Below are 57,671 nucleotides of genomic sequence, written 5' to 3' on the forward strand. Positions count from 1 at the left end.
TTATCCCAAGAGTGTTTATCCTGTCCAAGACCGTGTAAAAAAATGATTTTCATGAGTGATTCCTTTTTATTTTCAACAAAAGAGATGGGAACGATTGTAAGAGTAAACCTATTAAAATCTATCATAAATTGGATTACCTGATATCATTATAGCATAAAGAAGGTGTTTGTGTTGCGATAGAATTAGACGATGACCTACTTTAAATGGATAAAAAGATCTTCTAAAAAATAAAATTGATCGCAGTGTTTTTGTATCAAATTCTTACTTTGGGATAAAAAGGGTTAAATTGATGATGAGGAAAGTCAAGAAACAGACAAGGCTTGCACTTTTTGGTGTTTTAAAATGTCGGTAATAGCTTCGCTTGACAGTCTCATCAAATCCGTGGGCGTACATAGCTTCCACATAGGAATCTCGCCAGTTGAAAGCGATAAAAATTGCTTTGATATAAAAGATTGGTGACCAGAAATGCAAGGTTTTATCTCGCAAGAGACTAGCTTCGCGAACAGCTTGGATTTCTTTTTGAATAACTGGAATAGCGTTTAAGACAACGAGCAGCCCGTAGGTAAAATGACTCGGAAGTCCTTTTTGATGCCAGTAGCGCAAGAGTTGATTGAGATTGACGCCGTATAAAAAGGTCATTCCCAGAGCCGCTAAAGCAAAAGAACGTGTAAAAAGAACAATCGCTTGACTTTTGTCACCGTGAAGCTGAATAGCCCAGAAATTTGCTAACGCCGGAAGTAATGGCAGAAGGAACACCCAGAGAATGCCCCACCATTTCCTAATATAAATAAGGTAGGTAAGTGTTCCTGCGACAATAGTGCAGTTGAGCCATGTTAATCGGACAAAGGAAATTTCTAGCGTCAATACAATGAGAAGGAGCAAGAGTGCTAGGACATTTGTTTCTTCTTTTTTCATAGCGCTCTCCTTTCTGTCAGCCCGTGAGACGTCAGCTCTACCAAATGATCACTAATGCCGTCTAATGGCTCTAAGCGATGAGAAATGATAATAAAGCTCTGTTGTGCAGCTTTTTCCTTAATCCAATTAGCAAAAAAATCACAGGCTTTTTTATCTAAACCAGTAAAAGGCTCGTCCATGAGTATGACAGGGTTTTCCAAGGTCAGGATAGCCAATAATTGAATGATTTTTTTCTGTCCGCCGCTCAAGTGGAAAAGACCAGAATCCATTTTGTCCTCTAAGCCAAATAAATCCAGGGCTTCTTGTACCTTTGCTTGGTTTTCACTGGAAAGAAAGGGCAGGTTTAATTCCTCTGCGGGGGTCGTCCGAATGAATTGCTTTTCAGCATCTTGAACAACGGCAGTAATATGGCGATATAACTTCTTGTTCTTCTTAATTTTTCGGCCCTGATAACGCATGCTACCTTTGTATTTTTGCAATTGCAAAATGGCACGAAAGAGAGTGGACTTGCCGACACCGTTAGCTCCGATGAGAGTTGTAATACCTTGTTGAAAAGTAAAGTCCTCAATTGTAAAAAGTATTTTTTTGTCAAATTGACAGGAAACATGCTGTAATTGTAAGAGAGGGTTTCGCTGGGTATTTTCGCGTGCCAGCTGATAGCTTGGGAGTTCCTTTTTTAAAAGAGCTACATCTCGTTCAAAAATTTCCCCATTTTTTAATTCAACAAGGCAGTCGACATAGTCAGCATAGAGGCTACGATCATGGTCACATAAAATAACAGTCTTCCCCATTTTTGTCAAATCTGCTAGTAAATGAATCAAGCGCTTGCGTGCTATTTGATCGACAGAAGCAAAGGGCTCGTCCAATAGAATAATCTGCGAATCCATAGCCAACAGAACCGCCAGAGAGACTTGTTGCTTTTCTCCACCAGATAAGGTCAGAAAGTCTCGATGAAGCAGGTGCTCTACTTTGCCAAGTGCAATCGCATGCTGGATTTTTTCATCAATCTGGTCAGCGGGTGTCTGGAGATTTTCCAAGGTAAAAATCAATTCTTCATAAAGAGTTGGCATGGTGAATTGACGGCTTGGATTTTGAAACATCATGCTGAGGTAGGTGACTCGTTTATGAATAGGTAAATGAGATAGTAGTGTATCACCTAGTTTGACCTCTCCAGAGAAGTCTAGTTCGTTGAAATTCGTTAAAATCCGAAAAAGGGTTGATTTGCCAGCACCGGTATCGCCAATTAAGAGTGTCATTTTGCCTGTTTCAAAGGCGAAGGTTAAATTTTTAAAGACATCTCTAAAATAAATGTGCTCTAATGCTAGTTTCATCTTATTTACCAGCAGCTTGGTTAATCTTGTCGTAAAGATTCATAATGATTTTAACCAGAACAGCACAGAAGAAGAATACCGAAAGAAAACGAACAACAAACAATGCTAAAACAAACTCGGGTTTGAAAGCATAATAACCAATTTTAAAATATTCATAGGCAAAGCTCAAAAAGGTCGTACCAATGGCGCTATAAGTCAGAGCTAACCAGTCGTAGCATTTGTATCGCGTCGCCGCAAAACCAAGCTCACTACCAAAGCCTTGAATGAGCCCAGAAATCAAAGTGCTCATGCCAAATTGGCTACCATATAGTACCTCTGCGAGGGCTGCAAGCGCTTCTCCAATCGTGGCGCTACCAGCTTTGCGAATGAGCATAGCTGACATAGGAGCAGCCATGCACCAAAGTCCGAACAAGACTTCATTGGCGAAAGGCTCCAAACCTGCTGGTGCTAAAATAGCTGTTAAAATGTTGTAAAGAAAACCAGAACCAACAAAAATCCCACCGAAAAGAATAGCTAAAAGAGCTAAGAGGATAACATCTCGTAAACTCCATTTTTCAAACATAAAAAACTCCTTCTAACAAAGCAGATGAGGAGTTTTGGCGCAACAAAATAAAATCTAATCACATAAATGATTAGAACGGTTTGGTCTTTCTTATACATTTCCCTGCGGCAGCATTAACTGCATCAGGTTCCATGGGTATAATCTCAGCCTCAGCACCCCAAATGTTCTTTGCTTTTTATTATGTTGCTATTCTAACATCTATTTTCAAAAATAGCAAGCAAAGGATTTTCAAAAATTTTGATGTATACGGCTGTCATAGCCTTAAACTATATTAAATCATAAAATGTTAAACGACACGCGATGAAATCAACGTTTAATATATATATATATATATATATGGAATCTAGCTATAGTTTTTAACTATAACAAATTCCTGGAAATTCCAATTATACAGAGCTTAGATTTTCTGTTAAGATAGTGTCAACAAGAAATTTTGGAGGATGACTATGTCAACTACGATTATCGGCTTCCCACGTTTGGGAGAATTCCGCGAATTAAAATTCACCATTGAAAAGTACTTTAGGAATGAAATTTCAGCTCAAGAGCTCCTGGCTACTGCCAAGGACCTGCGCGCCAAACACTGGAATATCGTCAAAGAGCACGGGATTACTGAAGTGCCGTCCAACGATTTTTCTCACTATGATAACGTTTTGGATGCTGCCTTCCTCTTCAACGTAGTGCCGCCATCTGTGCAAGGTTTGGACCTGACGGACCTGGAGCGTTATTTTGCTCTGGCCCGCGGCTACCAAGGAGAAAAAGGTGACGTCCGTGCCCTGCCGATGAAAAAGTGGTTCAACACCAACTATCATTACATCGTTCCAAAATTTGAAAAAGACACTGAGGTCAAACTGGTCGGTCACAAGATTTTTGACGAATACCAGGAAGCCAAGGAGCTGGGTCTGGATACCCGTCCGGTCCTGGTAGGTCCCTTCACACTCCTGCAGCTGTCCGACTTTGAAGAAGGGGTAGAACCTGCCCAGTTTGTGGATGCCCTGGCCAAGGCCTATCAGGAAGTCTTTGCCAAATTGGCCAACCTTGGTGCCGGCTGCATCCAGCTGGATGAGCCTGCTCTGGTCAAGGATCTGTCTGCCGAAGAGAAGGCCCTCTTCCTGGCCCTTTACAAGAAGCTCCTGGTGGATAAAAAAGGCCTGGAAGTCCTGATCCAAACCTACTTCGGCGATGTTCGGGATATCTACTCTGATTTGATCGAACTGCCGGTTGATGCCATCGGTCTGGATTTCGTCGAAGGCAAGAAAACCCTAGAGTTGGTCAAGTCCGGCTTCCCGGCCGACAAGACCCTTTATGCCGGGATTGTCAACGGTAAGAATATCTGGCGCAATAATTATGAAAAGAGCCTGGCTGTTCTGGAGCAGATTCCGGCTGAAAAGCTTGTGCTGACCAGCTCCTGCTCCCTGCTGCATGTACCTTTCACCACAACCAATGAAGACTTTGAAGAAGCCATCCTCAAGCACTTTGCCTTTGCGGTGGAAAAGCTGGATGAGATCCGGGACCTGGATGCCATCCGCAATGGTGGCGGTGCAGAAGCCCTGGTGGCGAATAAAGAACTCTTTGCCACTGAGCGTGTCGGTCAAAATGCTGAATTGGCAACTCGTATCGCTGGATTGACCGATGCCGACTACACTCGCCTGCCGGCCTTCGCAGAACGCGAAGCCATCCAGAAGGAAGCCTTCAAACTTCCGGCCCTGCCGACGACAACCATCGGTTCCTTCCCTCAGACCAAGGAAGTTCGGGCCAAGCGCCTGGCCTTCCGCAAGGGTGAGCTTTCTCAGGAAGACTATGATAAGTTCCTGGCTGAGCAGATCGACGAATGGATCAAGTGGCAGGAAGAAGTCGGTTTTGATGTTCTGGTTCACGGGGAATTCGAGCGCAATGACATGGTAGAATACTTCGGTCAAAATCTGTCCGGCTATCTCTTCTCCAAGAACGGCTGGGTGCAGTCCTACGGTATGCGTGGGGTGAAACCGCCGATTATCTGGGGAGATGTAACCCGCCTCAACCCGATTACTGTTAAATGGTCCAGCTATGCTCAAAGCCGGACTGACAAGCCGGTTAAGGGAATGCTGACGGGACCTGTAACCATCCTCAACTGGTCCTTCCCACGGGAAGATATTTCCATCAAGGACTCTACCCTGCAGATTGCCCTGGCCATCAAGGACGAAGTTCTGGACCTGGAAGCTGCCGGCGTTAAGATTATCCAAATCGATGAAGCTGCCCTGCGTGAAAAGCTGCCGCTCCGTCGCAGCGACTGGTATGAAGACTATCTGGACTGGGCTATTCCGGCCTTCCGTCTGGTCCACTCTACCGTTGCACCGGATACGCAGATCCATACCCACATGTGCTACTCAGAGTTTACCGATATTATCCCGGCCATTGACAACATGGATGCGGATGTTATCTCCTTTGAAGCCAGCCGCTCCAACCTGGAAATCCTGGATGAGCTCAAGGTCAAGAACTTTCAGACAGAAGTGGGACCTGGAGTTTACGATATCCACTCTCCTCGTGTACCAAATGAAGAGGAAATCGACCACACCATCGAAGCCATCCTGACCAAGGTGCCGAGCCGCAAGGTCTGGATCAATCCTGACTGCGGTCTGAAAACGCGTGGCATTACTGAAACCAAGGCCAGCCTAGTCCGCCTGGTAGAGGCAGCCAAGGCAGCGCGTGAAAAACTTTAATCAAAAAATAAGAGCTGACAGAAGGGAGGGCCTGCCCCTGCCCTTGCTGTCTTAGTAAAGGAATTGTGAAACATGTCTAGCCAAAGCCCGTCTATCTCTTTTGAAATATTTCCTCCCAATCCAGCAGTAGGCAATGAAAAGATTATGGTGGCCCTGAAGGAAATGCAGGACCTGGCGCCTCATTTTATCAGTGTCACAGCGAGTAATAATAAGTTCAATATCGAAGAAACGACGGTGCGTCTGGCGGACTTTATCCGCAATGACCTGCACATCCCGACCATTGCTCACCTGCCTGCGGTTTATCTGACTAAGGAAATGGTTACAGAAACTCTGACAGCACTTGATAAGGTAGGTGTTCATAAAGTATTGGCACTCAGAGGGGATATCCTCCCTGATGTGGAGCCCCAAAAGGATTTCGTCTACGCAACAGATTTGATTGAGTATATTAAGAAAGAAGCTCCTCACTTTGAGATTGTGGGTGCCTGTTATCCAGAAGGTCATCCAGACTCGCCCAATCAAATCTCGGATATCCAAAATCTCAAAAAGAAGGTGGATGCCGGCTGTTCCAGCCTTTTAACACAACTTTTCTTTGACAATGAGAGTTTTTACGATTTTCAAGATAAATGTATCTTAGCAGGGATTGAGGTTCCGATTCATGCGGGGATTATGCCGATTTTAAACCGAAATCAAGCTCTTCGTTTGCTCAAAACCTGTGAAAACATTTATTTACCACGAAAATTTTGCTCTATTCTAGATAAATATGAACACGATCCAGAGTCACTTAGAGCAGCAGGATTAGCTTATGCGATTGACCAAATTGTTGACTTAGTCACTCAAGATGTGGCAGGCGTTCATTTATATACAATGAACAATTCCGATACTGCTCATCAAATTTATCAAGCGACGCATACATTTTTTGATAAGTAAGGATGTCCTGACCTTTGTTGTTCTGCAGTTGCAGCTAGAAACCTTAAAAGAGTGCTGAAAATGCGCTCTTTTTGGTTTTCTGATTGATAGGGAATATTAAGTGATGAAAGAATAGTATCAGCATTTATGGCTATTCTACAAGAAAGGGGTTACAAAAAAGGGTATAATAGAAGTAACGAAAGAACGAGGTGAATAAAATGACAGAAAAACAGTTTCCGAATGGTTTTTGTAGGGCGGTGCAACTGCTGCCAATCAGTATGAAGGTGGCTGGGATTTAGGTGGTCGTGGTCCGGCTACATCTGATACAGCCAAAGCTGTACGCCCTGAGGAACGTCAAAATATGGAAGGTTTTGCCGCACCCATGACCAGAGAAAAAGTAGAAGCTGCTCTTAATGATAAGGAAGGACTCTATCCTAAGCGCTGGGGCTCTGACTTTTATCATCGTTACAAGGAAGATATTGCTCTTTTTGCAGAAATGGGCTTTAAAACCTTCCGCCTCTCTATCGCTTGGAGTCGAATTTTCCCTAATGGAGACGATGTAGAGCCTAATGAAGAAGGGCTGGCTTTTTACGATGCGGTCTTTGACGAACTCTTGAAATATGGCATTGAGCCTTTAGTGATGTTGTCACACTATGAGACACCGATTCATTTGGCATTAGAATACGGTGGCTGGAAGGATCGCCGAGTTATTGGTTTTTTTGAGCGCTATGTGCGGACAGTTTTTGAACGTTATAAAAATAAGGTGAAATATTGGCTGACATTTAATGAAATCAACATTATGGGCATTTCTGGTTATGTTGGCGGTGGACTGCTTTTTGAAGACGGAAAACAAAATTTCCAAGACTTGTATCAAGCAGCACATCATTAATTTGTAGCTAGCAGTTTAGCAGTCAAAGCAGCGCGAGAAATCACCCCAGACTTCAAAGTCGGTATGATGTTTGCTCGTATGCAAGCTTATGCAGCAACTTGCAATCCTTTGGATGTTATGGAAGAAATTCAGCAGGACCATGAAAATCTTTTCTTCTCCGATGTACAGGCGCGCGGAAAATATCCAAGTTATGCTCAACGCTTTTTCAAACAAAATGGCATTGAGTTGAAAATCGAAGACGGGGACTTAGAATTGCTAGCGCAGTATTCGGTGGACTTTATGTCCTTCAGCTATTACATGTCTTCTGTAGCGCGTGCTAAAGGAACAGAAGAAGGTGAAAGAACTGCTGGTAATTTCTCAATGGGAGAGAAAAATCCTTATCTAGAAGTCTCTGATTGGGGTTGGCAAATTGATCCGGTGGGTCTGCGCATTACCCTCAATAAGCTCTATGACCGCTATCAAGTGCCACTTTTCATCGTGGAAAATAGTCTGGGAGCATTGGATAAGGTAGAAGCAGACGGCTCTATCCACGACAGCTACCGAATTGATTACCTCAAGGCGCATATTAAGCAAATGTACGAAGCGATTGAGGACGGAGTGGAGCTTATGGGTTACACGCCTTGGGGCTGTATTGACTTGGTTTCTGCTTCCACTTCTGAGATGAGCAAGCGCTATGGATTTATCTATGTGGATGCAGATGATGAAGGAAATGGGAGCTATGACCGCTCCCGCAAGGACTCTTTCTTCTGGTACCAGAAAGTGATTGAAACAAACGGGGCAGCAGCCTTAGAAGAATAGAAGGGTCAACAGATGATCAGAAAAATTATCTTTTTAGATGTAGACGGAACTTTGGTGGATTATGACAATCGCATTCCAGAATCCGCTATCCAGGCTATTCGTCAGGCGCGGGAAAATGGGCATTTAGTCTATGTTTGTACAGGGCGCAGTAAGGCGGAAATGCCTCAGGAAATATGGGCTATCGGTCTAGACGGTATGATTGGCGGGAATGGTTCTTATGTGGAGCATGAAGGTCAGGTCATCATGCATCAGTTGATTCCTTTAGAGGTGGAAAAGAGAGTGGTAGACTGGCTGCATGAGAGAGGATTGGAATTTTATTTAGAAAGTAACAACGGTCTCTTTGCTAGTGAGCATTTCCGTGATGCAGCGCGTCCGGTCATGAAACTTTATGCCAAGAAAAAAGGAAAAACAGATGCGGAAGTTGAACATCAAGAGGTTGAAGATGTGATGCACGGCATGGTCTTTGGTGGCGAGCTTTACCGAGATGATCTAAATAAAATCAGCTTTATTCTCACTTCTTATCAGGATCACTTGGACTCTAAGGAAGCTTTTCTATAGCTCAAGGCTGGTACATGGGGTGGTCGTGGAGAGGAAGCTCTCTTTGGCGATCTAGGAGTTAAGGATATTACGAAGGCACATGCGATTGATGTACTGCTAGAGCATTTGGGGGCGGAAAAAGAAGATACAATTGCTTTTGGAGATGCCAAGATTGACATTCCGATGTTGGAATATTGTCAAATTGGGGTTTCTATGGGTAATGGCGGCCCAGAAATATTAGCCATGGCGGATATGGTGACAGATGATGTGGCCGAGGACGGTCTCTACAATGCCTTTGAAAAATTAGAACTTCTTTAGAGGAATATTTTATGACAAAAACACTTTATTTGATGCGACACGGGCAAACTTTATTCAATAAACGGCATCGGATTCAAGGTTGGTGTGACGCCCCTTTGACGGACTTAGGAGTGTATCAGGCTCAGGTGGCTGGGCAGTATTTAAAAATGCAGGAATTACGTTTGATGCGGCTTACAGCTCAACATCTGAGCGGGCTTGCGATACCTTAGAAATTGTTACAAATGGTAGCCTTCCTTATCAGCGGGTTAAAGGACTCAAGGAATGGAATTTTGGAACCTTTGAAGGAGAAAGTGAGGACCTCAATCCTCCTTTGCCATATGAAGATTTTTTTGTGACCTATGGTGGAGAATCTCAAGATCAAGTTCGAGAGCGCATGGCTGCGACTATCCTACAGCTCATGCAAGAAACGAAAGGCAAGTCTGTTCTCATGGTATCTCACGGTGGTGCTATGGCCAATTTTGCACGTGCTTGGGAAGACAACTGGCGGCTGGATGACCTAGGTCACATGACCAACTGTGGTATTTTGAAGTTTACTTTTGAACATGACCAATTTTATCTGGAAGAAGCGATTGGGCATGACTTTAGTGGCTGGGAGGAAAAATGAAAGATTTATATCTAATGCGGCATGGTCAAACTTTTTTCAATCAAGAAGGGCTGGTGCAAGGAGTATGTGACTCACCGCTGACTGATTTAGGTATAGAGCAAGCCAAGCAAGCGCGAGCTTTTTTCGAGAAAAATGGCATTGAATTTTGGGGTATCTACTCTTCTACTCAAGAGAGGGCTTCTGATACCTTGGAAATTGTGACTGGTCGAACAGACTACACCCGTCTCAAAGGAGTGAAAGAGTGGAATTTTGGGCTTTTTGAAGCTCAGCCAGAAAGATTGCAGCCCAAGTTTCGAACTGGTGCGGTGTCTTTTGAAGATTTATACGTGCCTTATGGGGGTGAAGATGTGACTCAAGTAGGAGAACGCATGCTGACCACTCTGACAGAAGTCATGAAAAAAACGCCTGCTGTTGAGAATCCAACATTGGTCGTCAGTCACGGTGGCGCTATGTGGGCTTTTTATCTAAAAGTAGGCTATTTGCCTGATCCTAATATTTATTTCAGTAACTGTGCGATTTGTCATTACCAATATGAAAACGACCAGTTTCTGCTTCGACAAGTTATTGACCCATTGGCTAAAACAGTCTATAACTTGTAACGGCAACTTACTTGTTTTCACTTGATCTCTTATAGAGAAAATAGTATAGAGTGGCTGTTTAATAGTTGAATAAAAGAAAGAAAATGATGACCAAAACCATCATTTTCTTTCTTTTTATATGTAATTTTCTCAAATTTCCTTTTTCTGCAGGTGATTGCATTAGTAAACTATCCTGAACTCAAATATTTTACGAAAAATCTCGAAGAATTTTTCGAGATTTGCAATATTATAAAAGCTATTCTTCTGTTACCCACACGCTTCTGGTGAAGATCATGGAGAGTAGGGCGAATCCAGCAAGTCCTACTCCTACGTACCAGTAGGGGAGGTCCATTGTGGTGGAGCGTCCAGACAGGTTGACAATGCCGCGAAAGAGAACGCCCGTAGCAATGGTTGCAACCGCAGAATTCCAAAGATTGAGACTGAGCAGTGAAAGATTAGGGATGATTTTTTGAAAAATCAGAAGCACCATCCCTCCTATTAGTGGTACTCCAAAGAGATAATGTATATAGGCTGAAGTCTTCCCAAAGCTGAAGTGCTCATAAATACGACTGAAAATGAAGAAAAATACTGTGATTAAGGCATAGACAACGGCTGTCTTTTTGAACCGTTTTTTGCTTGCTTTAGTAACCGATGTAGACAATGTCACTCACAGCCCTTTCTGAAATCGTTCCGTTTGTCGTTGGTTTATTGACGACTTTTCCATTGAAGTAAAGAGTAGACGAACCACCGCCGTCCAGATTGTAGGCTGTTTTCACACTGTAAGACTTCATAACTTCTGCGAGTTCATAGAGAGAAAGTCCCGCGCTTTCTGAAGTTCGACCGTCTGATACAACGATAATATAGTGATTTTTGTCAATCATTCCAATAGCTGTACGCGGATTGGAAGACATGGATTGCCCTACTTCCGAATTGCTTGAAACTGCGATCTGACCATTTTCAACTAAAGTCGGACCAAAGGCAAGAAGGTTTACAACACCATTTTTAACCAAGTCTTCAGAAGAAACATCATTTTCGTAAACAATTCCGAAACTCCCATCTTTATAAATTGCTAAGTCACCATTGCTAGCATCTTCACGTACGATATTTCGATAGACGACACCGTTACGGATGACATAGCCAGTCGTGTTGGCTCCGTAGAAATCACCGTTGATAGCCAGAATGGCATTGTTATTGGCTGCTGTAACCGAAGTCTTAGCGGTTACGTTATTTCCATATGTATTTTGTGCTAGAGCAGTTTTAAGATATTTGGGGGAGCTGACCGTAATATCTGCAATGTACACTTTTGTGTTGCTGACGTTTTTTGTAGTTAGGTTAATGCAAACATTATCGTCCTTATAGCTTGTATTTGTCTTTGTCGCATTTGTTGCTGTTTTAGCATTTGTTGTGCTCGTTGAGTTAGAAGAACTTTTGACTGTTGTAATGGCCTCTGACAGAACAAAAGTTTTTAACATGGAGTAGGTAAACGCCCCTGTCAACAACATACCAAAGAGACTAGCATAAGCATAGGATTTTTTGAAAAACTTCATGATAAAGTATGCGTCCTTTCTTTGAAAATAATTTTTTTTTGAACGAGCCAGGATAGGCAAAAGAGCAGTGATCCGACAATGATTTTAACAATCAGCAAATTGAGACCGAAAACGGCGTAAAATAGTCTGATCAAAAGGGTGTCGAGGATAAACAAGCCCAAGGCTAGCCCGAAATAACCAGTCCCTGTTTTGGCAACACTGTCTTTATTTTTAAAGACCAGTTTTTTATTTGTGGAATAATTGACAATTGAGCTCGTGACACGAGCTACTCCATTTGCCAGTAAAATTTTGAGACTAGTTGGCACCGCAGTAAGCACCAAAAGGGCTAGAGCATAGACGATATAGTCAATCAAAAAACTACTAATTGAAGAAAGAGCAAATTTAAACATATCTTTGTAAATCATGAAACCGTCGCGTATTGGTCTAAAGTGAGAAGCTTGATTGTCATTGATATAAATGGTTTCAATTGGAACTTCGCTGATAGGATATTTTGTAGAAGCAGATAACAGCATATTCATTTCATATTCATAACGCTGCCCTTCAATCTCCAACATAAATGGAATCATATTGGTTGTAAAGCCACGAAGTCCGGTCTGAGTATCTGTCACAGAAACACCAGTCTGTCGCTGAAACAGGAATCGTGTTACTTTATTTCCAAAAGCCGATCGTAAAGGGACCTTCCCAGAAAAAGAACGAACTCCCAGAATTAAGTGGTTGGGGTTTTCTTGAGCTTTTTTGCTCACGCGAAAAATATCCCATACGTTGTGTTGACCATCTGCATCAGCTGTAACTACTGTCCCATATTGTCCTAAGGTATCAATATAAGTAAAAGCGTTTTTCAATGCCTGTCCTTTTCCTTGATTGCTTGGATAGTATAAAATGGTGGCACATTTCTGAGCTTCTTGAAAAATCGAATTATAACTAGCTGGGCTACCGTCATTAGCAACAACGACGTGAAAGGAACTCTTTGCCTTCACCTTTTGCAAAAGATGAAGGAGATTGAGGTCAGGTTTGTAAGCAGGAATGACTAAAAAATCCATGTGTGTACTCCTTTCTTAGACGAATGATAGAAAAGATACACATTAGTATAGAGATGCTAACTTAAAGCTAACTGATATCAGCTTTCTTTAAGGTTTTGGAGTAGGAAATGTAAAGAAAATGTACTAAAAAAGAAGATATTAAAGAACGTTTCAAAAAACACATACGGGTTTTTCTTGCTATTTCCCAGAAAGTTTAGTATAATAGTTGTCCGTGAGTATCCCTCACTTACCCCTTTCAGTAGCTGGGGGTCATTAGACCAAAAGGAGGAAAAATCAATGGCTAAATACGAAATTCTTTATATTATTCGTCCAAACATTGAAGAAGAAGCAAAAAACGCTTTGGTAGCACGCTTTGACTCTATCTTGACTGACAACGGTGCAACTGTTGTTGAATCAAAAGACTGGGAAAAACGTCGTCTTGCATACGAAATCCAAGATTTCCGTGAAGGACTTTACCACATCGTAAACGTTGAAGCTGAAGACGCAGTCGCTTTGAATGAATTTGACCGTCTTTCAAAAATCAACGCTGACATTCTTCGTCACATGATCGTCAAACTTGACGCATAAGAAGGGTTACATATGATAAATAACGTTGTACTTGTGGGTCGGATGACCCGAGATGCCGAACTTCGCTATACTCCGCAAAATCAAGCGGTTGCAACTTTTACTCTTGCTGTCAATCGCAACTTTAAAAATCAAAGTGGCGAGCGAGAAGCAGATTTCATTAACGTTGTAATTTGGCGCCAGCAGGCAGAAAATCTTGCAAATTGGGCTAAAAAAGGAGCTCTCATCGGAATTACTGGTCGGATTCAGACACGTAACTACGAAAACCAGCAAGGTCAACGTGTCTATGTGACAGAAGTGGTAGCTGACAATTTCCAACTGCTAGAAAGTCGTGCCAGCCGTGAAGGTCAATCTTCTGGTGGCTACACTTCTAATAATTTCGGAAATTCATCATCCAACTTTGGGAACTCAACTTCTGCCAATCAAGTACCCAACTTTTCTCGTGATGAAAATCCATTTGGTAATACCAATCCAATGGACATCTCAGATGACGATCTACCATTTTAATGGACAAACAGAATAATGATATAAAGGAGAAAGAACATGGCTCAACAACGTCGTGGCGGATTTAAACGCCGTAAAAAAGTTGATTACATCGCAGCAAACAAGATTGAATATGTTGATTACAAAGATACTGAGCTTCTTAGCCGTTTCGTTTCAGAACGTGGGAAAATCCTTCCTCGTCGTGTAACAGGAACTTCAGCTAAAAACCAACGTAAAGTAACAACAGCAATCAAACGCGCTCGCGTAATGGCTTTAATGCCTTTCGTAAACGAAGACTAAAATATAAAAATGAGCATGAATTTCATAAAATCATGCTCATTTTTTAAAACTCAATCAGCAACTAAATAGGTTGCTTTTTTTATGCTCAAAATTGTTTGAAACGGTTGTCAAAAATACTTATTAGATCTTATTAAAACATCCACCTGTTGAAACAAGCGGATGTTCAAATAAAAATATGACTAAAGTTGTCTTGGTGCGGTTAAAGCACTGCGGATATTGAATTTCTTTTTGAGATAGAAACGAAGTGCCAAAGTTACTCCGCCAAACACTAGAATAAATAAGTTTGGCAGCTTTGGATTTAAAACTGCTGGCAACAGGAAGGTTGTTCCGTAAAGAACAATAGCCCATAATATCGTAGCAGCTGAAATGATTAGGAGCGATTTGAAAAATGGTGGCTTTTGACTTTGGTCTTGGTCGGAATAATAAAAGCGGTAAATAAAGTAATACATTCCGTAAAATACGAGTGCCCCCACCGCACTACCAAGTACAATCGTCACAATACCATAATTGCTAGGGTTTTTGGAGAATAAGTTAACACTACTATTTAAGATAGCAAATAAACTAAAGACAAATAAGAAAGCATCCATAATCATGAGATACGGATTGGTATTTTCTTTGATAGTTTGAGCTTCTTTTTGTTTTGCTTCTGAAAAATTCGCTGCCCAAACAGTAGGTGCTCCATAAAGTCCGCGAGCGGTAATTCCTTTTGCTTGATTTTCAAGAATCGTTGGGATGATTTCCTCTAGCAGGGCTTTGATTTCTTCGTCTGTCTTTCCATCTTTGATGAGTTGGTGGGTTGCGATACGGACAAATTCTTGATTTTTTTTGCTGAGTTTATCCAAAGAAACTTGTGTCATAAGATCTCCTTTTAATTAGAATAATTTTTTGTGAATAAGGTAAACAGTCAGGGAAACACTTATCGCAAAGGCGATAAAAATAATAATCCAAAAAGCGTGAGGTTCCCCGTTGAGCGGTAAGTCATTGTTTTTGAAGTTCATTCCATAGGCTGAAAAAATCATAGTTGGAATGGACATAACAATCGTCACTAAAGCTAGAGCTTTCATGATGTTATTTTGATTATTTGAAATGATAGAAGCAAACGTATCGGTCATGCTGTGCAAGATATTTCCATAAATATCTGCCATCTCAATCGCCTGCTGGGTCTCGATGAGTGTATCTTCCAGCAAGTCCTCATCTTCCAAATATTTCTTAATATTGCTTGTAGCGCTGGTCAATTTTTTAATCACGCGCTCATTGGTTTTCAAGGAAGCTTTGAAATAGACAATCGTTTTTTCAAGCTCCATGAGTTCAATCAATTCTTCATTGCGAGTGGACTTGTGCAGTTGACTTTCAATCTGCTCACTCTTGCGGTCAATAGAGCGTAACGCTGTCAGATAAAGCTCGGCATTGCGGTAAAGAATTTGGAAAATAAAGCGCGAACGCATGAAAGTATAGAAATTACGCAGTCGTCGATTGATAAAAATATCCAATAAAGGGAGTTTTTCCAAACAGGTGGTAATAATCGCCTCTTCGGTAATAATAATCCCTAGAGGGATGGTTACATAGTAAGTCTGATTATTTCGCTCCTCTGTAATTGGAACATCCACAATAATCAAGGTATATTCATCTTCGATGGTAACACGAGACATTTCCTCTGCGTCAAGGGGTGCTCGTAAGTCCGTAATATCAATGTCAAAGGCGTTGGCAATTTCAGTAGACTCACTTTGAGAAGGGTTGACTAAATTGATCCAAGTCCCCGACTCAAGCGTATCAATTTCTTTAAATTCAGTTGTTGTCGATAGAAAGACTTGTTTCATATTTTCCTCCTTCAGTTATTTACACACCGTACTATTATACTATAAATTTCCGAGTTTTTGGGTAAAAGATTGCAGAAAATTTTGTTATAATAGAAAGAAGTTTAAAATAAAGTGTGGTAAGAATGCAGGATAAAATTATCATTCATGGAGCGCGAGCTCATAATCTAAAAAATATTGATGTCACGATTCCGCGGGACAAACTGGTTGTCGTGACTGGTTTGTCTGGTTCGGGAAAGTCTAGCCTCGCTTTTGACACTCTCTATGCAGAAGGACAACGGCGCTATGTAGAAAGTTTGTCTGCCTATGCCCGTCAATTTTTGGGCAATATGGAAAAACCAGATGTGGATTCAATTGACGGACTTAGTCCAGCTATTTCTATTGACCAAAAAACGACCAGCAAGAATCCACGGTCAACGGTTGGAACAGCAACAGAAATCAACGATTACCTTCGTTTGCTCTATGCGCGTGTGGGTACTCCTTACTGTATCAATGGGCATGGAGCTATTACTGCTTCTGCTGTGGAACAAATCGTCAATCAAGTTTTGGAATTACCCGAACGTCAGCGATTACAAATTCTAGCGCCAGTTATCCGTAAGAAAAAAGGACAGCACAAGACAATCTTTGAAAAAATCCAAAAAGATGGGTATGTGCGAGTGCGCGCGGACGGGGACGTTTATGATGTAACCGAAGTCCCAGATCTTTCTAAAACGAAAAAGCACGATATCGAAGTAGTGGTGGACCGAATTGTTATTAAGGACGGTGTACGCAGTCGGTTGTTTGATTCGATTGAAGCAGCCTTAAGAATTGCGGACGGTTACGTGGTGATCGATACGATGGATGGCAAGGAATTACTCTTTTCCGAGCATTATGCTTGTCCAGTCTGTGGCTTTACGGTACCTGAGTTGGAGCCTCGCCTCTTTTCTTTTAATGCACCATTCGGCTCTTGTCCTGATTGTGACGGTCTGGGTGTGAAGTTGGAAGTGGACTTGGATATGGTGGTTCCTGACAGTAGTAAAACCTTGCGGGAAGGCGCCTTAGCTCCGTGGAATCCTATTTCTTCAAATTACTATCCTCAAATGCTAGAGCAGGCAATGACGGAATTTGGTATTGATATGGATAAGCCATTTGAGGACCTGACAGAAGACGAGCGGCAGCTGATTTTCTTTGGCTCTGAAGGACGAGAATTTCATTTCCATTATGAAAATGAATTTGGTGGTGTGCGAGATATTGACATTCCTTTTGAAGGCGTCGTGACCAATATCAACCGTCGCTACCATGAGACCAATAGTGATTTCACCCGTACCCAGATGCGGCTTTATATGAATGAGTTGACTTGTGCGAGTTGCCATGGTTATCGATTGAATCCACAAGCCTTGTCTGTTAAAGTGGGGGGTGAAGGTGGTCTTAATATTGGCCAAGTATCTGATTTGTCTATTGCAGATCATTTAGAATTGATTTCTCATCTGACATTGACTGAAAACGAAGTGGCCATTGCAACACCGATTATTAAAGAAATTCGCGATCGCTTGACTTTTCTTCATAATGTCGGACTTAATTATCTAACTCTGTCTCGGTCTGCGGGAACATTGTCGGGTGGGGAGAGTCAGCGGATCCGCTTGGCGACTCAAATCGGCTCTAATCTCAGCGGTGTTCTTTATATCTTAGATGAGCCTTCTATCGGTCTTCATCAGCGGGATAACAATCGCTTGATTGCCAGTCTCAAAAAAATGCGTGATTTGGGTAATACCCTCATTGTGGTTGAACATGATGAGGACACCATGCGTGAAGCGGATTGGTTAATTGATGTTGGACCGGGAGCTGGTGTTTTCGGTGGCGAAATTGTTGCGGCAGGCACACCTGATCAAGTTGCAAAAAACAAGAAATCAATTACAGGTCAGTATTTATCGGGCAAACGTGAAATTCCACTGCCATTGGAGCGCCGCGTAGGAAACGGCCTCTTTATTGAAGTAACAGGTGCGCGAGAGCACAATTTGCAAAATATCACAGCTCGTTTCCCTCTAGGAAAATTCATTGCTGTGACAGGTGTTTCTGGTTCCGGAAAGTCTACTCTGGTTAATTCTATTCTCAAAAAAGCAATCGCTCAAAAACTCAATCGTAATTCAGACAAACCGGGAAAATTTAAAAAGATTTCAGGCATTGAGCATATCGATCGTTTGATTGATATTGACCAGAGCCCGATTGGACGGACTCCTCGCTCCAATCCTGCCACCTATACTGGGGTTTTCGATGATATTCGTGATCTCTTTGCTAAAACCAACGAAGCTAAGATTCATGGGTATAAAAAAGGGCGTTTCTCTTTCAATGTGAAGGGGGGGCGCTGCGAGGCCTGCTCTGGGGATGGGATTATCAAGATTGAGATGCATTTTCTACCAGATGTCTACGTTCCTTGTGAAGTTTGCCACGGCACTCGCTACAATAGTGAAACTCTGGAAGTGCATTATAAGGATAAGAATATCGCACAAGTTTTGGATATGACGGTCAATGATGCAGTGGAATTTTTTAAGCATATTCCTAAAATTGAGCGGAAACTTCAGACCATCAAAGACGTAGGACTAGGATATGTAACGTTAGGACAACCTGCCACAACTCTGTCTGGTGGGGAGGCGCAGCGGATGAAACTAGCCAGCGAACTTCACAAGCGCTCAACAGGTAAGTCTTTCTATATTCTGGATGAACCAACTACAGGTCTGCACACGGAGGATATTGCGAAACTTCTCCAAGTGCTATCACGTTTTGTAGATGATGGCAACACGGTTCTCGTCATCGAGCATAATTTGGACGTTATTAAGACGGCTGATCACATTATTGACCTTGGGCCAGAAGGTGGTATTGGTGGAGGTACTATTATTGCAACTGGTACACCGGAAGAAGTAGCTGCAAACTCTGCTAGCTATACTGGCCAGTATCTAAAAGGAAAGTTAAAATAAGATTTAAAAGACTCTGCTTTTTTAGGCAGAGTCTTTTTTATAATAAATTACGAATTTTTTCTTTTATAAATGGGTTAAGAGAATAGTGTTTATCCAGATATTCTAGGAGTGCTTGAGCAGACTCAGAAATGCGTTCGTAACCTTGCAAAAAGTAAGGCAATTGCTTGGTTTCCTTGGGATAACCTTCTTCAAATCGTCTGTTGGTATTAAAGACATCTATAAAATTAGATTTAGAAGTTGTTTCCAAACTGATTAGTTCAGTCCAAAGCTTGACGGATCTGTTTTGGATCAAATCATAAGCAGCTAATTTTTCGCCTCGCTGATAGCGACCTAGCCCTAAATATAGATTACATGAAATTTCTCCCAACAGCCATTCACTGTCTCTGTTTTCTTTTGATGGCAGTCTTTGTGGCTGACAGATTGTTTCATCAAAACCGACCTCCTTCCAGATAATCTTGCTTTCAGCGAAGGGAATGTTTACTAGTTCATGAGCTTCAAAGACAGCAAATTCACAAAAAACATCATCTTCAAATAGAACTTTATGTCCGTCCACTGTATTTTGGTAGTGAAATGCAATTGGTTCTAGCTTACTTAACCAGGTTAGGTCTTGGATATAGGTCTGCTTGTAGCCATCTTTTACAATAACAAAGAAGTCTAAATCTGAGTACTGATCCAATCGTTCTCTTTCTGTTCCGCAAGAACCAAGTGCCAGCAAAGCTAGTGCTTCTTTCGAATCTTTTAGAGACTGACCAATCTCATCTAGTCTTTGTAACAGTAATTCAGTTTTATTCATATCGTTACCTCATTCTTTCTTATTTAACAAAAATTATACATTAATTATGCATTTAGCGCATTCAAATGTCAATTTCATCTAATCCTAACTATATAGATTGTATTATTTTCGGTATTTTTTTGCTATAATAAATTGAATCATTTTACGGAGGTTTTCTCATGTTATCAAGAGTTGAAAAATTTGAAGTAGCCTTAAAACAGACAGAGTGTGATGCTGTCTTGGTAACCAATTTGAAGAATATTTACTATCTGACGGGTTTTAGCGGGACAGAAGCGACGGTTTTTATTAGCAAAACGCGACGGATTTTTTTGACAGATTCCCGCTATGCCTTGATTGCCAAAGGTGTGGTCAAAGGATTTGATATTATTGAAACGCGTGATGCTTTGGGGGAAATCGCTAAAATCATTGGGGACGATAAATTAGAAAAAATTGGCTTTGATGATCAAGTGTCCTATGCCTATTTCAAGATGCTGAAAAGCGTATTTGCAGCCTATGAACTGATACCTATGAGCAGTTTCATCGAGAATCTGCGCATGATAAAAGATGCGGAAGAAATTGATACGATTCGAAAAGCTTGTCAAATTTCTGACCAAGCCTTTCTAGATGTCTTGGATTTTATCAAGCCGGGGCAAACAACGGAGCTACAAGTCATGAACTTTTTAGATGCTCGCATGCGCAAACTGGGTGCTTCAGGTGCGTCTTTTGATTTCATCATCGCCTCAGGATACCGCTCTGCCATGCCGCATGGAGTGGCGAGTGAAAAGGTCATCCAAACGGGTGAAACCTTGACAATGGATTTTGGTTGTTATTACAATCACTATGTTAGCGATATGACACGAACTATTCATGTTGGTCATGTGACGGATGAAGAGCGTGAAATTTACGATATTGTATTGCGGAGCAACCAAACTCTGATTGAGGCTGCGAAGGCTGGTATGACTCGCATTGAGTTTGATCAAGTGCCACGAAAAGTGATTAACGATGCAGGTTACGGACAATATTTCACACACGGGATTGGGCATGGGATTGGTCTTGATATTCATGAAATCCCTTATTTTGGGAAATCCTCTGAGCCGATTGAAGCAGGTATGGTCTTAACGGATGAGCCGGGCATTTATTTGGACGGAAAATACGGTGTGCGGATTGAAGATGACATTCTCATCACAGACACAGGTTGTGAGCTTTTAACACTTGCACCAAAAGAGTTAATTGTTATTTGAGAATTGTCAATGTTTATGATAAAATAAAGAGAAATCTATTTTAAAAGAGGTAATAATAATGATTGAAGCAAGTAAGCTGAAAGCTGGTATGACGTTTGAAACAACGGACGGAAAATTGATTCGTGTCCTTGAAGCAAGCCACCATAAACCAGGTAAAGGGAATACTGTTATGCGTATGAAATTACGGGATGTACGCACAGGTTCGACTTTTGACACAACTTACCGTCCTGAAGAAAAATTTGAACAAGCAATTATTGAAACGCGCCCAGCACAATACTTATACCAAATGGATGACACAGCTTATTTCATGGATACAGAGTCATTTGAACAATATGAAATCCCAGTAGCAAATGTAGAGCAAGAATTGAAATTTATTCTTGAAAATTCAGAAGTGAAAATTCAATTTTACGGAAGCGAAGTTATCGGTGTTACAGTTCCAACGACTGTAGAATTAGTCGTAACAGATACACAACCTTCTATCAAAGGAGCAACAGTAACAGGTTCTGGTAAGCCAGCTACTCTTGAAACAGGTCTGGTAGTGAACGTACCGGACTTTATCGAAGTTGGACAAAAATTGATTATCAATACGCAAGAAGGAACTTACATTTCTCGTGCATAATTTATGCTAAGAACTAGAAGTTCTTAAATTACTATCAAATTCAGACTGAGAGCCTGACAAATATTGTGCAGACTCCTTGAATGTCTTTGTGTCTTAAGAAAGGACAAGTTATGGCAACTGAACAATTAGGCGAAATCGTTATCGCACCACGTGTCTTAGAAAAAATTATTGCCATTGCAACGGCTAAAGTGGATGGCGTTTACTCTTTCGCAAATAAAAGCATGTCTGACAGTCTTGCAAAACGTTCTTTAGGACGTGGCGTCTATCTTCATACCGCCAGTGATGGCGAAGTAACTGTTGACATTTATTTATACTTAGAATACGGTGTAGGGGTGCCAGCAGTAGCTGTTGCTATTCAAAAAGCCGTTAAAAGTGCTGTTTCTGATATGGCAGAAGTTGAATTATCCGCAGTGAACATCCATGTAGCGGGTATTGTGCCTGAAAAAACACCAAAACCAGATTTAAAAGATTTGTTCGATGAGGATTTCCTCAATGACTGATGTACAACTGGAAGCAAGAAGAGAACTACGTGAACGTGCATTTCAAGCATTAATGAGTTTGGAATATGAAAAAGATATTGTAGAAGCGTGTCGTTTTGCATATCTCTATGATAAAGATATGACAAACGATTCTGATGTGGAAATTCCAGCCTTTTTATTGAACCTCGTCACGGGTGTTGAACAGTCTAAAAACGAGTTGGATGACAAGCTTAGCCAGTACCTAAAAGAAGGTTGGACTTTGGAACGTCTTACATTGATAGAAAAAAATATTCTTCGCTTGGGATTGTTTGAGATGACAGAGTTTGATACACCTCAACTAGTCGCAATCAATGAAGCAATTGAGCTATCTAAAAAATTCTCAGATGAAAAATCGAGCAAGTTTATCAATGGTATTTTAAGTAAATTTGTTATAGAATAAATTTTAAGAAGAAATGAATACAGGATTGAGAGGACGAACTTCGTTCTCTCTTTTTCAATTTTATCCGCTAAACAGCTTCAGAAAACCTCTGAAGTGACAGGGATGCTGCTCACGAGACCCAGAAGAGATGCAATAAGATAAAAAATAGATAGAAGAAAACCAAAGGGTTCTCCTTCATGCTATCCTTAAAAGGTAAGTAAAAGGAAGGAGAAGGAAATGGAGTTCAAGGAGTTATATGGCAAGGTAAGAGGAATTGTGCTGAAGTGTCGGAGGGAATATTATGTCCACCTGTGGGAATTAAGCGATTGGGAACAAGAGGGGATGTTGGTGCTCTATCAGTTGGTGAGTCGCTATCCGCAGCTAGTAGAAGAAGATCATCAGCTCTATGTTTACTATAAGACCAAGTTCCGCAATCATATCCTAGACATCCTCCGTAAACAGGAAAGTCAAAAACGCAAACTTGATCGTCAAGCTTATGAAGAAGTGAGCGAGATTGGTCACAAGCTCAGCCTAAAAGAACTATATCTGGATGAATTGGTGATTCTCCGAGACCAGCTAAAGAGCTATCAAGCTCAACTGAGTCCAGAGAAACAAGAGCAGTATGAGTGCTTACTAGCCGATGAACGGTTCAAGGGTCGCCAAGCGATGATTCGAGAATTAAGAGCCTACTTAAAAGACTATAGCGATTAAACTAAGTCAGAACTTTTCCCTTTTTAAAGGTCATTTTCATTTTGCTACCTCTAAAAAATTTAATTCACTTTTTTTCATTTTCCTCTTGACATGGAACTCATTCCAGATTGTACAATGAAGTCAAGCTAGCGAAGAAATAAGATTTGAACTCGGAGTAGAGCGCAAATCCATAAAGAAAAGGAGAGAAAAATCATGCAAACAAGAACGATTAAACGTATTTTTACTGATATGGATGGGGCACTTTTAAATTCAAAGGGGCAAGTTTCCGAAAGGAATGCCAGACGCATTCGCAGAGCAGATATTCCGATTACGTTGGTCTCTGCGCGTGCGCCAATGGAGATGCGTGAGGCTATTGAATTGTTGGGTTTGCAAGGTCCGCAAGTGGGCTTTAATGGTGGTTTGATTTATGAGGTTGTCAATCATCAAATTCGTCCGCTGCACACCAAGATTATTTTCAAGCAGACCGCGGCAACGATTTTACAGGCTGTGCGGCAGCATTTTCCGAAGGTCAGTCTCAGTTATTACGACTTGACTCATCAGGCACCGACTCAGGTTCATGATGATTAGCTTTGAAGAGGAAGAAATGCAAGATTTGCAGACTTATCTGAATAGTCTAGGACTAACTAGTGTTACAATTCTGCGTTCTGGTCGGTTTTATTTAGAAATCACTAGCAAAGAAGCTCGAAAATCATCAGGGATTGATTACATTAGTCGGAAAGAAAATCTAAAAAAAGAAGAAACGGCTGCCTTTGGTGACGGTCACAATGACATTCCGATGCTAGAAATGGTTGGTTTTCCGATTGTCATGGCCAATGCCTTTAAAGATGTGAAGGCACATGCTTTTAAAATTACCAAAAGTAACGATGAGGACGGAGTTGGTTACGGAATTCACAGGTATCTCGTCAGTTAAGCTTGAAAATCAGAAAGGAACTCGATGACCAATATTTGAGAAATAGCGAAGTTGAGTGGCTATTCGGTGTCCAGTGTGTTGCGCGTGCTCAACAATCACCCATATGTGTCAGACGAGGCACGGGGGAAAATCCTGCAAATTGTCAGAGAACTGGACTATTCTCTAAATCTAGTCGCAAAAGAACTGAGTTTGGGCAATACTTATAAAGTGGGTGTAGTCATTCCTCATGTGCGTCACACTTATTTACCAAGCTCATCAATGGTATGTTGGATTGAGCGCAGAGAAGTGCCTATAATTTGCTGCTTTTGCCGTCTCAGTATGACAAAGAACTAGAGCTTCAGTACCTGGAACAATTGCGAGGTCAGGCTTTTGATCATTTGATTTTCACCTCACGAAGCATAGATTTGGAAACCATTGCTTCCTATGCTAAGTACGGAAATATTGTCTGCTTAGAAACGGTAAATCATTCTCAACTGAGTAGTGTCTATGTGGATCGCAAACCAGCTTGTAGAGAAGCTTTTCGCTAGTTGAAAGAACTGGGTTATCAACATTTAGCCCTTATTTTCACCCGTAAAGACAAGCGAAGTTCCACCTATCGTATGGTCAGAGAGGCTTATGATGAAGTCTATGGCTCGGAGCACGATCCGGTGATTCTCGAAGGAGTTGCGATAGAAGAGGATGCTTATCAGAAAGCTCCTGAACTTTGGCAATACCCGGAGATTGACTGTATTTTTTCAAATGGGGATGACATGGCAGCAGGGTTTATGCAGGCTTATGAGGAAGCTGGAAAACAGCTGCCTTTCATTATGGGGCAAGAAAATATGCTGGCCGGACGCCTTCTGGGTCTTTCTACCATTGACAATAAATCCTACCAGCTAGGTCAGGAAAGTTTCAAGCAGGTTTTATCTGAAGAGAAAAAAACCATTGTGCTCAAATCAGAGTTTATCCAGCGATAAGAGACTTGTTGTTTTTCAAATTAGCTTACTTATTTAATAAAGAAGAAGAGTTTGGGACAAAAAGATTTCAATTTTTAAAAATCTTAATTATTAAGCCCTTCAAATCTATAATTAAATGCGAAAAGCGAACAAAGCAGAATTCTGATTACCAGAAAACTAGTTTTGTTCGCTTTTTATACTTGAGGTCGGACTTTTGTCCCAGCCCCTTTTTTACTGAAATTTTTCTAAACAGAAAATATTGACAAGAAAAAGTAGACAGTGTATACTAAAAAAGAAGAGGATGTTGTATACTTGCTGGAGGACGAAAATGAAACGCAATACGGCAGAGTTAAAAGAAAGACTGATCCAGACGGGGATTGAAGAGATTGAGAGCCATGGTATCGACCAGCTATCACTGAGGACTGTCGCTAAATCCTGCGGTGTTACTCACGGCACCCCTTACCGGCATTTTGAAAGTAAGGAAAACTATTTAAAAGTTGTTTTAAAGCGCCTTTCTGTTTTTCTCAACCAAGAAATCCAAAAAGAGATCGATTGGAAGGCTTCTGCGCGGAATCAACTGGCCCAAATGGGCTTTAACTTTATCATCTTTGCGAAGGCTTACCCCTATTTCTTTGAGGCCCTCTTCATTAAATTTCCTTTTAAGTATATGAAAGTCACTCAGGATACTATTTCGCTGGATTCTGATTTGCCAGGATTCGCTGCATTTAAACGGATTGTTTTAGAGCTTCGTAAGGAGGAAGGCTTTACAAACAGCGAAGCTGAAACACTGTTTCATTTTTGGAGTTTTATTTCAGGTCTTGCTGTTTTGGCGAACAGTCCCATTGGACGTGACCTTGACAACAAAGCCATTCAGACTAACATTGAGCAGATGCTTGATATCTATATAAAAGGAGAACAGTCATGAAAATCTTAATTATTTTTACTCATCCAAACCCTCAAAGTTTTGACGGTGCTATTCTCAAGCAAGTCCAAACCAATCTTTCTGAAGCGCATTCTGTCAAAACCTTAGATTTATATGCTGAACAGTTTGATTCAATCTTACGATTTGATGAAAATCAAAAACGCCGCGATTTGGCTAAGGTTCCTGAAATGGAAAAATACCGTGATCTTGTCACTTGGGCAGACCACCTAATCTTTATTTTCCCGATTTGGTGGAGCGGTATGCCGGCTATTCTCAAAGGATTTATTGACCGAGCATTTGTAGCTGGTTTCGCTTATTCTTATAAAAAAGTCGGTCTTGAAGGGCACTTACAAGGAAAATCTGCTTGGATTATCACCACCCATAATACGCCGTCCTTTGTGCTGCCTTTTATTCAGGATTACGGCAAAGTTCTGAAAAATCAAATTTTAAAAATCTGTGCTGTCGCACCGGTTAAGCTAACACAATTAACAAACGTTGAAAAAATCTCTGATGAGCAGCGTCAGCAATTCTTAGAAAGCATTGCTCAAGTGGCCCGTCATATTTAAAATAACAATGTTTGCAAAGCAGAAATAGTATGATACAGCTGAAAACTAACTCAACAGTCCATTTCTTATGAAACATTTCTTGAAAACCTGCGTAAAATTGCTATAATGGAAGTTGAAATTTTAAGGAGGAGTCATGATGGAATATAAGCAAGTGGAATGCAGGTTAGTGGATCATGGAATCAGAGAGTATAAAAATTTTAAAGGAATCAAGATTTATAGTAACAGCCGTTTTTCTGAAGATAGGAAAAAATAATCTATCAAACGATTTATCTGACACCCAAGAAGAACCTTGTCTACTATCAAAGAGAAGATCTCAACTATGATTCAGAGTGGTGGCTCAGAAAGCATAAGGATCTACCATTCTACCATCAGCAAGAGGCAGATACGGTTTTCAAAATTTGCCAAGCTTTTGCTGAGTTAAGCTCTTACCTAGACAAATCTACTATCAACAAGTTGGAGCAAAGGTTAGCGGCAGGTGCTTTTATTGAAACCTTGAATATTTAACTTTACAGACAGCCAGTCTTTACGGACTGGTTTTTTTGTATGAAGTCAGCTGCATTGTTTCATAGGATATTTGTCCATTTTTGTTATTGATAAATTGTAAAATATAGTGCAACAAAAAAACTCATAGCGTTTCATTGGTGTAAACTGTAAGTAACCACACAAACAGAATCCCGAGGAAAAACTATGAGCTACTTCCATCTTACCATAACCGACCGAATAAAGATAGAAACCTACTTGGAATTAGGTTTGAAACCTTGCCAAATTGCAAGTAAACTTGGCGTCCATAAGTCTACCATTTCAAGAGAGTTAAGACGATGCCAAAATGGTTACTCCGCAGCCCTAGCACAGGAACAGTATGACCACAGGGCTAAGCAAAAAGGTCGGAAGTCTCGTTTGACACCAACGTTGAAAAAGGAAATTGAGGACGGTTTAAAATCCTCCTGGTCGCCTGAACAGATTTGTGGCCGCTATCAGCTTGAACAAAGGCCGATGGTAGCTTTTAAAACAATCTATAACTGGCTCTATGCTGGTTTGATTGCTCTGGATTTGAGTGTCCTTCGTCGTAAAGGAAAAACTCGACAACCTAAAGAAACACGTGGAAGATTTAGGATTGGCACATCGATTGCCAAACGTCCTAAAGAGGTCAGGAATCGTGAGACCTTTGGTCACTGGGAGCTCGATACTGTGGTGTCTTCCAGAGGCAAAAGCAAGGGCTGTTTAGCGACCTTTCTGGAGCGAAAAACGCGCTTTTACTTAGCTTTCAAGATACCAGACAGAACAGCCAAATCCATGTTTTCAGCCATCGAACAACTTTATAAGCTATTTCCAAAAGAGGCTCTTAAAACCTTCACTTCAGATAGGGGAAAAGAGTTTGCCTGCTATCCTCTGGTAGAGAATTTAGGAATTTCCTTTTTCTTTGCGGACGCCTATTCATCCTGGCAGAGAGGAAGCAATGAAAACGCCAATGGCTTACTAAGAGAATATTTTCCAAAGAAAACAGATTTAGCCGCTATCTCTGATGAGGCTTTGAACAAGGCCTTATATGATATCAATCACCGACCACGAAAATGTTTAGCTTACAGAACTGCTTGTGAAGCTCTAGTGGATGAGTACGAGTAAATGTTGCACTTATTCTTGCAATTTATCTTATAATATAGAAAATACATTTAACCTTTGTCAAAAAAACAGAGATTTTTGTTTGAAAACCTTTACATTTTGTTGATAAATGTATATAATATCTACAGAAAACGTTTGCACTAGCCTAAAAATATTTGTGCAACTAAAAAATAAAGGAGTTTTCTTTTTATGAAGAAAGTTTATCGTTTACAATCTCGAACAGCTGAGAAGCGTCAGCATTTTGGAATCCGCAGATTAAAAGTAGGGGTAGCGTCTATTGCTATTTCTGCTAGTGTTTTTTTGGCGGGGAATGTCTTAGCGCAAGCAGAGGAAGCAAATAGTGTCGAAAACATATCTATTGAAACGGTGCAACCAACATCACCAACAAGTGAGCGGTCTGATAAAGTAGAAGTGACGAATCATCAAGCAGTCGTTTCGGAAAAGTCGGAAAATCAAGAGCAAGCAAGCAGCTCGCTTTTGTCAACATCTAGTGTTGCCAATTCTTTACGTACAGCTTTAACTGAGGAAAGCTCATCAGAAAAACTTGACTTGACCCAAGCTCACTCCGTAAGAGAAAATACCCCAGCTTTAACGACAGATTCAAGTACGGAAGCTCAAGCAACGAAAAAGGAAACTGCACAAGCAGCAGAAGAAAAAACGGCAACGAAGCCTGTTGAGAAAGCTGCATCAGCTGCGACGCCAGCTAAAGAAGACAAAATTGAAGAGGGCAGCATTCGTCTGCATTTTAAGACACTTCCGTCGGAGAATTTAGCTAGTCTTGGCTTGTGGACCTGGGATGATGTGGAAACACCTTCCAGCCAAAAAGGTAGCTGGCCAACAGGAGCAACCAGCTTTTCAACGGCTAAAAAGGATGATTATGGCTATTATCTTGATATCAAAATGGCACAAAAACGGAGCAAGATTAGTCTCTTAATCAATAATACAGCAGGTACAAATCTAACAGGTGATAAGACGATTGAATTGCTCAGCCCGAATATGAACGAGGTCTGGTTTGATAAGGATTACAATCTTCATACCTATGAGCCTCTAAAAGAGGGCATGGTACGAATCAATTATTATCGGACAGACGGGAATTATGACAAGAAGTCTCTTTGGCTTTGGGGAGATGTGGAAAATCCTAGCAAAAATTGGCCTGACGGAGTGGATTTCGAAAAAACAGGCAAGTATGGTCGCTATGTAGATGTTCCTTTAAAAGATGCTGCAAAAGCAATTGGTTTTCTGCTTTTAGATGAAAGCAAATCAGGTGACGATGTGAAGATTCAACCGCAGGATTATAATTTGACAAATTTGAAGAAAAACAGTCAAATTTTCCTCCGAGATGCAGATCCGAACATTTATACCAATCCTTATTTTGTTAATGATATTCGTATGACAGGAGCACAACATATCGGCTTGACAGAGATTGAAGCAACTTTTTCAACTCTTGAAAATGCCAAAAAAGAAGATATTTTAAAAAATCTAAAAATTACAGACAAGGATAGTAAAGAAGTGGTTGTGAAAGACATTGTGCTTGATCCCAAAACAAAGAAAGCAAAAATCATAGGAGACTTTGGACAAGCGCAAGCTCCTTATACGGTAAAGTATGGCAACGACCAATTTAAAACCAGTATGAATTGGCAGTTGAAGGATAGTCTCTACAAATATGATGGTGAATTGGGTGCGCGTGTTAGCCAAAAAGGTACGAAAGTGGATGTGACCTTCTGGTCACCAAGTGCGGATCAGGTAGATTTGGTTGTTTATGATAAAAATGATCAGAACAAAGTAGTTGGTAAAGTAGCGATGACAAAAGGAGAAGCTGGTACTTGGAGGACAACATTGACATCGCAAACAAATCTAGAAATTAAGGATTATCGCGGTTATTTCTATCATTATGAAATTACGCGCGGTGATAAAAAAGTACTAGCTTTGGATCCATATGCCAAATCTTTGGCAGCTTGGAACAGCGAAGATGCCGAAAAAGGTGAGTCTTACAAGATTGCAAAGGCAGCTTTTGTTGACCCAAGTGAGCTTGGTCCGAAAAATCTGACCTATGCGAACATTCCAGGCTTCAAGAGTCGGGAGGATGCAGTTATCTACGAAACGCACGTCCGTGATTTTACTTCTGACGCAACTATTTCTAAGGATTTGAAGTCTCAATTTGGAACATTCTCAGCTTTCGTTGAAAAATTGGACTATTTAAAAGAACTTGGGGTTACTCATATTCAGTTACTGCCGGTTTTAAGTTATTATTTTGTCAATGAATTGAAAAATGCCGAGAGATTGGACAAGTATGCTTCTAGCAATAGCAACTACAACTGGGGTTATGATCCACAAAACTACTTCTCCTTGACAGGAATGTATTCAACCAATCCGACAGATCCAGCTAAGCGCATTGAAGAATTTAAAAATCTTGTTCATGAAATTCACAAGCGCGGAATGGGTGTGATTATGGATGTGGTTTATAATCACACGGCAAAGACCTCTATTTTTGAAGATTTAGAGCCGAATTACTATCACTTTATGGATGCAGACGGCACTCCTAGAACTAGTTTTGGTGGCGGACGTTTGGGAACGACGCACTACATGAGCCGTCGTGTTTTGGTGGATTCTATCAAATATTTGACGAGCGAATACAAAGTGGATGGCTTCCGTTTTGATATGATGGGAGATCACGATGCAGAATCCATTCAAAAAGCGTATGAGGAGGCTAAAAAGCTCAATCCAAATCTGGTGATGCTAGGTGAGGGGTGGAAGACTTACGCTGGAGATGAAAATAAACCAGTCCAACCAGCGGATCAATCTTGGATGAAATCTACCGATACAGTCGGTGTATTCTCAGATGATATTCGAAATACCTTGAAATCTGGTTATCCGAACGAAGGAGCACCTGCCTTTATCACAGGTGGAAAACGCAATGTCGAAGATGTTTTCAAAAACATCAAAGCACAACCAACGAATTTTGAAGCAGATGATCCGGGAGATGTGATTCAGTACATTGCTGCGCATGATAATTTGACCCTCTTTGATGTGATTGCTCAATCTATTAAAAAAGATCCAGCTATCGCAGCGAACAATCAAGAAATTCACCGTCGCCTGCGTTTGGGCAATCTAATGATCCTTACTTCTCAAGGGACGTCATTCCTTCACTCTGGACAAGAATACGGACGAACCAAGCAATTCCGTGACCCAGCTTATAAATATACGGTTTCAGAAGACAAAGTACCAAATAAATCACACCTGCTGACCAATGCGGACGGAACACCATTTGAATATCCTTACTTTATCCACGACTCTTATGATTCGAGCGATGCGGTCAATCATTTTGACTGGACAAAGGCAACAAACGGTGACAAATTCCCTGAAAATACGAAGAGTCGCGACTATGTGAAAGGGATGATTGCTTTGCGGAAGTCAACAGATGCCTTTACACGCAAGACCAAAGCTGAAGTCGATCAAAATGTCACTTTAATCACTCAGCCAGGCAAAGACGGGGTTGAAAAAGAGGATACGGTTCTTGGATACCAAGTTGTGGCTTCAAATGGAGACATTTACGCTGTCTTTGTTAATGCGGATAGCAAGAAGCGAAAGTTTAACTTTGGCGAAGCTTACAGGCATTTGGCAAATGCTCAAGTTGTGGCAGATGGCAATACCGCAGGAGTAACGGCTATTTCAAATCCAGCTGGTGTGGCCTTAGGAGCAGACGGGGTTACCTTAGCACCATTGACAGCGACGATTTTACGCATTCAAAAAAATAGCAAACCAAATCAAGAAAAACCAAAAGAAGAACAAAATCAAACCAAGCCTTCTACGCCGAAAGGAGAGTCTGGTCAAACAACGACTTCGTCAACACAGTCAAATACTTCAGCTAGTCAGACGCAGCAACAGCAAGCAGGAGCTGGAAAAGCAGATAAGACTTTACCGTCCACAGGGACGACAATTTCCATTGCTGGCGTGCTAGCAGGAATTGGCTTGTTGTTATCAAGTGTAGTTGTCCTTAAGAAAAAGAAATAAAGATTGAAGGTTTGTGAGCTGTAGGGATTCTAAGCTCCTTACAGCTCATTATTTTAGATGAACTTGTTAGCTGTCTTCTGTAAATCTATTTTTCTCCTACATTTAGACAGATATCTTGAAATGTCTTTATGAAAGCGCTATAATTTTGATAGATTAATATTAGGAGGATTGGTTTTATGAAATCATCTAAAGCCACAATCACAATTTTCTCTGCTCTTGCTTCGGTTATTTTATTGACCAGCTGTGGAACGAAGACGACAGACAATAAGGCTGCGCAAAGTAACACATCTGACAGTAAAGTCACCATGACTTATGACCAATTGCGGTCAAGGGAAAATACCATGTCCACTCTTTGGTATCAAAAGTCAGATGAAGCTAAAGCGCTGTACCTACAAGGTTATAATGTCGCAACGAATCGTTTGAAAGAATTGTTGCAAAAACCGACAGATAAGCCTTACTCAATCGTTCTTGACTTAGATGAAACAGTATTAGACAACAGTCCTTATCAAGTTCAAAATGTCAAAGACGGTACGGCCTTTAATCCTAAAAATTGGGATGCATGGGTGAAAAAGGCTTCAGCTAAGGCGGTTCCTGGTGCCAAAGAATTTCTCCAATATGCACATCAAAACGGTGTTCAAATCTACTATGTTTCTGACCGTGATGCGAGCCAGGTAGACGCGACAATTAAGAATTTGGAAAAAGAAGGCATTCCAGTACAAGGGAAAGACCATTTGATGTTCTTAGAAAAAGGTGTGAAATCAAAAGAAGGTCGCCGTCAGAAAGTACAAGAAACGACGAATTTGGCCATGCTTTTAGGTGATAACCTCGTTGACTTTGCGGATTTCTCAAAAACATCAGCAGAAGAACGTAGTAAGAAATTAGAAGAATTAAAGAACGAATTCGGTGGAAAGTTCATCATCTTCCCAAATCCAATGTACGGTTCATGGGAAAGCACTGTTTATAAAGGTAAAAAATTAGATGCGAAAGGTCAAACTGAAGAACGTCAAAAAGCATTAGAAGGATATAAAAAATAAAAAGGAAAACAGACTCAATGTCAACTGTAGTGGGTAACCTATCGCTAAGTGCGAGAGAGAATCAGATTGGTTCTCTCTTTTTTGATGTTCAAAGCGATGAGAATTTTCGTTTTAAAATTGTCAAAGTTCCAGAAACCAAAAGCTTAGCATTTGACGTCCTTGATGAGATGATTGGTTTATATTAAAAACAATGAGGGATATTCCTTATCTATTTTTTAATCGAAAATTCATTTGTTTTATGGTAAAATAGTTTCATTACAATACGAGGAAAAAAGATGTCATCTACGTTTGAAATTTTAATGAATCAAATTGATATGCCACTTGATATGAGACAATCAAGTGCCTTTTTACATGCAGAAATTGAGCAAGTTTTAGTGCATACCGTCAGTCATGTTTGGGAATTTCAGTTTGCTTTTGGAGAAATTTTACCCATTGAGTTGTTTCAAGAATTAAAAAAACGTTTAAATGAAGAATTTTCTAAGACGGGCAACCAAGCTATTTTTGAAATTAAGGTTGCCAATCAAGATTTTACAGAGGAGCTGTTGCAGGCTTATTACAAAGAAGCATTTATAGAAGGACCTTGTGCCAGTCAAGGTTTTCGCAGTATGTACCAACAGTTAAAGGTGCATGCTGAGGGTGGTCAGTTGTTGATTGAAGGTCCTTCAAGTATTGATACGGAGCACTTTCGGAAGACACATTTGCCAAATTTGGCTAAACAATTGGTGAAGTTTGGTTTTCCGCATTTTCAATGTCAGGTCAAAGCAAGTGACGCCTTAACTCAACAGCAAGTTGAAACTTTCCAAGCTGAGAAAGAAAAGATTGTGCAAGCGGCTAACGATGAAGCTCTCAAAGCTATCGAAGCGCTGCAACAAATGGCGCCACCACCAGCTGAGGAAAAACCAAATTACTCTGATTTTCAAGCACGAAAAGCAGCCGCACGACCAAAGTTGGACAAGGCAGAGATTACGCAGATGATTGACATCCAGACCGAGGAAAATCGCATTGTCTTTGAAGGAATGGTCTTTGATCTTGAGCAAAAAGTTACTCGCACAGGACGTGTGCTGATTAACTTCAAGATGACTGACTATACTTCCAGCTTCGTGCTTCAGAAATGGTTTAAAAACGAAGAAGAAGCCAAGAAATTTGACATGATTAAGAAAAATTCTTGGCTGCGTGTGCGTGGAAATATTGAAATGAACAACTTCACGCATGACTTGACCATGAATGTTCAAGATGTGCAGGAAGTCGTACATTATGAGCGGAAAGACTTGATGCCAGAAGGTGAGAAGCGGATTGAGTTTCATGCGCATACAAATATGTCAACCATGGATGCTCTGCCAGAAGTTGAAGAATTGATTGCGACAGCCGCTAAATGGGGGCATAAGGCAGTTGCGATTACTGACCACGGCAATGTACAGAGCTTTCCGCATGGTTATAAAGCCGCGAAAAAAGCTGGTATTCAACTGATTTACGGCATGGAAGCTAATATCGTGGAAGACCGAGTTCCTATTACCTATAACGAAGTGGATATGGAGCTCAAAGAAGCCACTTATGTTGTCTTTGACGTGGAAACGACTGGTTTGTCTGCTATTTATAACGACTTGATTCAGGTCGCAGCAAGTAAGATGTACAAGGGGAATGTGATTGCCGAGTTTGATGAGTTTATCAATCCAGGACATCCTTTGAGTGCCTTTACGACAGATTTGACGGGGATTACAGACGAGCATGTCAAAAATGCAAAGCCACTCGAGCAGGTCTTGCAAGAATTTCAAGACTTCTGTCAAGATACGGTGCTCGTTGCCCACAATGCTACCTTTGATGTGGGATTTATGAATGTCAATTATGAACGGCATGGGTTGCCACAGATCACGCAACCAGTCATTGATACCTTGGAGTTTGCCCGTAATCTCTACCCAGAATACAAGCGCCACGGTTTGGGGCCATTGACTAAGCGTTTTCAAGTATCGCTTGATCATCATCACATGGCTAATTATGACGCGGAAGCGACAGGACGCCTGCTCTTTATTTTCATTAACGATGCGGCAGAAAAACGAGGTGTCACCAATCTTCAAAAGCTAAACACAGATTTGGTGGATGAAAACTCCTATAAAAAAGCGCGGGTCAAACACGCTACGATTTATGTAAAAAATCAAACGGGTTTGAAGAACATTTTTAAATTAGTCAGTTTGTCTAATACAAAGTATTTTGAGGGCGTACCGCGGATTCCACGAACAGTTTTGGATGCGCACCGAGAAGGCTTGATTTTAGGAACAGCCTGCTCGGAAGGAGAAGTGTTTGACGCGGTTGTTTCGCAAGGCGTTGATGCTGCAGTGGAAGTCGCAAAATACTACGATTTTATTGAAATCATGCCTCCAGCAATTTATGCACCGTTGATTGCCAAAGAGCAGGTCAAGGATGTCGAAGAGCTTCACACCATTATTAAAAATTTGATTGAAGTGGGAAATCGATTAGACAAGCCTGTTCTTGCTACAGGTGATGTGCATTATATCGAGCCTGAAGAAGAAATTTATCGGGAAATTATTGTCCGCAGTCTAGGGCAAGGGGCAATGATTAACCGTACCATTGGGCATGGCGAAAATGCCCAACCAGCACCACTTCCAAAAGCGCATTTCCGCACGACCAATGAAATGCTGGATGAGTTTGCCTTCTTAGGTGACGAATTAGCTCACAAGGTGGTTATTGACAATCCAAATCAATTGGCGGCGACCTTTGAGCCGATTGAAGTGGTGAAAGGTGACCTTTATACACCATTTATTGACAAATCAGAGGAACAAGTCGCTGAAATGACTTATGCTAAAGCCTTTGAAATTTATGGAAATCCACTGCCAGATATTGTAGACCGACGAATTGAGCGGGAATTATCCTCCATTTTGGGGAATGGATTTGCTGTGATTTATCTAGCTTCGCAAATGCTGGTACAGCGCTCAAATGAGCGTGGCTATCTGGTGGGGTCACGTGGTTCGGTCGGCTCTAGTTTCGTTGCGACCATGATTGGGATTACTGAGGTGAATCCTTTGTCTCCTCACTATGTTTGTGGCAAATGCCAGTATTCAGAATTTATCACGGACGGTTCTTACGGTTCAGGCTTTGATATGCCAGATAAAGATTGTCCGCATTGTGGGCATAAGTTGAGTAAAAATGGACAGGATATTCCCTTTGAAACCTTCCTTGGCTTTGATGGTGATAAAGTGCCCGATATTGACTTAAACTTTTCTGGTGAAGATCAACCGAGTGCTCACTTGGATGTTCGAGACATTTTTGGTGAAGAATATGCCTTTCGTGCCGGGACTGTTGGTACAGTCGCTGCCAAAACGGCTTATGGCTTCGTGAAAGGTTATGAGCGGGATTATAATAAATTTTATCGTAATGCAGAAGTAGAACGATTAGCGCAAGGTGCAGCAGGTGTCAAACGAACGACTGGACAGCACCCTGGAGGAATTGTGGTTATTCCAAACTATATGGATGTCTATGATTTCACACCAGTTCAGTATCCGGCGGATGATTTGACGGCAGAATGGCAAACAACTCACTTTAACTTCCATGATATTGATGAAAATGTCTTAAAACTAGATGTACTCGGTCATGATGACCCGACCATGATTCGGAAATTGCAGGATTTGTCAGGCATTGACCCCAATGAAATTCCAATGGACGATCAAGAAGTGATGGCTCTCTTTTCTGGGACAGATGTTCTCGGAGTAACGCAGGAGCAGATTGGTACGCCGACCGGTATGCTGGGGATTCCTGAGTTTGGAACCAACTTCGTGCGGGGTATGGTAGATGAGACTCATCCAACGACCTTTGCGGAATTGCTTCAATTATCAGGATTGTCTCACGGTACTGACGTATGGTTGGGCAATGCACAAGATTTGATTAAGCAGGGGATTGCTGATTTGTCTACTGTTATCGGTTGTCGGGACGACATTATGGTTTACCTGATGCATAAGGGCTTAGAGCCTAAAATGGCCTTTACCATTATGGAGCGGGTGCGGAAAGGCATGTGGCTCAAAATTTCTGATGAGGAAAGAAATGGCTACATCGCTGCTATGAAGGAAAATAATGTGCCTGAGTGGTACATTGAATCTTGTGGAAAGATTAAGTACATGTTTCCCAAAGCTCACGCGGCTGCCTATGTGATGATGGCCTTGCGGGTGGCCTACTTCAAGGTGCATCATCCGATTTATTACTACTGTGCCTACTTTTCTATCCGTGCCAAAGCCTTTGACATCAAAGTCATGAGTAGTGGACTAGATGCAGTGAAGCGCAAGATGAACGAAATCTCTGAAAAACGCAAAAATAATGAAGCTTCCAATGTTGAAATTGACCTTTATACAACTCTAGAAATTGTCAATGAAATGCTGGAAAGAGGTTTCAAATTTGGCAAACTCAATCTGTATAAGAGTGATGCGACAGAATTTCTTATTGACGGAGATAGCTTAATTCCTCCATTTTCTGCTATGGACGGTTTGGGAGACAACGTTGCAAAACAATTGGTTAAAGCGCGTGCAGAAGGAGAATTTCTTTCAAAAACCGAATTGCGCAAGCGTGGCGGCTTGTCCACTACTCTAGTCGATAAAATGGATGAAATGGGGATTTTAGACAATATGCCAGAAGACAATCAGCTCAGTCTCTTTGATGATTTATTCTAAAACTTCTTTTTTTGATGAAAGACAGGAATTTCATCAACGGCAGCTGCCACTAAACTAGAATTTTTGCTTATTCATTTGCGAAATATTATTGATTTTGCAATCTTTCATGGTAATGATTTATTGCGAGTAGCTAGCTGTTTTTTGAAAGGTTCTGCCTCAAAATTACTACTTGTAAAATTTTTTACAAAATTTATAGATTACTGTTGTTCCTTGTAAGCTATTTACAAATAGAAAGGATACGTTATGAAGTTAATGATTTCAACTGAAGATAAAAAAGCCCTAAGAGATTTTCATTATGCGCTTGAATTTTCTGGAAAGGTAGTACTTGCCTCGGTGGCGTTGGTTAGTTTGGCCATATTTGCAAGACATGCCTGTTCTTCCAAAAACAAGAAGGGCTGCTGTTTGCATAAAAATGGTGCAAAAGAGAGAATGATGAAATAATCAGGAAGGAAAACTAAATGATTGGTAGTATGTTTGTCGGTTTTATTATTGGCCTCATCGCCGGGGCTATTACTAGCCGTGGAGAGCGTATGGGTTGTATCGGAAAAATCCTCCTGGGCTGGTTTGGTTCCTGGATTGGTCAATTACTTTTTGGGCACTGGGGACCGATGCTAGCGGACACAGCTATCCTTCCATCGGTGCTGGGCGCTGTTATCCTTTTAGCTCTTTTCTGGAATAGAGGCACGTAAAATAGAGGAAAAGAAATACCTAGACGTTTATACATCTAGGTATTTTTTATTGAGGCCTGTAAGCTTATTTATTCTAGCACTAGCATACCGTCTTTGACTGCGAAAGGATCTTTTTCATTGATGCGGTCATAGAACATAATGCCATTTGTATGGTCGATTTCGTGTTGTACGACAATGGCATTATATCCTTTTAGTTTGATACGGTGCTTTTCACCCTCCTTGTCAAAATATTCAACGGTGACACGCGCATGGCGCACGACATAACCAGGCACTTCACGGTCAACTGACAAGCACCCCTCACCTTCAGCAAGTGCCGCATCTTGCACAGAATGTGCCACTACTTTAGCATTGTACATAACCGTTTGCAAAGCATAAGCTTCTTTAGGAGGATTGCCCTCTTTATCTGGCAGGTTTGGGATCAATACGGCAATAATCCGCTTTGACAGATCTAGCTGAGGTGCAGCTAGACCAACGCCGCCTCGAAGTCCCATTTTTTCAGCCATCACAGGATCTTGTGAATTCCTCAAAAATTGGAGCATTTTTTCACCCAAGATAACTTCTTGCTCTGTAAGTGGAAAGGCAACATCCTTGGCAACCGCCCGAAGCGTTGGATTTCCTTCACGAATGATGTCATTCATATCAATTGAATGAGCTGGTTTTGTTAATTTTTCAATAACAGACATATTCTCTCCTTTGTTTTAAAATTGGATTTTTATTCCAAATGAAATTTTTTGTATATGATAAATATAACACAAAATAAAGGAGAAAGAAAGGAATCGAAATAGCGTGTAATGAATATGTGGAGAAAACACGAAATAAATTAGTAAAAAATTAGTCTATTTTGCTTGATATTTTTAGCAAAAATATGTATGATGTTTAGTCGGACACCTAAAATATTATTAATAACAAAATAAATTACTTTTTAGGAGGGACAAAAAATTGAAAATTCTACTATTTGGAAATACAGGATATGTAACCAAAGAGTTTATACAAACAGCCTTTTCAAAGGATACAGTTTATCTTTTGGGAGAAACACATTTAAAAAGTTCAAAAAAATTAAAATTGACAGTTTTTCCTAAAACAAAAGAAGCCATTCTAGTAGAAGTTCTAAGAACCTATCAATTTGACCAAATTCTTTATCTTTCTAATTTATTAACTTATAAGAATCAACGAGTAGGGGAGCTAGAACGGCTGCAAAGTTTTTTAAATTGTACCGAAGAGCTATCTCACTCTAAGATTGTTTATGTGACAGGCCCAGAGGTGCTTAATGATCCTCAGGAGCTAGAAAGGGCAGCAGAGGGGATTTGTCTCAATTGGGCTAAGACAAATGGGCAGTATCTTAAAATAGTTCGTAGCCCTTATTTGTATTCTTCCAGATTGCCAGAAGATTATTTCTATCGTTTATTTGATAAGTTTCAAAAAGACACAATCGTTCATGTCGAAGAGCACCCAGATGAAATTGCGAATTTTATCAATTTAGAAGATTTAGCAGAGCTAATCAGCAAAATTTTTGATAGTTGGGATGAGCAAACAGAAATTTTAAACATTTATAATCCTTTTGAAATTACTTTTCAGCATATTGTAGCAAAATTAGAAGATAACGGCAAAATAGAAATTGATTCAAAATCAACTGCACCTTGTCTTTATCACTCAACAGATGAAAATAATTTAAGACAACGATATGGATGGTTTATTCATTATTCACTTTTAGAAGATTTAGCTGATTTGTATAAAGATTTTATTAAAGAAAGTAAGAAATCTAATCATCCGGAATTCAAGCATTTAAAAACGGCAATCTATGTGATGCGTTCTCATAAGACTTATCAAAAGATAGCTGAGATTTTACTTGCTTTTTTCTTATCTGAGGCTTTAAGCATGATGCTGAATGATTTTAATCAATTAAAAATGCTTGACATCCGTTTGCTTTTTGTTACCTTGATTAGCACTATTTTTGGAACGATATATGGAATTTTTGCAGGACTTCTTTCGATACTTGGTCTATTTGCGGCAACTATTCTGTCTGGGGGAAATTGGCAATCAATCGTCTATAACACAGATAGATGGATTTCCTTTGCAGCTTATATGTTTGTTGCTCTTATTTGTGGGATTATCCAGATGAAGTACCAAGATGAGAAGGAAATGTTAGAAAAAGAGAATCAGTTGCTAAATGAAAAAAATGAACTCTTATCTATCTCATATGAGGATGCAGTTTATGATCGTGAACAATTAGCTCAGCAAGTTGTAAGTAATCAAACTGGTACCAGCAAGCTGTTTTCTATTTTTCAACAATTAGATAAACCAACAGTAGAAGCTGTTTTAAATGAAACAAAGAAAATTGTTGCAGAGCAACTAGAAACAGATAGTGTCAACATATATTCATTATCTGAGTTTTCTGGCTTTAACCTAAATAGGTATCCGATATTAGCAGAAGAGTTGAAAAATGATGAAGTTTGGGTCAATAAGAATTTGATTCCAGATTATCCAGTTTATGCATTAAAAATAGAATCTGCTTCAGGGTTAAGCTACCTTTTGTGGATTGAGGATGTTTCTTATAGTCATTTATCTCTTTCGCGCATGCACTTCTTACAAATGATTGGTGGAGCAACAGCTTCTATGTTAGATAAAGCTGGTTATCATCAAGCATTTGTCAACCTCAAAAAGACTACAGTTTTAGGAACTACTCCTAATGGCATCAAATATGGAGGTTAATAAATGGAACTGATTACCTCTCTTTTTTGTGTGATGTTAGATTTAGTTTTATGCATTCATTCTTACTATTTGCTTAAATGTAAAAAAATCAAATTACCGTTGTTTTATACTATTTTTCCCATTGCAATACCATTTTTAGGCTATTTGTTACTTTGGCTTTTGAAACTTTCCACACATGATGATAAAACAAATGTGTCACTTCTTGCGAAAGAGGCTGATGTTTGGACAGAAATAAGTGGAGTGGAAAATAAGAATGAACTAGGGAATTCTTATGAAGATGTACAGAAGCTCATTCCATTAGAAGAAGCGCTACTTTTGCAAGATAAAAAAACAGCTAGGTGGATGCTGATGGAAATGGTTAGCCGTACCCCGGATCGTTTTATTGACCTGCTGTTTTTGGCTCGTAAGGACAAAGATACAGAAGTTGTACATTATGCTACAACTCTTATTGCAGAGGTGTCACGACAGTACGATGTTCGTTTGCAGAATTTGAATAAAAAGTATCATCAGAATCCTAGTGACTTCAAAGTTTTAACAGAATACTGCACTATTTTAGGAAGTTATTTGCAAAAGGGACTGGTAACGAAACGATTAGAAAAACTACTTAGAAAAGACTATTCAGATCTCTTGGCAAAAAAAATTCGACAAAAGGAAGAGCTGTCTGATTATCTGAGCTTCATTAAAAATGAGTTATTACTCAAGCATTATAAACGCGCTAAAGAGTATCTAGACTTGATTTCACAAAAGTGGACACAACGCGAAGAAATTTATATGTTATATTTACAATATTATTATGAAACGAAACAAGGAGAAAGGATAAAAGAATTGATAAAAGCTATAGAAAAAGATTCGATTTACATTTCAAAAGAGAATCGAGAACGTTTAGCTTTTTGGCATTCCTAAAGGTTGGAAAGAATGAAAAAGAAAAAAAGAACACTAATGTCTTCAAAAGAATCAATGATAGTGGTGGTCATCTTTCTTTTGCTATCTGTATTTTTATGGATTCAAAAAAGCGGAGAGCACTATACCGTTTCGACCAACAAAAATACATACTTAAAAGGGAATATTCCCTCTTCTAAAACGGTTTTTGAAAGTTTGGCAAAAGAAAATCTTGTGCTTTATGACGAAAACAATGGTACCAGTAGACGTGCGAAAGATCAATTCTCGCAGATTCTTAAAGACATGAAGCAAGGCTACCAATTGGTTGATATCTCAAAAGATTCTCTTCCTAGTTTTTCAAATTATAAAAAGGTTATCGTACTCTTGAGCGATTTGGAAACTTTAGGGGAAAAAACACAGGAAATGGTTGACTGGGTTGAGCAGGGAGGAAATGTCCTTTTTGGTGTTGCGCTAGTCAAGGATAATGTATCTACAGCTATTGAGCAAAAGTTAGGAGTAACGAATTCCAGTGCTGAAAATTCTGTGGTAAACAAAATGTATATTGATAAAGACTTCATGATTGGTGGCGGGAAAAGTTATCCAATTGATGGAGGATTTGAATCGGCCTGGACAGTCTCGCTTTCATCAGACACCAAAGTTCACGCTTGGACAGATAATGAAGCGCGTATTCCTCTCGTTTGGGAGAAAAAGTATGGCAAGGGGAAGTTTGTTGTAGATAATTTTGGAATTTATGAAAGAGCAGTTCGGGGGATTTATGCAGCTTCTTATAGCTTGTTGACAGAAGCAACAGCTTATCCAGTTATTAATGGTGCTACATTCTATTTGGATAATTTTCCTTCACCAGTACCCGCAGGAGACGCTACTTACATTAAGCGAGATTACAATACGAGTATTTCTGATTTTTATACAAATATTTGGTGGCCAGACTTGTTGAAGTTATCTGAAAAATATGGTATCAAATATACTGGCGGTGTTATTGAAAATTATGAAGATGATACATCAGGACATGTAACGGCACAAAAAGATATAGAACGCTTTAAGTATTTTGGAAAATCTCTTTTGGCAAATGGTGGAGAGATTAGTTACCATGGTTATAATCACCAGCCACTTTCTCCCAAAGATGTTGATTACGGAGACGAATTTCCAACTTATAAAACTTGGAAAGATAAAAAAGCAATGGAAGCTTCTATTCGTGAGTTGATTCGATTTACGAAGTCTCTCTTTCCAAAAGGAGAAAAGTCTATTTATATCCCACCTTCAAATGTCCTTTCAAAAGAAGGGAGAGAAGTGTTGAGAGAGAAGTTTCCAGAAATTAAAAGTATTGCCAGTAATTATTTCCCAGGGAAGTTCACCTATTCGCAAGAATTTGAAGTCGCGGATGACGGTTTGATTGAGCAACCACGAATTGTTTCAGGAGCATCTTGGGATAATTATTCTAAATTAACGGTTTTTTCAGAGTTAAATATGCATTATGTAATGACCCATTTTCTTCATCCAGACGACGTAATGGACGAGGACAGAGGCGCGAAACAAGGCTGGGCAAAACTATACAAAGATTTCACCGATGAGGTTGCATGGCTTGATAAAATGGCACCGAATATCAGAGATTTGACTGGTTCTGAAATGGCAGGAGCCATTCAACGTTATGGTATTTTAAGCGTGCAGCAACAAAAGACCGATACTGGTTTGAAATTAAATCTTGGGAACTTTCATGATAATGCTTACGTAATGCTTCGGCTAAATGAAGGAACACCAGGAAAAGTAACCGGTGGAAAATTAAAACATTTAACTGGCAATCTTTATTTATTGCAGGCTACTTCTGCAAAAATAGAGATTGAAGTGAAGTAAAAAGAGAAAATAAAAATGAGAATCTGTTTGGTTTTAGAGGGTTCCTATCCCTATGTACATGGTGGTGTGTCTACTTGGATGCACCAATATATCACAGAAATGAAAGAGCATGAATTTATCATCTGGGTCATCGGAGCCAATGAAGAAAAGAAAGGGGCATTCGTTTATGAATTTCCTGAGAATGTCGTAGAAGTTCATGAAGTATTTCTGGATAGCTTAGGTAGCTCAAAAATAATAGAGAAAAAAAGTGAAGAATTATCTCGTGAAGAGTATGATGCTTTAAAACAATTAGTTTTTTGTGCAAAACCTGATTGGTCTCTTATATTTGATCTGCTACAAGAAGGAAAAATTCAGCGAGATGACTTTTTAGTGAGTGAAGCCTTCTTTCAGATGATTCAAGACCTATGTGAAGAAAAATATGCTGCACAGCCTATGTCCGATGTATTTCATACCATTCGCTCCATACTTTTTCCTCTGTTGATGCTTTTAACCAGTGAAATACCAATCGCAGACGCCTACCACGCAATTTGTACAGGTTATGGTGGTATTTTAGCAACGTTGGCCAGCTACCGTATGGGCAAACCCTTGTTGCTGACAGAACATGGTATTTATACACGGGAACGTGAGGAGGAAATTCTTCGGGCTGACTGGATCTTGCCTTCTATGCGCAAACAATGGATTGATTTCTTTTATATGCTTTCAGATGCGATTTATTCTAAGGCGGACTGCATTACAAGTCTTTTTTCAAAAGCTCGGGAAACACAGATTGAGATTGGCTGTGAGCCGAACAAATGCCGCGTGATTTCAAATGGTATTGATTATGAAAGTTTCTCTAAAATTCCTTTTGAAAAAGATGATGATAGTTGGATTAACATTGGGGCAGCTGTCAGAATGGCGCCGATTAAAGATATCAAAACGATGATTTATGCTTTTTATGAAGTATCTGCCCAGATACCGAATGTTCGCCTATATATTATGGGCGGAGTGGATGATAAAGCCTATGCAGAAGAATGTTATGCTTTAGCACGTAAGTTGAAATTAGAGAATTTGATTTTCACTGGTCGTGTAGATATCAAAGAATATCTAAGAAAGATGGATTTCATGATTTTAACTAGTATATCGGAAGGTCAGCCATTGTCTATTTTGGAATCAATGGCTGCTGGAAAGCCCTGTGTTACAACGGATGTTGGCTGTTGCAAAGAATTATTAGAGGGGCGCGAGGATGATGAACTGGGAGTAGCTGGTTACTGCGTGCCGCCAACAGACTTAATGAGTTTAGCACATGCTATGATCGTAATGGCACGTTCAGAGGAAAAACGACTAAAGATGGGACAAATTGCTAAAAAAAGAAGTGAGCAATTTTACCAATATCATCAAATGATTGAACAATATAGACAATTATATAAGGAGTATGTAAGATAATGGCAGGTCTGGGATTTGAACTGCGAAAAGTATATAATAAAGGTAACTTCCTTGCAAAACAAAAGGCTTATGGTTATGCAGGCGTTGTATATGTTGGACCAATGATTCTTGGAATCTTGCTTATTTTGGCACTTGTTGGTCTAAGTGTTTTGGGGCGACTGGGCAATGCTGAACGTGATCATTTACTTGGCTTGATTTCATATTCTATCTTAGCTTCTTTAGCGATTATCAATCTCTTTTCAATGATTGTGACTCGCTATGTAGCAGATATGCTCTATGAGAAAAAATTTGAAAAAATTTTATCTTCTTATTTTTCATTAGGGGCGGTCATGTTAGGTTTGGGATTTGTGACTTATGGAATTTTCCTCTTTGTTTCGGGAATTCCTTTGCTAGAGATTCTCTTAAACTTGGTCTTATTTAGTGAGTTATGTATGATTTGGAATGCCGTCAATTATTTGACAGCTGTAAGAGATTACCGCAGTATTCTAAAAACTTTTGCCATGGCAATAGGTATTACGCTTGGGATTGGTTTGCTAACAGTTGTGTTAGCGATTCCGTACGGTTTGTTATTGAGTATTTGTGTCGCTTATGGCTTTATTCTTTTTCAAATGGTTCGTGTTTTATATAGGCATTTTCCAAAAAATTATACTGCTAATTTCGAGTTTTTTATTTGGTTTGACCGCTATTTAGAACTCTTTAAAGTAGGCTTTTATATGTTTATTGGACTTTTTCACATATCGTCATCAACTGGTTTGGCCCACTCAGCAAAGGAATCGGAGGGCTGTTTCATACCGCCCCAGTTTATGATGTCCCTGCTATGCTGGCTTATCTAGTAACATTGGTATCTACTGTAAGTTTTGTAGTATCTGTTGAAGTAAAGTTTTATCCCAAATTTAGAGAATATTACCATATGTATGATGGAGTAGGGAGTGCTAAAAAAATTAGCCAAGCTGAAACTGAAATGATGAATCTCCTTCGGAATGAATTGAAATACTTATCATGGAAACAGCTTTTAGCTACATTATTAGCTATGTTTGTGGGTATTGTTCTGTTGACAGTTTTGCCACTTGGCTTTAATAGTCAGATGAAAGGCTATTTTCAAACGCTTTGTTTAGCTTATGGACTTTATGCTGTGGGGCATGTCAATTTGTTAATGTTGCTTTACTTTGTTGATTATGAAGGTGCAAAGAAATGTGCGAGATGGTTTGCAGGAATCTCTGTTATTTTTAGTATTTGTACTCAATTTATGGATAGCTCTTTTATTGGGTACGGATTCTTGTTGGCTTCTCTTGTAATCTATTTGACAACAAGCTCTAGATTGAGTGAGTACACAAAAAATCTTCCCTATCGTATTTTAGGAAGTCAAGAAGTCTTTTCTAGTGAAGAAGAGGGTTCCTTTACGAAGTTAGTTACTACTTTGAAAGTGAGATCAAAGAATGGATAATAAATGGACCAAATTTTTACTGATTTTCGGTTTGATGGCACTTGCATTTGTTATTTTAGCCATTTCTGATAATAGTGGAAATAAACCAAAGCAACCAACTACGAAAAATGTAAAAAAAGAAAAAGTAGCAAATATCAATGATCGTCATCTCCGTGATAAAGAATCTTTATATGCTCTAAAAAATCCTGATGTGATTACGATGTATTTAACGGTGAGACGTGGAAATAATGCGGAAAATACCAATCATTCTTGGCGAGAAATCAATCAATATTCAGCTTACGATTATGAAAAAATGGGAGTGAAACGTTATCAGGTTGCAGGTCTTTTGCAAGTAGGAAATGAAAAAGGTCCTGTGGCGGGTGAATTTGGATTTGACGAAGAGGTTCCAAATGCGACTGTTCAAATTCGAGGACAAAGCTCCAGTCGTTCTAGCCAGAAAAATTATAAGATTGAGATAAAAAAGAGCAAGGGAAATTGGGAAGGTCAGCGGACAATCAACCTAAATAAACATCCCTATGAATACCTGCGTTTCCGAAATAAATTAGCTTTTAAATTAATGGAAGGCATTCCGCAAATTGTTGGACTCCGTACTCAATTTGTCCATTTGTATGTGAAAGATGAGACAGGTTCTGGTTCAAAGAATTTCGAGGATTATGGACTATATACACAAGTGGAGCAATTGAATAAAACAGCTCTTGAAGCGCATGGACTGGATAGAGCTGGACAACTTTATAAGGTGAACAACTTTGAATTTTACCGAAAAGCAGACGCTATTCGGAAGGAAAATGATCCAAAGTTTGATAAGAAAAAATTTGAAGAGCTTTTAGAAGTTAAGGGAGATCACGATCATACGAAGCTTATTGATATGTTGGATAAATTGAATGATAATTCCACGACAGGCGATGAGATGTTAGAAAAATACTTTGATGCCGAAAATATCCAATATTGGTTAGCTTTTCAGATTTTAATGGGAAACATTGATAGTCAAAATCGGAATATGTTCCTTTATAGCCCACAAAATGGGACTCGCTGGTACATTTTACCTTGGGATTTGGACGATTCCTTACGGAAAGGCGAACGAGAACTTCGTAGACCAGGTGCGCTGGGACAAAATAGTTGGCGTTACGGTGTCAGTAACTATTGGGGAAATGTTCTATTCCAACGATTGCTAAAGTCTGAAAGATTTAGAACGGGATTGGATAAAGTAGTCGATGAATTATATAAAAATCAGCTTAGTCCTAACAATATGGGTGAGTTGAGCAAGCAATATGCGAGTATTGTCAAACCGTATCTAGAGCGAATGCCAGATGTGGAACATGTACGGCTCAAAGATGGGCAATATGATCAAATTTTAAATGCTCTTCCAAATGATATTGAGAAAAATTATAAAGATTACAAAGAGAGTCTGAAATCACCACAACCATTTTTCATTGACAAACCTAAAATAGAAGACAAAGACTTACTGCTTAAATGGATGTCATCTTATGATTTTGATAATCAAGAAATTACCTATCATGTAGAATTGGCGAAAGATCCAGATTTCAAAGAAAAAATTCTTGATGAAAAAGGAATAAAAGGGACGAGCATTCGTACTAAACAGTTGCCAAAAGGTCAATACTTTGTGCGTGTCATTGCAACAAATTCATCAGGTAAATCCCAAGCAGCCTTTGAGCACTATCGGACAGAAAATGCTAGACTTTTTGGAGTTCTGGGATTCTACGTGCTGGAAGATGGAAATGTGAAAGTGGATGTCTATGAAAGAAAATAAAAAAGAACAGTTTCGGCATGAGGGAAAATACCTGATTGGTCTGAAAGAAAAAGAACTTTTAACTCAGCGCTTTCAATCCATTTTAAAACTAGATAAACATGCTCAAAATGGTGGCTATACCATTCGCAGTCTTTATTTCGATGATTACTGGAATAGCGCTTATGAGGAGAAAGAAGCGGGAATTTTGATGCGGAAAAAATACCGTATTCGAATCTATAATTTTAGTGATAAAGGAATCAAGTTAGAGCGCAAAAAGAAATTTGAAAATTATATCTATAAGGAAGCTGCACCTTTGACACGAGAAGAAACAGAGAAAATTATTGATGGAGATTATGATTTTCTTCTTCATAGTCCTTATTCCTTGTGTCGAGAATTTTATGTTGAATGTGTGACAAATATGATGCGTCCTCGTGTGATAGTAGACTATGAGCGAGAACCTTGGGTCTATGACACAGGGACAGTTCGATTGACATTTGATTCCAATGTTCGTGCTGCTATTGGTAGTTATGATATATTTGATGAAACCTTGCCAACATTGCCTGTTCTCGCACCAGGCAAGCTGGTTTTTGAAGTAAAATATACAGAATTACTACCGCAAATTATAAAAAATATTATTCCCCCGCAAGCTTCCGAGTTTCTTGCTGTATCCAAATATGTCTTGTGCTACGAAAAAACAGCTTACTTACATGACTTTGGATATTGGTATGATACAGACCACTAGTAGAGGAGAAAAAGATGAGTGTTCAAGATATCATTAAAAAATCTGTTTTACGATCAGAAAATTTTACTACCCAAAATATTGGAAAAATTATTGCAACCTTGCTATTAGCCATTGCATTGGGAGCCTTTATTTACTTTGTTTATCAACGATTTTTTACCGGCGTTGTCTATTCTAGAAGCTTTGCCATGACTTTGGTCGGAATGTCTATTTTGACGGCTATGGTAACACTGGCAATTAGCTCAAATATTGTTATCTCTCTCGGTATGGTGGGTGCTTTGTCTATTGTTCGTTATCGTACAGCTGTCAAAGACCCGATGGATTTGCTTTATCTATTCTGGGCCATTACAACGGGGATTACCGTTGGAGCAGGCATGTATATTTTGGCAATTGTAACGGCAGCTGTCATTTTTGGCATGTTAATCATTTTTAGCAAAATGCAAGGGCAAGGAAAAGTCTATATTGCTGTCATCCATTATCAAGGCGATGAAACGGGTGATAAAGTTATTCAGGCTTTTGGGAAAATGAAATATTTTGTTAAATCAAAAACAATGCGAGGAGATACTGTCGAAATGGCAGTAGAGGTCTTTTGTCAGAAAGAGAATTTTGTTTTTGTAGAGCAAATCCGTAATATTGAACAAGTGTCGGACGTAACACTAATCCAATACAATGGTGAATACCACGGATGATGAGAATGAATAAAATAATACCAATTTGTTTGGTCGTTTTAGTAGTCCTATTTATTTGCATAGCATTTTCCTCTCCTGTTAAAAAAAGCAGGAAGCGAGTGGAGCAGAATTTTACCTACTCTGATAAAGCATTATCCAATCCTTTGATGGGTTATGCTCCTTCAGCCAGAGAGTCAGAAGTAAGCAGGGATATTCAGCTGGTTTATATGGATGTGACTTGGAAAGAGCTGGAACCTCAAAAAGGAGTGTATGCTTGGAAAATCTTAGAAGAAAAAAATCAGCTCAAACGCTGGTTAAAAGAGGGAAAGCATGTTGTTTTACGCTTTGTACTAGATTATCCTCAAGCTATTTCTCATGAGGATATCCCTTCTTGGTTAATCAAAGAAATGTCGGATCCGGGGGATCGCTATATTTCTTCCTATGGAAAAGGTTTTTCGCCGAATTACGAGGATAAAAAGCTGATTCATTATTATGAAAAGGCCGTTACTGAGATGGGACGGCGCTGGGCTAATTCGGGACAAATTTCCTTTATTGAGCTAGGGGCTTTAGGGCATTGGGGAGAGTGGCATGTGAATGACGAAGCCAATATTCGGAAATTGCCAGAAGCAGCTATTCGTGAAAAATACATTACCCCTTGGATAGATGCTTTCCCTGAAGCTAATATTCTAATGCGGCGTCCGTTTGCAGCAGCTAAAAAGTATGGATTTGGTCTTTATAATGATGTGGTTGGAGACGAAGAAAGTAAAAAAGTTTGGCTCAATTGGATTCAATCTGGCGGAGATTATGACCAGGAAAATGCAAAAAATGGCTTAGTCCCGATGCCAGATGCTTGGCAAACTGCTCCTATTGGTGGTGAATTGACCAGTTCAGCTACTATGAAAACTCTCATGGGGAAAAAGCTGAAACAGATCATCAAAGAACTTCAGGAATCTCATACTACTTTTTTAGGTCCCAAAATTGCTGAAATGATAGACAATGATGATAGTAGCTATAATGAGCTGTTGAAAAATATGGGTTATCGTTTGTGGATTCCACAGATGACACTTACTTCTAGTAAGAAATTTACTCAGTTATCCATAACGTTTGCAAATAAAGGCGTTGCTCCCTTTTATCGTAATTGGAAAGTGAAAATTTATGTGTTCGACAGAATGGGTGCCATTATTGAAAGTAAAACCGTACCGATTGATTTAACAAAAATCTCACCTAATAAAGAACAAAAAGTACAAATTTCCCTTTCAACTGCTAACGTGACTGGTGAAGGAAATGGATGCAAAATCGCTTTGGGAATTGTTTCTCCTCTCACCAAGAAACCAGCTGTTCATTTTGCTAACAAAGGACAGGAAAGACAAAAATTGCTGACCTTGTATGAAGATTGAACCTAAACAAACCAACGTTGTATTCTTATTTACGACGTTGGTTTTTATGTCAGAATCAGATTGCGTCTTTTCATAAAAAACTGTATGATAGGGATAGTGTGATTTTAGAAAGAAGATAAGATGAAAAGATTCATGGAGAAGGCTAGTATTCTGGCTTTATCATTTGTGTTAACAACAGCATTTTCAATTTCCAGCGCTTTGCCGGCAATGTTTCAGTTTTATAAGAGTTATTCCTCTAGTCAAGTAGAGTTATTAGTCTCCTTGCCGTCCATTGGGATTATGTCTTTGTTGATTTTTAATAGTATTTTGGAGCGTTTTTTATCTGAGCGGCAAATGATTATACTAGGACTATTGTTGTTTTCTATTTGTGGCCTCATCCCATTTTTCAATCAAGCTTATGGTCTCGTTTTTGCTTCGCGATTTGTTTTTGGTTTAGGGCTAGGGATGATGAACCCTCGAGCAATTGCGATTATTAGTGAGCGATTCCAAGGGAGAGAGCGTGTGCAGATGTTGGGTTATCGTGGGTCAGCAGAAGTTGTTGGGATGGCTTTGCTGACTTTAGCGGTCGGGCAACTCTTGCGTTTTGGTTGGACAACTACTTTTCTGGTTTATACAGTTGGCTTTATTGTTTTAGCATTGTATCTTTTGTTTGTTCCTTATGAAAAAAGCAAAGTCGATAAACATAAGTATCTCAAGTCTGCTCAAAAAATGACCACAAAACAAGTGCGTTTAAGCATATTGTTGGCTTTTATAGCTGGAATGATTGTGTGTACCAATGTCGCTATCAATTTACGTATTCCAAGTCTTGTCTTACAGAATAAAATGGGAAGTGCTGAAACAGCGAGCTTGATTCTCAGCTGTATGCAGCTTGTCGGGATTCTAGCTGGCGTTAGCTTTGCCAGCTTAGTGAGTATGTTGAAAAATCGCTTATTGACAGTAATGGGAATTGTTTTTGGTTTCAGTCAAGTGATGATTGGTTTTTCGAGCCACATTTGGTTCTTAAGTTTAAGTGCTCTGTTGGCTGGTTTTGCTTATAGCGTATCTCTAACAGCTGTATTTCATATTGTATCAGAGAAAATTCCTGCCCATTTGGTCAATCGCGCAACAGCGATTGTTGTCTTGGGTTGCAGTAGTGGTGCTTCGGTGTCAACATTCGTCCTATCCTTGATTGGAATCATTTCTTCTGTTCCAACCTTTATTTTTAGTGTATTAGGAGTTCTCATGATAGCAGTATCCATTTTAGCTGTTTTTGTCACTCATCAACAAAATGAGGAAAAAGATGCGATTAGATAAGTTTTTAGTAGAAATGGGCTTTGGCTCACGAACAGAAGTCAAGCAACTATTGAAAAAGAAGCAAGTTTTGGTGAATGGAAAAATAGAAACATCTGCGAAAGTGCAAATAGATGAAAATCAGGACGAAATTTCGGTCAATAACCGAGTTCTAGTCTATGAAAGATTTGTCTATTATCTTTTAAATAAACCCAAAGGTGTCATTTCTGCTACCGAAGATGATAAGCATCGAACGGTTTTGGATTTGCTGGATGAAAATGCACGTCAGAAAGAAGTCTTTCCAGTTGGACGGCTCGATATTGATACTCATGGTCTTTTGTTATTAACCAATAATGGAGCTTTGGCACACGCTATGCTGTCTCCTAAAAAGCATGTAGCAAAAGTTTACAGTGCAAAGGTAGATGGGATTATGACTGAAAAAGATGCAGAGCGTTTTGAAGCAGGGATAGAGCTCAAAGACTTTACCTGTCAGCCTGCAAAACTGACCATATTAGAAGTGAATGAAGAGCAGCAAACTTCTCTGGTGGAGATTATAATTTCTGAAGGAAAATTTCACCAAGTGAAGCGAATGGTTCAGGCTTGCGGAAAAACGGTAACAGATTTGGAACGCCTTTCTATGGGACCGCTTATGCTGGATGAGCGTTTGGAATTAGGGGCTTTCCGTCATTTGACAAAAGAAGAATTAGAAAAACTCACTATTTTTGGTGTAGAACTCTAAGCCGGAATGTCCCATTTGACAAAACCTTTCCTTCTTGGTAGAATAAGGATGTCGTTAAAGACAAATAACTTTTTCTTGGTATTAGGTGGGCCAAGCCTAACACTCGGATGAAGCGTAAAGAAAAGGAGTCTATCATGGCAATCTCAAAAGAGAAAAAAAATGAAATTATTGCACAATATGCACGTCACGAAGGTGATACAGGTTCAGTTGAAGTACAAGTAGCTGTTCTTACTTGGGAAATTAACCACCTTAACGAACACATCAAGGTACACAAAAAAGACCACGCTACTTACCGTGGTTTGATGAAAAAAATCGGTCGCCGTCGTAATCTTCTTGCCTATTTGCGTAAGAACGATGTTAACCGTTACCGTGAATTGATCAACTCATTAGGACTTCGTCGTTAATTCAATTAAAAGTCTCTCATGAAAATGAGAGACTTTTTTTCTACCATTAGAAATAGAAATGTGGCAGAGTAAGCATATCCTTTGACTGTTGTAACAACTATTGATACAATACATTTGCAAAAATAAATTACAAACGTAATCGAATGATAAAAAGGAGAATGATCATGATTGAAATCACTTATTTAGATGCTAGTAAGCAAGAGAGGGTTATAACGTTTGAAAGCTATCAAGAATTTGAGCAATCGCAGCAAGCCTGCTTGATCAATGTGGCAGATTATTATCCAGTTCAAAAGCTGCTTGTTAATGGACACGAATTGGATTACCAAGGGACTTACGGTGATGTTTTCTTTTATCTAATGAAGCAAGATTTAAATCAATACAAATAAAAGTGAGGTAAAATGATGACAAAAGCTATTACTGATGCAACGTTTGAAGCAGAAACAAAGGACGGTCTTGTTCTTATTGACTTTTGGGCTACTTGGTGTGGACCTTGTCGTATGCAAGCTCCTATTCTAGAAAAACTTTCCGTAGAAATTCCAGAAGATGAATTGAAAATCGTGAAGATAGACGTTGATGAAAATCCAAATACCGCACGACAATTTGGTATTATGAGTATCCCGACTCTCTTATTTAAAAAGGACGGCCAGGTTGTGAAACAAGTCGCCGGGGTACATACAGCAGCACAAATCAAGCAAATCATGACAGAATTAGGATAAAGCATAAAATCCGCTTAGTTTTTAAGCGGATTTTTAGGTGCCTGAAAACTTTTAGTCACTAGGATACTTAAAAGAGATTCTTGAGGATTCTAATAAAACTCAAAATAAAGTATTGACTTATTTAAAATTAAGTGTATAATTATGCTCAACAAAAATTAAGCAATCATTTAACAAAAAGAAAGTGGATATGAAATGAAACGAATATTGCAAAATAAACTGTTTATGGGAACTTTCATCTCGGATATGTTGTCTAATTTTGGAGATGTACTCTATTATTTGGCTTTAATGAATTATGTTCTGTTATTGCCAGAAGCAAAATTTGCAATCTCTTTAGTGACTTTATCTGAAAGTTTGCCTTTTCTGACGATGATTTTCATGGGCATGTGGGGCGATCGTACTAAGAAGAAAGTAGATACGATTTTAGTGACGCTTCTGTTTCGGACAGGACTGTATCTGCTCATTGGTCTGGCTATGGGCTTTCAGCCAGCTTTATGGGTAGTGATTTTAGCTGTATTGGTCAATCTTTTATCTGATCTAGCTGGTCAATATGAAGATGCTCTGCACATACCACTCAGCCTTCGTATTATTCCAATGGAAGATCGTGAAGCCATGTATGCCTTTCGTCAAGGAGCCAGCTCTATCCTAAAGATTCTCTTTCAATCCAGCGGAGCAATTTTAGTTGGGCTGATGAGTTACCAATACCTCGCATTTTTTAATGCTGGAACTTTTGCAGTTAGTGCTTTGATAATGATGATACTTCGTCCTAGTTTAAATAAACTGCTCAAAGACAATCCAATTCATTCTTCTGTTGAGAATCGTGAGGAAGAGAGATATTTTATTAAAAATACATGGAATAGTTTGCAGCAAGCTTATCAAACTGTTCAGAATATCTCCATCTTAAAGACTTCTATTTTCACTATTGCTGGTTTAAATGCTGTGTTTGCAGCAGAAAATGCGCTGCTCCTCCTAAATATGAAAGAAAATCCCAGTTTTGCATTTATCAATCCAGCCACAACTATAGCAACCGTTACAGTTGTAACTTTGATAGGAAATATTTTGGGGAGTGTTTTGGTAACGACCTTATTAAAAAAAGTAAGTATGGAGTTTTTGCTGAAGATTTCCGTATTCATGCCTCCTGCTCTCTTTATTGGTTTTTTACTCCACAGTATTTATATTATTTTCTTGGTGAATTTTTTGACAATGGTTATTGTAGGCATTTTTCAGCCGAAGATGAATGCTTTTATCATTTCATCGCTTCCTGAGGAGCGTTTGGCGACAATCAGTGCGGGGATTAGTAGTTTTTGCACATTAGGCTTAGTTCTTTGTCAAATGCTAGTAGCAGTTTTGGTAACGTTCTTGTCATCAGCCCAAATTGCTTTCTTATTTTTAATATTATCATCAATTTTATTCTTTTATACACTGAAAGTGCCCAGAAAAAATGCTAAACAAGTGATGCAATAGCTTTCCAAACAGTTTACTTGTTAGGGTGAATTTGATAAGATAACACTAAAGAAGGAGTAAAGATAATGGTGGAAGTACAGTATTCAGAACAAGCAAGTGATTTAATGGAGCAGTTTTCTCTATCTACTCTGATACAGGATAGAAGAGAGACTATCGAAAGTTTTAGTGGCAAAGAGCGTGAGCTTTTTAAAGATGTTTTTCCTGTAATGGAAGAGCTTCGCCTTTTGTTTCAACCTTATAAGGAAAAAATGGAAACCTATTATTTGACTGGTTATGGAATTACCTTGCTGCAAAGTTGCTATTTGGAGATGGTAGATAAGGGGCTGACGCCCAAATCGGTTGAAGCGGTACATGCCTACTGTTTGCAGCTAGATACCGAAGCGATAAGAGAACAGTTAAAAGATCTCTTAAACACAGATCCTGAGCACATGGCTAAAAGTGGAGATTTTTGGGATTATTTAGAAGCATCATCTATTAAATCAGAAACTAAGTGGTATTTCAGTCAATTTTATCGGAAGCCACTTGAAGCTATGAAAGAGTTAATAGAGCTGTCTCGGGAACTTATTCCGCTTTACCAGCCTTACTTGGAAAAAAGTGCTGCCGAACGTAGAGCTTATGCGGCATCTTTTTCATTGGAGGATACCATTGCAGAGTCTGCTAGTCTATCTCATTTTGATTGGAATTTTAAAGAAAATCAATTTATTAGGCTTTATGTTGTCAGCCCATGGGTGGTGCAGTTTGCATCTTACTTCAGTGAAACAGAACCGAAAGAGAGTCATTATTTTATCGTTTCTTGCCGCATTGATCAACTACTTAAAAGTGGAAAAGAACTGGATATGGATACGTTTGCCGCAGTTCTCAAGGTACTTAGTGATAGCACACGCTATAATGTTATGGTAGAATTAGCTAAACCGTATGCTAAGAGCAAACGGATTGCTGAAGAGTTAGATATTACTGGAGCAGCGGTTTCTTTTCATACTCAAAAGCTCATCAATGCAAAACTCCTGCTTTTTAACCGTGACCATAAAGATGTGAAATATGATGTAAATAAAAGTTTACTTAGAGAAATCATTGCCAAGCTGACGAGTGACTTTGGCTTGGAGGAAAAATGAAGATAAAGACCTTTGGATTAGTTGCGGACGAAAAAAGAGGCTGGGACAAAAGCCCTTAACCTCGTCAGATTTTTATGAGTTTCTTGCAAGTCGCAGTGGTTGAGTGGGGGTGGGACGACAAAATCAAATTTCTTCGAAATTACCGATTTTTGTCCCACTCCCTTTTGAGTAGTTCCTGTTATTCTTCCAATTCTTCGCTGTATGCAATAATCTGATCAACTGTGTCTGACAAGAATTGAATGGTATCACGGAGTGGTTTATCAGTAGAGATATCCGCACCAATGATGCGAGCTGATTCAAGAGGCGTTTTGCTTCCACCAGATTTGAGGAAATTGAGCCAATCGCGGGCTCCATTTTCATCGTTTTTTAAATGGAGATAACCAGCAGTTGAGATAACGAGACCTGCAGAATAGGTATAACTATACAGTCCCATGTAATAGTGACTTTGCCGCATCCAAGTGAGCGCCGCATCGTCATCAATTTCCACCGCATCATCCCAGAATTCGGTCAGAACTTCTTTCATGATACTGTTCAGTTTAGCAGCACCAAAAGTTTCACCGGCTTCAATCAGATTGTAAACACGGCGTTGGAAAGCTGCTTCCAGAAGGTGAGTGATGAAGTTATGGAAGTAGGTGTCAGTTAGACGATGCGCAAGAGCAAAACGTT

At 39.7% G+C, this 57,671-nt stretch carries 50 protein-coding genes, 7 pseudogenes and 1 riboswitch (2 of these 58 only partly in view); of the genes and pseudogenes, 44 read left to right on the plus strand and 13 right to left on the minus strand.

Going from position 1 to position 57,671, the window contains the following annotated elements; translation table 11 throughout:
• The 4 genes from ANG_RS02345 to ANG_RS02360 form a co-directional block, all read right to left on the minus strand.
• On the minus strand, positions 1-125 hold the 5' end (the start) of the coding sequence (locus tag ANG_RS02345) for an alpha/beta fold hydrolase (RefSeq protein ID WP_020999823.1). Its footprint begins 574 nt before the window's first position; the window shows 125 of its 699 coding nt (coding positions 1-125); its start codon is at positions 123-125; its stop codon lies beyond the left edge, outside the window.
• A 136-nt stretch (positions 126-261) separates the two neighbouring features.
• Positions 262-915 carry an energy-coupling factor transporter transmembrane component T gene (locus ANG_RS02350; protein WP_003037783.1) on the minus strand — a complete coding sequence of 218 codons (654 nt, stop codon included), beginning with the start codon at positions 913-915 and terminating at the stop codon, positions 262-264.
• Positions 912-2,246, minus strand: a complete 1,335-nt coding sequence (locus ANG_RS02355) for an ATP-binding cassette domain-containing protein (protein ID WP_003037709.1) — start codon at positions 2,244-2,246, stop codon at positions 912-914. The genes ANG_RS02350 and ANG_RS02355 overlap by 4 nt, the downstream gene beginning before the upstream one ends.
• Position 2,247: 1 nt before the next feature.
• Entirely contained in the window at positions 2,248-2,808 is a 561-nt protein-coding gene (locus ANG_RS02360; protein WP_003037798.1) for an ECF transporter S component, read from the minus strand.
• Between the two features lie 82 nt (positions 2,809-2,890).
• Positions 2,891-2,978: riboswitch (TPP riboswitch) on the minus strand.
• A gap of 276 nt (positions 2,979-3,254) precedes the next feature.
• On the opposite strand from ANG_RS02360, the gene metE reads away from it, so the two are divergent.
• The 6 genes and pseudogenes from metE (at position 3,255) to ANG_RS02390 (ending at position 10,155) form a co-directional block, all read left to right on the plus strand.
• On the plus strand, positions 3,255-5,504 hold the full coding sequence (gene metE, locus ANG_RS02365) for a 5-methyltetrahydropteroyltriglutamate--homocysteine S-methyltransferase (protein ID WP_025271615.1): 2,250 nt from the start codon (positions 3,255-3,257) through the stop codon (positions 5,502-5,504).
• Positions 5,505-5,576: 72 nt separating this feature from the next.
• On the plus strand, positions 5,577-6,431 hold the full coding sequence (metF, locus tag ANG_RS02370; protein ID WP_003037682.1) for a methylenetetrahydrofolate reductase [NAD(P)H]: 855 nt from the start codon (positions 5,577-5,579) through the stop codon (positions 6,429-6,431).
• A 197-nt stretch (positions 6,432-6,628) separates the two neighbouring features.
• A pseudogene (locus ANG_RS11085) lies at positions 6,629-8,097 on the plus strand (glycoside hydrolase family 1 protein).
• 12 nt (positions 8,098-8,109) lie between these two features.
• Positions 8,110-8,952, plus strand: a pseudogene (locus tag ANG_RS02380) (Cof-type HAD-IIB family hydrolase).
• Positions 8,953-8,963: 11 nt separating this feature from the next.
• Positions 8,964-9,556 (plus strand): annotated as a pseudogene (locus ANG_RS02385) (histidine phosphatase family protein).
• Positions 9,553-10,155 (plus strand): histidine phosphatase family protein, encoded by a 603-nt coding sequence (locus ANG_RS02390; protein WP_003037675.1) that lies wholly within the window; start codon positions 9,553-9,555, stop codon positions 10,153-10,155. The pseudogene ANG_RS02385 and the gene ANG_RS02390 overlap by 4 nt, the downstream one beginning before the upstream one ends.
• Before the next feature lie 235 nt (positions 10,156-10,390).
• Here the strand turns inward: ANG_RS02390 and ANG_RS02395 are convergent, their stop codons facing one another.
• From ANG_RS02395 to ANG_RS02405, 3 genes are read right to left on the minus strand one after another with little or no spacing between them, the layout of a single operon-like run.
• Entirely contained in the window at positions 10,391-10,801 is a 411-nt protein-coding gene (locus tag ANG_RS02395) for a hypothetical protein (RefSeq protein ID WP_020999821.1), read from the minus strand.
• Positions 10,776-11,681: a phosphodiester glycosidase family protein gene (locus ANG_RS02400; RefSeq protein WP_025271616.1), complete on the minus strand. Its 906-nt coding sequence runs from the start codon at positions 11,679-11,681 to the stop codon at positions 10,776-10,778. The genes ANG_RS02395 and ANG_RS02400 overlap by 26 nt, the downstream gene beginning before the upstream one ends.
• Entirely contained in the window at positions 11,678-12,721 is a 1,044-nt protein-coding gene (locus ANG_RS02405; protein ID WP_025271617.1) for a bifunctional glycosyltransferase family 2/GtrA family protein, read from the minus strand. Before ANG_RS02405 ends, ANG_RS02400 begins: the two co-directional genes overlap by 4 nt.
• A gap of 276 nt (positions 12,722-12,997) precedes the next feature.
• On the opposite strand from ANG_RS02405, the gene rpsF reads away from it, so the two are divergent.
• Genes rpsF through rpsR form a run of 3 tightly spaced genes read left to right on the plus strand, consistent with a single transcriptional unit; the run spans position 12,998 to position 14,068 of the window.
• Positions 12,998-13,288, plus strand: a complete 291-nt coding sequence (gene rpsF, locus ANG_RS02410; RefSeq protein ID WP_003026325.1) for a 30S ribosomal protein S6 — start codon at positions 12,998-13,000, stop codon at positions 13,286-13,288.
• Positions 13,289-13,300: 12 nt separating this feature from the next.
• The gene (locus ANG_RS02415; RefSeq protein ID WP_003026323.1) at positions 13,301-13,792 is read left to right on the plus strand and encodes a single-stranded DNA-binding protein; all 492 of its coding nucleotides are present in this window, start codon (positions 13,301-13,303) and stop codon (positions 13,790-13,792) included.
• Positions 13,793-13,828: 36 nt separating this feature from the next.
• Positions 13,829-14,068 carry a 30S ribosomal protein S18 gene (gene rpsR, locus ANG_RS02420; RefSeq protein ID WP_000068664.1) on the plus strand — a complete coding sequence of 80 codons (240 nt, stop codon included), beginning with the start codon at positions 13,829-13,831 and terminating at the stop codon, positions 14,066-14,068.
• A gap of 179 nt (positions 14,069-14,247) precedes the next feature.
• On the opposite strand, the gene ANG_RS02425 is transcribed toward rpsR, so the two are convergent.
• Positions 14,248-14,925: a DUF1129 domain-containing protein gene (locus ANG_RS02425; protein WP_003037754.1), complete on the minus strand. Its 678-nt coding sequence runs from the start codon at positions 14,923-14,925 to the stop codon at positions 14,248-14,250.
• A 15-nt stretch (positions 14,926-14,940) separates the two neighbouring features.
• Positions 14,941-15,885 carry a magnesium transporter CorA family protein gene (locus tag ANG_RS02430; RefSeq protein ID WP_003030529.1) on the minus strand — a complete coding sequence of 315 codons (945 nt, stop codon included), beginning with the start codon at positions 15,883-15,885 and terminating at the stop codon, positions 14,941-14,943.
• Positions 15,886-16,007: 122 nt separating this feature from the next.
• Here ANG_RS02430 and uvrA point away from each other — a divergent pair, with 122 nt between their 5' ends.
• On the plus strand, positions 16,008-18,833 hold the full coding sequence (uvrA, locus tag ANG_RS02435) for an excinuclease ABC subunit UvrA (protein WP_003037804.1): 2,826 nt from the start codon (positions 16,008-16,010) through the stop codon (positions 18,831-18,833).
• Between the two features lie 37 nt (positions 18,834-18,870).
• Here the strand turns inward: uvrA and ANG_RS02440 are convergent, their stop codons facing one another.
• Positions 18,871-19,626, minus strand: a complete 756-nt coding sequence (locus ANG_RS02440; protein WP_020999818.1) for a hypothetical protein — start codon at positions 19,624-19,626, stop codon at positions 18,871-18,873.
• 158 nt (positions 19,627-19,784) lie between these two features.
• On the opposite strand from ANG_RS02440, the gene ANG_RS02445 reads away from it, so the two are divergent.
• The 15 genes and pseudogenes from ANG_RS02445 (at position 19,785) to ANG_RS02505 (ending at position 33,071) form a co-directional block, all read left to right on the plus strand.
• Positions 19,785-20,846 carry a M24 family metallopeptidase gene (locus ANG_RS02445; protein WP_025271618.1) on the plus strand — a complete coding sequence of 354 codons (1,062 nt, stop codon included), beginning with the start codon at positions 19,785-19,787 and terminating at the stop codon, positions 20,844-20,846.
• A 58-nt stretch (positions 20,847-20,904) separates the two neighbouring features.
• Entirely contained in the window at positions 20,905-21,465 is a 561-nt protein-coding gene (efp, locus tag ANG_RS02450; RefSeq protein ID WP_003037772.1) for an elongation factor P, read from the plus strand.
• 110 nt (positions 21,466-21,575) lie between these two features.
• Positions 21,576-21,965 carry an Asp23/Gls24 family envelope stress response protein gene (locus tag ANG_RS02455; RefSeq protein WP_003037725.1) on the plus strand — a complete coding sequence of 130 codons (390 nt, stop codon included), beginning with the start codon at positions 21,576-21,578 and terminating at the stop codon, positions 21,963-21,965.
• On the plus strand, positions 21,958-22,383 hold the full coding sequence (gene nusB, locus ANG_RS02460; RefSeq protein WP_003037723.1) for a transcription antitermination factor NusB: 426 nt from the start codon (positions 21,958-21,960) through the stop codon (positions 22,381-22,383). The genes ANG_RS02455 and nusB overlap by 8 nt, the downstream gene beginning before the upstream one ends.
• A 216-nt stretch (positions 22,384-22,599) precedes the next feature.
• Positions 22,600-23,073, plus strand: a complete 474-nt coding sequence (locus ANG_RS02465; RefSeq protein WP_020999816.1) for a sigma-70 RNA polymerase sigma factor region 4 domain-containing protein — start codon at positions 22,600-22,602, stop codon at positions 23,071-23,073.
• Between the two features lie 192 nt (positions 23,074-23,265).
• Positions 23,266-23,983: pseudogene (locus ANG_RS02470) on the plus strand (HAD family hydrolase).
• Positions 23,984-24,067: 84 nt separating this feature from the next.
• Entirely contained in the window at positions 24,068-24,316 is a 249-nt protein-coding gene (locus ANG_RS11325) for a LacI family DNA-binding transcriptional regulator (RefSeq protein WP_231847296.1), read from the plus strand.
• On the plus strand, positions 24,280-24,510 hold the full coding sequence (locus tag ANG_RS11330; RefSeq protein ID WP_231847299.1) for a type 1 periplasmic-binding domain-containing protein: 231 nt from the start codon (positions 24,280-24,282) through the stop codon (positions 24,508-24,510). Before ANG_RS11325 ends, ANG_RS11330 begins: the two co-directional genes overlap by 37 nt.
• Complete coding sequence (locus tag ANG_RS11335) at positions 24,511-24,939, plus strand: type 1 periplasmic-binding domain-containing protein (protein WP_231847301.1); 429 nt, start codon at positions 24,511-24,513, stop codon at positions 24,937-24,939. It begins immediately after the preceding gene.
• A 307-nt stretch (positions 24,940-25,246) separates the two neighbouring features.
• Positions 25,247-25,843: a TetR/AcrR family transcriptional regulator gene (locus ANG_RS02480; RefSeq protein WP_003037776.1), complete on the plus strand. Its 597-nt coding sequence runs from the start codon at positions 25,247-25,249 to the stop codon at positions 25,841-25,843.
• Positions 25,840-26,406 (plus strand): NAD(P)H-dependent oxidoreductase, encoded by a 567-nt coding sequence (locus ANG_RS02485; protein ID WP_025271619.1) that lies wholly within the window; start codon positions 25,840-25,842, stop codon positions 26,404-26,406. The genes ANG_RS02480 and ANG_RS02485 overlap by 4 nt, the downstream gene beginning before the upstream one ends.
• Positions 26,407-26,542: 136 nt before the next feature.
• A pseudogene (locus ANG_RS11605) lies at positions 26,543-26,910 on the plus strand (EXLDI protein).
• 183 nt (positions 26,911-27,093) lie between these two features.
• The gene (locus ANG_RS02495; protein ID WP_020999450.1) at positions 27,094-28,029 is read left to right on the plus strand and encodes an IS30 family transposase; all 936 of its coding nucleotides are present in this window, start codon (positions 27,094-27,096) and stop codon (positions 28,027-28,029) included.
• Between the two features lie 186 nt (positions 28,030-28,215).
• Positions 28,216-32,037: a pullulanase gene (locus ANG_RS02500; RefSeq protein WP_025271620.1), complete on the plus strand. Its 3,822-nt coding sequence runs from the start codon at positions 28,216-28,218 to the stop codon at positions 32,035-32,037.
• Positions 32,038-32,213: 176 nt separating this feature from the next.
• Positions 32,214-33,071, plus strand: a complete 858-nt coding sequence (locus ANG_RS02505) for a 5'-nucleotidase, lipoprotein e(P4) family (protein WP_003037792.1) — start codon at positions 32,214-32,216, stop codon at positions 33,069-33,071.
• Positions 33,072-33,115: 44 nt separating this feature from the next.
• Here ANG_RS02505 and ANG_RS11090 read toward each other — a convergent pair.
• A pseudogene (locus tag ANG_RS11090) lies at positions 33,116-33,247 on the minus strand (ISL3 family transposase); the annotation flags it as partial.
• A 99-nt stretch (positions 33,248-33,346) separates the two neighbouring features.
• Here ANG_RS11090 and ANG_RS02510 point away from each other — a divergent pair.
• The 3 genes from ANG_RS02510 to ANG_RS02520 all read left to right on the plus strand — a co-directional run bounded on the left by ANG_RS02510 (position 33,347) and on the right by ANG_RS02520 (position 38,430).
• Positions 33,347-37,741, plus strand: a complete 4,395-nt coding sequence (locus tag ANG_RS02510) for a PolC-type DNA polymerase III (RefSeq protein WP_020999815.1) — start codon at positions 33,347-33,349, stop codon at positions 37,739-37,741.
• A gap of 243 nt (positions 37,742-37,984) precedes the next feature.
• Positions 37,985-38,182: a hypothetical protein gene (locus tag ANG_RS02515; RefSeq protein WP_003037779.1), complete on the plus strand. Its 198-nt coding sequence runs from the start codon at positions 37,985-37,987 to the stop codon at positions 38,180-38,182.
• Between the two features lie 17 nt (positions 38,183-38,199).
• Positions 38,200-38,430, plus strand: a complete 231-nt coding sequence (locus ANG_RS02520) for a GlsB/YeaQ/YmgE family stress response membrane protein (protein ID WP_003037737.1) — start codon at positions 38,200-38,202, stop codon at positions 38,428-38,430.
• Positions 38,431-38,498: 68 nt separating this feature from the next.
• On the opposite strand, the gene def is transcribed toward ANG_RS02520, so the two are convergent.
• Positions 38,499-39,113 (minus strand): peptide deformylase, encoded by a 615-nt coding sequence (gene def / locus ANG_RS02525; RefSeq protein WP_003037739.1) that lies wholly within the window; start codon positions 39,111-39,113, stop codon positions 38,499-38,501.
• 256 nt (positions 39,114-39,369) lie between these two features.
• Here def and ANG_RS02530 point away from each other — a divergent pair, with 256 nt between their 5' ends.
• The 16 genes and pseudogenes from ANG_RS02530 (at position 39,370) to ANG_RS02605 (ending at position 57,005) form a co-directional block, all read left to right on the plus strand.
• The gene (locus tag ANG_RS02530; RefSeq protein WP_025271621.1) at positions 39,370-41,139 is read left to right on the plus strand and encodes a hypothetical protein; all 1,770 of its coding nucleotides are present in this window, start codon (positions 39,370-39,372) and stop codon (positions 41,137-41,139) included.
• A 3-nt stretch (positions 41,140-41,142) separates the two neighbouring features.
• A complete protein-coding gene (locus tag ANG_RS02535; RefSeq protein WP_003035165.1) occupies positions 41,143-42,042 on the plus strand; it encodes a hypothetical protein in 900 nt (299 codons plus the stop codon).
• A 12-nt stretch (positions 42,043-42,054) separates the two neighbouring features.
• The gene (locus ANG_RS02540; protein ID WP_025271622.1) at positions 42,055-43,887 is read left to right on the plus strand and encodes a DUF2194 domain-containing protein; all 1,833 of its coding nucleotides are present in this window, start codon (positions 42,055-42,057) and stop codon (positions 43,885-43,887) included.
• A gap of 15 nt (positions 43,888-43,902) precedes the next feature.
• Positions 43,903-45,309 (plus strand): GT4 family glycosyltransferase PelF, encoded by a 1,407-nt coding sequence (pelF, locus tag ANG_RS02545; RefSeq protein WP_003035144.1) that lies wholly within the window; start codon positions 43,903-43,905, stop codon positions 45,307-45,309.
• A pseudogene (gene pelG / locus ANG_RS02550) lies at positions 45,309-46,753 on the plus strand (exopolysaccharide Pel transporter PelG). Before pelF ends, pelG begins: the two are co-directional and overlap by 1 nt.
• On the plus strand, positions 46,746-48,521 hold the full coding sequence (locus ANG_RS02555) for a CotH kinase family protein (protein ID WP_003035152.1): 1,776 nt from the start codon (positions 46,746-46,748) through the stop codon (positions 48,519-48,521). The pseudogene pelG and the gene ANG_RS02555 overlap by 8 nt, the downstream one beginning before the upstream one ends.
• Positions 48,508-49,242 (plus strand): polyphosphate polymerase domain-containing protein, encoded by a 735-nt coding sequence (locus ANG_RS02560; protein WP_025271623.1) that lies wholly within the window; start codon positions 48,508-48,510, stop codon positions 49,240-49,242. Before ANG_RS02555 ends, ANG_RS02560 begins: the two co-directional genes overlap by 14 nt.
• A gap of 14 nt (positions 49,243-49,256) precedes the next feature.
• Positions 49,257-49,928, plus strand: a complete 672-nt coding sequence (locus tag ANG_RS02565; protein ID WP_003035173.1) for a DUF4956 domain-containing protein — start codon at positions 49,257-49,259, stop codon at positions 49,926-49,928.
• Positions 49,929-49,933: 5 nt separating this feature from the next.
• Positions 49,934-51,304 (plus strand): DUF4832 domain-containing protein, encoded by a 1,371-nt coding sequence (locus ANG_RS02570; protein ID WP_025271624.1) that lies wholly within the window; start codon positions 49,934-49,936, stop codon positions 51,302-51,304.
• Positions 51,305-51,424: 120 nt separating this feature from the next.
• Entirely contained in the window at positions 51,425-52,597 is a 1,173-nt protein-coding gene (locus ANG_RS02575) for an MFS transporter (protein WP_003035138.1), read from the plus strand.
• Positions 52,584-53,312 carry a pseudouridine synthase gene (locus tag ANG_RS02580; RefSeq protein ID WP_003035126.1) on the plus strand — a complete coding sequence of 243 codons (729 nt, stop codon included), beginning with the start codon at positions 52,584-52,586 and terminating at the stop codon, positions 53,310-53,312. The genes ANG_RS02575 and ANG_RS02580 overlap by 14 nt, the downstream gene beginning before the upstream one ends.
• Positions 53,313-53,446: 134 nt before the next feature.
• On the plus strand, positions 53,447-53,716 hold the full coding sequence (rpsO, locus tag ANG_RS02585) for a 30S ribosomal protein S15 (protein WP_003026255.1): 270 nt from the start codon (positions 53,447-53,449) through the stop codon (positions 53,714-53,716).
• 164 nt (positions 53,717-53,880) lie between these two features.
• Entirely contained in the window at positions 53,881-54,102 is a 222-nt protein-coding gene (locus ANG_RS02590; RefSeq protein ID WP_003026254.1) for a DUF4649 family protein, read from the plus strand.
• A gap of 15 nt (positions 54,103-54,117) precedes the next feature.
• On the plus strand, positions 54,118-54,432 hold the full coding sequence (gene trxA / locus ANG_RS02595) for a thioredoxin (RefSeq protein WP_020999813.1): 315 nt from the start codon (positions 54,118-54,120) through the stop codon (positions 54,430-54,432).
• 192 nt (positions 54,433-54,624) lie between these two features.
• A complete protein-coding gene (locus ANG_RS02600; protein WP_003035169.1) occupies positions 54,625-55,893 on the plus strand; it encodes an MFS transporter in 1,269 nt (422 codons plus the stop codon).
• A 65-nt stretch (positions 55,894-55,958) separates the two neighbouring features.
• The gene (locus tag ANG_RS02605) at positions 55,959-57,005 is read left to right on the plus strand and encodes an ArsR/SmtB family transcription factor (RefSeq protein WP_025271625.1); all 1,047 of its coding nucleotides are present in this window, start codon (positions 55,959-55,961) and stop codon (positions 57,003-57,005) included.
• Between the two features lie 178 nt (positions 57,006-57,183).
• On the opposite strand, the gene pepF is transcribed toward ANG_RS02605, so the two are convergent.
• Positions 57,184-57,671, minus strand: partial view of an oligoendopeptidase F gene (pepF, locus tag ANG_RS02610; protein WP_025271626.1) — the 3' portion only. 1,312 nt of this gene lie beyond the right edge of the window; the window shows 488 of its 1,800 coding nt (coding positions 1,313-1,800); the start codon falls outside the window, past its right edge; its stop codon occupies positions 57,184-57,186.

Source organism: Streptococcus anginosus subsp. whileyi MAS624, from assembly GCF_000478925.1.
Lineage (GTDB): Bacteria > Bacillota > Bacilli > Lactobacillales > Streptococcaceae > Streptococcus > Streptococcus whileyi.

Excerpts from the sequence above, each read along its gene's own strand:
- pelF (WP_003035144.1), top strand. The coding sequence starts at position 43,903 with ATGAGAATCTGTTTGGTTTTAGAGGGTTCCTATCCCTATGTACATGGT.
- ANG_RS02575 (WP_003035138.1), top strand. The coding sequence starts at position 51,425 with ATGAAAAGATTCATGGAGAAGGCTAGTATTCTGGCTTTATCATTTGTG.
- ANG_RS02355 (WP_003037709.1), bottom strand. The coding sequence starts at position 2,246 with ATGAAACTAGCATTAGAGCACATTTATTTTAGAGATGTCTTTAAAAAT.
- ANG_RS02350 (WP_003037783.1), bottom strand. The coding sequence starts at position 915 with ATGAAAAAAGAAGAAACAAATGTCCTAGCACTCTTGCTCCTTCTCATT.
- ANG_RS02555 (WP_003035152.1), top strand. The coding sequence starts at position 46,746 with ATGGATAATAAATGGACCAAATTTTTACTGATTTTCGGTTTGATGGCA.
- ANG_RS02580 (WP_003035126.1), top strand. The coding sequence starts at position 52,584 with ATGCGATTAGATAAGTTTTTAGTAGAAATGGGCTTTGGCTCACGAACA.
- ANG_RS02535 (WP_003035165.1), top strand. The coding sequence starts at position 41,143 with ATGGAACTGATTACCTCTCTTTTTTGTGTGATGTTAGATTTAGTTTTA.
- ANG_RS02560 (WP_025271623.1), top strand. The coding sequence starts at position 48,508 with ATGAAAGAAAATAAAAAAGAACAGTTTCGGCATGAGGGAAAATACCTG.
- ANG_RS02510 (WP_020999815.1), top strand. The coding sequence starts at position 33,347 with ATGTCATCTACGTTTGAAATTTTAATGAATCAAATTGATATGCCACTT.
- ANG_RS02400 (WP_025271616.1), bottom strand. The coding sequence starts at position 11,681 with ATGAAGTTTTTCAAAAAATCCTATGCTTATGCTAGTCTCTTTGGTATG.
- ANG_RS02495 (WP_020999450.1), top strand. The coding sequence starts at position 27,094 with ATGAGCTACTTCCATCTTACCATAACCGACCGAATAAAGATAGAAACC.
- ANG_RS02445 (WP_025271618.1), top strand. The coding sequence starts at position 19,785 with ATGTTATCAAGAGTTGAAAAATTTGAAGTAGCCTTAAAACAGACAGAG.
- ANG_RS02540 (WP_025271622.1), top strand. The coding sequence starts at position 42,055 with ATGAAAAAGAAAAAAAGAACACTAATGTCTTCAAAAGAATCAATGATA.
- ANG_RS02605 (WP_025271625.1), top strand. The coding sequence starts at position 55,959 with ATGGTGGAAGTACAGTATTCAGAACAAGCAAGTGATTTAATGGAGCAG.
- ANG_RS02565 (WP_003035173.1), top strand. The coding sequence starts at position 49,257 with ATGAGTGTTCAAGATATCATTAAAAAATCTGTTTTACGATCAGAAAAT.
- ANG_RS02480 (WP_003037776.1), top strand. The coding sequence starts at position 25,247 with ATGAAACGCAATACGGCAGAGTTAAAAGAAAGACTGATCCAGACGGGG.
- metF (WP_003037682.1), top strand. The coding sequence starts at position 5,577 with ATGTCTAGCCAAAGCCCGTCTATCTCTTTTGAAATATTTCCTCCCAAT.
- ANG_RS02505 (WP_003037792.1), top strand. The coding sequence starts at position 32,214 with ATGAAATCATCTAAAGCCACAATCACAATTTTCTCTGCTCTTGCTTCG.
- ANG_RS02500 (WP_025271620.1), top strand. The coding sequence starts at position 28,216 with ATGAAGAAAGTTTATCGTTTACAATCTCGAACAGCTGAGAAGCGTCAG.
- ANG_RS02405 (WP_025271617.1), bottom strand. The coding sequence starts at position 12,721 with ATGGATTTTTTAGTCATTCCTGCTTACAAACCTGACCTCAATCTCCTT.
- ANG_RS02415 (WP_003026323.1), top strand. The coding sequence starts at position 13,301 with ATGATAAATAACGTTGTACTTGTGGGTCGGATGACCCGAGATGCCGAA.
- rpsR (WP_000068664.1), top strand. The coding sequence starts at position 13,829 with ATGGCTCAACAACGTCGTGGCGGATTTAAACGCCGTAAAAAAGTTGAT.
- rpsO (WP_003026255.1), top strand. The coding sequence starts at position 53,447 with ATGGCAATCTCAAAAGAGAAAAAAAATGAAATTATTGCACAATATGCA.
- ANG_RS02520 (WP_003037737.1), top strand. The coding sequence starts at position 38,200 with ATGATTGGTAGTATGTTTGTCGGTTTTATTATTGGCCTCATCGCCGGG.
- ANG_RS02515 (WP_003037779.1), top strand. The coding sequence starts at position 37,985 with ATGAAGTTAATGATTTCAACTGAAGATAAAAAAGCCCTAAGAGATTTT.
- trxA (WP_020999813.1), top strand. The coding sequence starts at position 54,118 with ATGACAAAAGCTATTACTGATGCAACGTTTGAAGCAGAAACAAAGGAC.
- metE (WP_025271615.1), top strand. The coding sequence starts at position 3,255 with ATGTCAACTACGATTATCGGCTTCCCACGTTTGGGAGAATTCCGCGAA.
- ANG_RS02360 (WP_003037798.1), bottom strand. The coding sequence starts at position 2,808 with ATGTTTGAAAAATGGAGTTTACGAGATGTTATCCTCTTAGCTCTTTTA.
- rpsF (WP_003026325.1), top strand. The coding sequence starts at position 12,998 with ATGGCTAAATACGAAATTCTTTATATTATTCGTCCAAACATTGAAGAA.
- ANG_RS02590 (WP_003026254.1), top strand. The coding sequence starts at position 53,881 with ATGATTGAAATCACTTATTTAGATGCTAGTAAGCAAGAGAGGGTTATA.
- ANG_RS02485 (WP_025271619.1), top strand. The coding sequence starts at position 25,840 with ATGAAAATCTTAATTATTTTTACTCATCCAAACCCTCAAAGTTTTGAC.
- efp (WP_003037772.1), top strand. The coding sequence starts at position 20,905 with ATGATTGAAGCAAGTAAGCTGAAAGCTGGTATGACGTTTGAAACAACG.
- nusB (WP_003037723.1), top strand. The coding sequence starts at position 21,958 with ATGACTGATGTACAACTGGAAGCAAGAAGAGAACTACGTGAACGTGCA.
- ANG_RS02430 (WP_003030529.1), bottom strand. The coding sequence starts at position 15,885 with ATGAAACAAGTCTTTCTATCGACAACAACTGAATTTAAAGAAATTGAT.
- def (WP_003037739.1), bottom strand. The coding sequence starts at position 39,113 with ATGTCTGTTATTGAAAAATTAACAAAACCAGCTCATTCAATTGATATG.
- ANG_RS02425 (WP_003037754.1), bottom strand. The coding sequence starts at position 14,925 with ATGACACAAGTTTCTTTGGATAAACTCAGCAAAAAAAATCAAGAATTT.
- ANG_RS02455 (WP_003037725.1), top strand. The coding sequence starts at position 21,576 with ATGGCAACTGAACAATTAGGCGAAATCGTTATCGCACCACGTGTCTTA.
- ANG_RS02570 (WP_025271624.1), top strand. The coding sequence starts at position 49,934 with ATGAATAAAATAATACCAATTTGTTTGGTCGTTTTAGTAGTCCTATTT.
- ANG_RS02600 (WP_003035169.1), top strand. The coding sequence starts at position 54,625 with ATGAAACGAATATTGCAAAATAAACTGTTTATGGGAACTTTCATCTCG.
- ANG_RS02440 (WP_020999818.1), bottom strand. The coding sequence starts at position 19,626 with ATGAATAAAACTGAATTACTGTTACAAAGACTAGATGAGATTGGTCAG.
- uvrA (WP_003037804.1), top strand. The coding sequence starts at position 16,008 with ATGCAGGATAAAATTATCATTCATGGAGCGCGAGCTCATAATCTAAAA.
- ANG_RS02390 (WP_003037675.1), top strand. The coding sequence starts at position 9,553 with ATGAAAGATTTATATCTAATGCGGCATGGTCAAACTTTTTTCAATCAA.
- ANG_RS02465 (WP_020999816.1), top strand. The coding sequence starts at position 22,600 with ATGGAGTTCAAGGAGTTATATGGCAAGGTAAGAGGAATTGTGCTGAAG.